Source organism: Humibacter ginsengiterrae (assembly GCF_054780115.1).
The window spans coordinates 56916-113558 of sequence record NZ_BAAGWY010000011.1 but is presented as its reverse complement, the minus strand read 5'-3'; the positions used below and the strand labels follow the sequence as shown (position 1 = coordinate 113558).

General features: G+C 67.2%; 55 protein-coding genes, 2 tRNA genes and 1 other RNA gene (1 of these 58 cut by a window edge). 26 read left to right on the top strand and 32 right to left on the bottom strand.

Features of this window, described 5'->3' with window-relative positions:
• Together ACYVII_RS13625 and ACYVII_RS13620 are read left to right on the top strand one after the other, a co-directional pair.
• On the top strand, positions 1 to 741 hold the end of the coding sequence (locus tag ACYVII_RS13625) for a glycoside hydrolase family 15 protein (RefSeq protein WP_460535940.1). 1092 nt of this gene lie to the left of the window's left edge; only the last 741 of its 1833 coding nucleotides appear in the window; its start codon lies off the left edge, out of view; its stop codon occupies positions 739 to 741.
• Positions 742 to 763: 22 nt separating this feature from the next.
• Positions 764 to 1492: a VIT1/CCC1 transporter family protein gene (locus ACYVII_RS13620; protein WP_460535938.1), complete on the top strand. Its 729-nt coding sequence runs from the start codon at positions 764 to 766 to the stop codon at positions 1490 to 1492.
• A 1-nt stretch (position 1493) separates the two neighbouring features.
• On the opposite strand, the gene ACYVII_RS13615 is transcribed toward ACYVII_RS13620, so the two are convergent.
• The gene (locus ACYVII_RS13615; RefSeq protein ID WP_460535936.1) at positions 1494 to 2585 is read right to left on the bottom strand and encodes a chitinase; all 1092 of its coding nucleotides are present in this window, start codon (positions 2583 to 2585) and stop codon (positions 1494 to 1496) included.
• A gap of 294 nt (positions 2586 to 2879) precedes the next feature.
• On the opposite strand from ACYVII_RS13615, the gene ACYVII_RS13610 reads away from it, so the two are divergent.
• From ACYVII_RS13610 to ACYVII_RS13590, 5 genes are all read left to right on the top strand, one after another.
• Positions 2880 to 4742, top strand: coding sequence for a 2-isopropylmalate synthase (locus ACYVII_RS13610; RefSeq protein WP_460535934.1), 1863 nt, complete (start codon positions 2880 to 2882; stop codon positions 4740 to 4742).
• A gap of 111 nt (positions 4743 to 4853) precedes the next feature.
• A tRNA-Lys gene (locus tag ACYVII_RS13605) sits at positions 4854 to 4926 on the top strand.
• Positions 4927 to 4948: 22 nt separating this feature from the next.
• Complete coding sequence (locus ACYVII_RS13600) at positions 4949 to 5779, top strand: inositol monophosphatase family protein (protein ID WP_460535932.1); 831 nt, start codon at positions 4949 to 4951, stop codon at positions 5777 to 5779.
• A 227-nt stretch (positions 5780 to 6006) separates the two neighbouring features.
• Complete coding sequence (locus ACYVII_RS13595; protein ID WP_460536003.1) at positions 6007 to 7272, top strand: SLC5/6 family protein; 1266 nt, start codon at positions 6007 to 6009, stop codon at positions 7270 to 7272.
• A gap of 15 nt (positions 7273 to 7287) precedes the next feature.
• The gene (locus tag ACYVII_RS13590; protein ID WP_460535930.1) at positions 7288 to 7674 is read left to right on the top strand and encodes a TraR/DksA family transcriptional regulator; all 387 of its coding nucleotides are present in this window, start codon (positions 7288 to 7290) and stop codon (positions 7672 to 7674) included.
• Between the two features lie 7 nt (positions 7675 to 7681).
• On the opposite strand, the gene ACYVII_RS13585 is transcribed toward ACYVII_RS13590, so the two are convergent.
• From ACYVII_RS13585 to ACYVII_RS13550, 8 genes are all read right to left on the bottom strand, one after another.
• Positions 7682 to 9124: a phytoene desaturase family protein gene (locus tag ACYVII_RS13585; RefSeq protein ID WP_460535928.1), complete on the bottom strand. Its 1443-nt coding sequence runs from the start codon at positions 9122 to 9124 to the stop codon at positions 7682 to 7684.
• Positions 9125 to 9211: 87 nt separating this feature from the next.
• Entirely contained in the window at positions 9212 to 9544 is a 333-nt protein-coding gene (locus tag ACYVII_RS13580; protein ID WP_460535926.1) for a hypothetical protein, read from the bottom strand.
• 133 nt (positions 9545 to 9677) lie between these two features.
• Positions 9678 to 10871, bottom strand: coding sequence for a Gfo/Idh/MocA family protein (locus ACYVII_RS13575; protein WP_460535924.1), 1194 nt, complete (start codon positions 10869 to 10871; stop codon positions 9678 to 9680).
• Positions 10868 to 12577, bottom strand: a complete 1710-nt coding sequence (locus ACYVII_RS13570; protein ID WP_460535922.1) for a hypothetical protein — start codon at positions 12575 to 12577, stop codon at positions 10868 to 10870. Before ACYVII_RS13570 ends, ACYVII_RS13575 begins: the two co-directional genes overlap by 4 nt.
• A gap of 44 nt (positions 12578 to 12621) precedes the next feature.
• On the bottom strand, positions 12622 to 13611 hold the full coding sequence (locus ACYVII_RS13565) for an SIS domain-containing protein (RefSeq protein WP_460535920.1): 990 nt from the start codon (positions 13609 to 13611) through the stop codon (positions 12622 to 12624).
• Positions 13611 to 14438, bottom strand: coding sequence for a carbohydrate ABC transporter permease (locus tag ACYVII_RS13560; RefSeq protein ID WP_460535918.1), 828 nt, complete (start codon positions 14436 to 14438; stop codon positions 13611 to 13613). The genes ACYVII_RS13565 and ACYVII_RS13560 overlap by 1 nt, the downstream gene beginning before the upstream one ends.
• A gap of 92 nt (positions 14439 to 14530) precedes the next feature.
• Positions 14531 to 15484, bottom strand: coding sequence for a carbohydrate ABC transporter permease (locus tag ACYVII_RS13555; protein WP_460535916.1), 954 nt, complete (start codon positions 15482 to 15484; stop codon positions 14531 to 14533).
• 22 nt (positions 15485 to 15506) lie between these two features.
• On the bottom strand, positions 15507 to 16820 hold the full coding sequence (locus ACYVII_RS13550) for a type 2 periplasmic-binding domain-containing protein (protein ID WP_460535914.1): 1314 nt from the start codon (positions 16818 to 16820) through the stop codon (positions 15507 to 15509).
• 421 nt (positions 16821 to 17241) lie between these two features.
• On the opposite strand from ACYVII_RS13550, the gene ACYVII_RS13545 reads away from it, so the two are divergent.
• Together ACYVII_RS13545 and ACYVII_RS13540 are read left to right on the top strand one after the other, a co-directional pair.
• Positions 17242 to 18384: an ROK family protein gene (locus ACYVII_RS13545; protein WP_460535912.1), complete on the top strand. Its 1143-nt coding sequence runs from the start codon at positions 17242 to 17244 to the stop codon at positions 18382 to 18384.
• On the top strand, positions 18381 to 19331 hold the full coding sequence (locus ACYVII_RS13540) for an N-acetylglucosamine kinase (RefSeq protein WP_460535910.1): 951 nt from the start codon (positions 18381 to 18383) through the stop codon (positions 19329 to 19331). The genes ACYVII_RS13545 and ACYVII_RS13540 overlap by 4 nt, the downstream gene beginning before the upstream one ends.
• Here the strand turns inward: ACYVII_RS13540 and ACYVII_RS13535 are convergent.
• The 4 genes from ACYVII_RS13535 to ACYVII_RS13520 form a co-directional block, all read right to left on the bottom strand.
• Complete coding sequence (locus ACYVII_RS13535) at positions 19314 to 22553, bottom strand: GH92 family glycosyl hydrolase (RefSeq protein WP_460535908.1); 3240 nt, start codon at positions 22551 to 22553, stop codon at positions 19314 to 19316. The genes ACYVII_RS13540 and ACYVII_RS13535 overlap by 18 nt on opposite strands.
• Positions 22554 to 22634: 81 nt before the next feature.
• Positions 22635 to 23858, bottom strand: coding sequence for a DUF4185 domain-containing protein (locus tag ACYVII_RS13530; protein ID WP_460535905.1), 1224 nt, complete (start codon positions 23856 to 23858; stop codon positions 22635 to 22637).
• A gap of 199 nt (positions 23859 to 24057) precedes the next feature.
• The gene (locus tag ACYVII_RS13525; protein WP_460535903.1) at positions 24058 to 24462 is read right to left on the bottom strand and encodes a hypothetical protein; all 405 of its coding nucleotides are present in this window, start codon (positions 24460 to 24462) and stop codon (positions 24058 to 24060) included.
• A gap of 85 nt (positions 24463 to 24547) precedes the next feature.
• Complete coding sequence (locus tag ACYVII_RS13520; protein WP_460535901.1) at positions 24548 to 25279, bottom strand: CDP-alcohol phosphatidyltransferase family protein; 732 nt, start codon at positions 25277 to 25279, stop codon at positions 24548 to 24550.
• 29 nt (positions 25280 to 25308) lie between these two features.
• Between ACYVII_RS13520 and ACYVII_RS13515 the strand changes: the two genes are divergently transcribed.
• The 10 genes from ACYVII_RS13515 to ACYVII_RS13470 all read left to right on the top strand — a co-directional run bounded on the left by ACYVII_RS13515 (position 25309) and on the right by ACYVII_RS13470 (position 33567).
• Positions 25309 to 26328, top strand: a complete 1020-nt coding sequence (locus ACYVII_RS13515) for a zinc-dependent alcohol dehydrogenase (protein ID WP_460535899.1) — start codon at positions 25309 to 25311, stop codon at positions 26326 to 26328.
• Positions 26325 to 26723 (top strand): 6-pyruvoyl trahydropterin synthase family protein, encoded by a 399-nt coding sequence (locus ACYVII_RS13510; protein ID WP_460535897.1) that lies wholly within the window; start codon positions 26325 to 26327, stop codon positions 26721 to 26723. Before ACYVII_RS13515 ends, ACYVII_RS13510 begins: the two co-directional genes overlap by 4 nt.
• Positions 26720 to 27730 carry a glycosyltransferase family 4 protein gene (locus ACYVII_RS13505; protein WP_460535895.1) on the top strand — a complete coding sequence of 337 codons (1011 nt, stop codon included), beginning with the start codon at positions 26720 to 26722 and terminating at the stop codon, positions 27728 to 27730. Before ACYVII_RS13510 ends, ACYVII_RS13505 begins: the two co-directional genes overlap by 4 nt.
• Positions 27727 to 28539 carry an SAM-dependent methyltransferase gene (locus ACYVII_RS13500; RefSeq protein WP_460535893.1) on the top strand — a complete coding sequence of 271 codons (813 nt, stop codon included), beginning with the start codon at positions 27727 to 27729 and terminating at the stop codon, positions 28537 to 28539. Before ACYVII_RS13505 ends, ACYVII_RS13500 begins: the two co-directional genes overlap by 4 nt.
• Complete coding sequence (locus ACYVII_RS13495; RefSeq protein ID WP_460535891.1) at positions 28527 to 29549, top strand: lysylphosphatidylglycerol synthase transmembrane domain-containing protein; 1023 nt, start codon at positions 28527 to 28529, stop codon at positions 29547 to 29549. Before ACYVII_RS13500 ends, ACYVII_RS13495 begins: the two co-directional genes overlap by 13 nt.
• Positions 29546 to 30244, top strand: coding sequence for a RibD family protein (locus ACYVII_RS13490; RefSeq protein WP_460535889.1), 699 nt, complete (start codon positions 29546 to 29548; stop codon positions 30242 to 30244). The genes ACYVII_RS13495 and ACYVII_RS13490 overlap by 4 nt, the downstream gene beginning before the upstream one ends.
• The gene (locus ACYVII_RS13485; protein ID WP_460535886.1) at positions 30241 to 31881 is read left to right on the top strand and encodes an LTA synthase family protein; all 1641 of its coding nucleotides are present in this window, start codon (positions 30241 to 30243) and stop codon (positions 31879 to 31881) included. Before ACYVII_RS13490 ends, ACYVII_RS13485 begins: the two co-directional genes overlap by 4 nt.
• A gap of 3 nt (positions 31882 to 31884) precedes the next feature.
• Entirely contained in the window at positions 31885 to 32352 is a 468-nt protein-coding gene (locus ACYVII_RS13480; protein ID WP_460535884.1) for an SRPBCC family protein, read from the top strand.
• Complete coding sequence (locus tag ACYVII_RS13475; RefSeq protein ID WP_460535883.1) at positions 32349 to 33017, top strand: class I SAM-dependent methyltransferase; 669 nt, start codon at positions 32349 to 32351, stop codon at positions 33015 to 33017. Before ACYVII_RS13480 ends, ACYVII_RS13475 begins: the two co-directional genes overlap by 4 nt.
• 88 nt (positions 33018 to 33105) lie before the next feature.
• Complete coding sequence (locus tag ACYVII_RS13470) at positions 33106 to 33567, top strand: GNAT family N-acetyltransferase (protein ID WP_460535881.1); 462 nt, start codon at positions 33106 to 33108, stop codon at positions 33565 to 33567.
• 208 nt (positions 33568 to 33775) lie between these two features.
• On the opposite strand, the gene ssrA is transcribed toward ACYVII_RS13470, so the two are convergent.
• Positions 33776 to 34168, bottom strand: a transfer-messenger RNA (tmRNA) gene (gene ssrA, locus ACYVII_RS13465).
• A gap of 105 nt (positions 34169 to 34273) precedes the next feature.
• On the opposite strand from ssrA, the gene clpS reads away from it, so the two are divergent.
• Entirely contained in the window at positions 34274 to 34606 is a 333-nt protein-coding gene (gene clpS, locus ACYVII_RS13460; protein ID WP_460535879.1) for an ATP-dependent Clp protease adapter ClpS, read from the top strand.
• Entirely contained in the window at positions 34603 to 35142 is a 540-nt protein-coding gene (locus tag ACYVII_RS13455; RefSeq protein ID WP_460535876.1) for a DUF2017 family protein, read from the top strand. The genes clpS and ACYVII_RS13455 overlap by 4 nt, the downstream gene beginning before the upstream one ends.
• A gap of 66 nt (positions 35143 to 35208) precedes the next feature.
• On the opposite strand, the gene smpB is transcribed toward ACYVII_RS13455, so the two are convergent.
• The 4 genes from smpB to prfB form a co-directional block, all read right to left on the bottom strand.
• Positions 35209 to 35685 (bottom strand): SsrA-binding protein, encoded by a 477-nt coding sequence (gene smpB / locus ACYVII_RS13450; RefSeq protein WP_460535874.1) that lies wholly within the window; start codon positions 35683 to 35685, stop codon positions 35209 to 35211.
• 113 nt (positions 35686 to 35798) lie between these two features.
• A complete protein-coding gene (ftsX, locus tag ACYVII_RS13445; RefSeq protein WP_460535872.1) occupies positions 35799 to 36713 on the bottom strand; it encodes a permease-like cell division protein FtsX in 915 nt (304 codons plus the stop codon).
• A complete protein-coding gene (gene ftsE, locus ACYVII_RS13440; RefSeq protein WP_460535870.1) occupies positions 36710 to 38122 on the bottom strand; it encodes a cell division ATP-binding protein FtsE in 1413 nt (470 codons plus the stop codon). Before ftsE ends, ftsX begins: the two co-directional genes overlap by 4 nt.
• Before the next feature lie 62 nt (positions 38123 to 38184).
• A complete protein-coding gene (gene prfB / locus ACYVII_RS13435) occupies positions 38185 to 39294 on the bottom strand; it encodes a PCRF domain-containing protein (protein WP_460535868.1) in 1110 nt (369 codons plus the stop codon).
• Positions 39295 to 39578: 284 nt separating this feature from the next.
• Between prfB and ACYVII_RS13430 the strand changes: the two genes are divergently transcribed.
• Positions 39579 to 40871, top strand: coding sequence for an MFS transporter (locus ACYVII_RS13430; RefSeq protein WP_460535866.1), 1293 nt, complete (start codon positions 39579 to 39581; stop codon positions 40869 to 40871).
• Positions 40872 to 40947: 76 nt separating this feature from the next.
• Entirely contained in the window at positions 40948 to 42264 is a 1317-nt protein-coding gene (locus tag ACYVII_RS13425; protein WP_460535864.1) for a right-handed parallel beta-helix repeat-containing protein, read from the top strand.
• Between the two features lie 116 nt (positions 42265 to 42380).
• Here the strand turns inward: ACYVII_RS13425 and ACYVII_RS13420 are convergent, their stop codons facing one another.
• The 7 genes from ACYVII_RS13420 to ACYVII_RS13390 form a co-directional block, all read right to left on the bottom strand.
• Complete coding sequence (locus ACYVII_RS13420) at positions 42381 to 42872, bottom strand: pilus assembly protein TadG-related protein (protein WP_460535862.1); 492 nt, start codon at positions 42870 to 42872, stop codon at positions 42381 to 42383.
• On the bottom strand, positions 42869 to 43303 hold the full coding sequence (locus ACYVII_RS13415) for a hypothetical protein (protein ID WP_460535859.1): 435 nt from the start codon (positions 43301 to 43303) through the stop codon (positions 42869 to 42871). Before ACYVII_RS13415 ends, ACYVII_RS13420 begins: the two co-directional genes overlap by 4 nt.
• A gap of 49 nt (positions 43304 to 43352) precedes the next feature.
• A complete protein-coding gene (locus ACYVII_RS13410; RefSeq protein ID WP_460535856.1) occupies positions 43353 to 43739 on the bottom strand; it encodes a TadE/TadG family type IV pilus assembly protein in 387 nt (128 codons plus the stop codon).
• A gap of 1 nt (position 43740) precedes the next feature.
• Positions 43741 to 43944 carry a hypothetical protein gene (locus ACYVII_RS13405; RefSeq protein WP_460535854.1) on the bottom strand — a complete coding sequence of 68 codons (204 nt, stop codon included), beginning with the start codon at positions 43942 to 43944 and terminating at the stop codon, positions 43741 to 43743.
• Between the two features lie 80 nt (positions 43945 to 44024).
• Positions 44025 to 44963, bottom strand: coding sequence for a type II secretion system F family protein (locus tag ACYVII_RS13400; RefSeq protein ID WP_460535852.1), 939 nt, complete (start codon positions 44961 to 44963; stop codon positions 44025 to 44027).
• A complete protein-coding gene (locus tag ACYVII_RS13395) occupies positions 44960 to 45823 on the bottom strand; it encodes a type II secretion system F family protein (RefSeq protein ID WP_460535850.1) in 864 nt (287 codons plus the stop codon). Before ACYVII_RS13395 ends, ACYVII_RS13400 begins: the two co-directional genes overlap by 4 nt.
• Positions 45820 to 47043 (bottom strand): CpaF family protein, encoded by a 1224-nt coding sequence (locus tag ACYVII_RS13390; RefSeq protein WP_460535848.1) that lies wholly within the window; start codon positions 47041 to 47043, stop codon positions 45820 to 45822. Before ACYVII_RS13390 ends, ACYVII_RS13395 begins: the two co-directional genes overlap by 4 nt.
• Before the next feature lie 123 nt (positions 47044 to 47166).
• Here ACYVII_RS13390 and ACYVII_RS13385 point away from each other — a divergent pair.
• Both ACYVII_RS13385 and ACYVII_RS13380 read left to right on the top strand, forming a co-directional pair.
• Positions 47167 to 47248: transfer RNA gene (locus ACYVII_RS13385), tRNA-Leu, on the top strand.
• A 297-nt stretch (positions 47249 to 47545) separates the two neighbouring features.
• Complete coding sequence (locus ACYVII_RS13380) at positions 47546 to 48310, top strand: DedA family protein (protein WP_460535846.1); 765 nt, start codon at positions 47546 to 47548, stop codon at positions 48308 to 48310.
• Positions 48311 to 48330: 20 nt separating this feature from the next.
• On the opposite strand, the gene ACYVII_RS13375 is transcribed toward ACYVII_RS13380, so the two are convergent.
• The 4 genes from ACYVII_RS13375 to murI all read right to left on the bottom strand — a co-directional run bounded on the left by ACYVII_RS13375 (position 48331) and on the right by murI (position 51658).
• The gene (locus ACYVII_RS13375; RefSeq protein ID WP_460535844.1) at positions 48331 to 49257 is read right to left on the bottom strand and encodes a cation diffusion facilitator family transporter; all 927 of its coding nucleotides are present in this window, start codon (positions 49255 to 49257) and stop codon (positions 48331 to 48333) included.
• 44 nt (positions 49258 to 49301) lie between these two features.
• Positions 49302 to 49952: a non-canonical purine NTP pyrophosphatase gene (gene rdgB / locus ACYVII_RS13370; RefSeq protein ID WP_460535842.1), complete on the bottom strand. Its 651-nt coding sequence runs from the start codon at positions 49950 to 49952 to the stop codon at positions 49302 to 49304.
• A complete protein-coding gene (gene rph / locus ACYVII_RS13365; RefSeq protein WP_460535840.1) occupies positions 49949 to 50761 on the bottom strand; it encodes a ribonuclease PH in 813 nt (270 codons plus the stop codon). The genes rdgB and rph overlap by 4 nt, the downstream gene beginning before the upstream one ends.
• A 63-nt stretch (positions 50762 to 50824) precedes the next feature.
• Positions 50825 to 51658, bottom strand: a complete 834-nt coding sequence (murI, locus tag ACYVII_RS13360) for a glutamate racemase (protein ID WP_460535838.1) — start codon at positions 51656 to 51658, stop codon at positions 50825 to 50827.
• Positions 51659 to 51764: 106 nt separating this feature from the next.
• Between murI and ACYVII_RS13355 the strand changes: the two genes are divergently transcribed.
• Positions 51765 to 53021: a nicotinate phosphoribosyltransferase gene (locus ACYVII_RS13355; protein WP_460536001.1), complete on the top strand. Its 1257-nt coding sequence runs from the start codon at positions 51765 to 51767 to the stop codon at positions 53019 to 53021.
• Between the two features lie 6 nt (positions 53022 to 53027).
• Here ACYVII_RS13355 and ACYVII_RS13350 read toward each other — a convergent pair whose 3' ends face one another.
• The 3 genes from ACYVII_RS13350 to ACYVII_RS13340 are packed head-to-tail and all read right to left on the bottom strand — an operon-like array spanning position 53028 to position 56372.
• Entirely contained in the window at positions 53028 to 53321 is a 294-nt protein-coding gene (locus ACYVII_RS13350; protein WP_460535836.1) for a DUF3039 domain-containing protein, read from the bottom strand.
• 31 nt (positions 53322 to 53352) lie between these two features.
• Positions 53353 to 54933 (bottom strand): hypothetical protein, encoded by a 1581-nt coding sequence (locus tag ACYVII_RS13345; protein ID WP_460535834.1) that lies wholly within the window; start codon positions 54931 to 54933, stop codon positions 53353 to 53355.
• Positions 54909 to 56372 (bottom strand): ATP-binding cassette domain-containing protein, encoded by a 1464-nt coding sequence (locus ACYVII_RS13340; protein WP_460535832.1) that lies wholly within the window; start codon positions 56370 to 56372, stop codon positions 54909 to 54911. The genes ACYVII_RS13345 and ACYVII_RS13340 overlap by 25 nt, the downstream gene beginning before the upstream one ends.
• Positions 56373 to 56643 lie beyond the last annotated feature (271 nt).

Here is a 56643-nt window from a genome sequence, read left to right as displayed (position 1 = left end):
GACTTCTCGTGGTCGTTGCAGTGCGCCCTGATGGGCCGGCTCAACGCGGTGGCGCACAGAGCAGACCAGGGCATCTGGGAGATCCGGGGTCCCGCTCGCAACTTCACGCACTCCAGGGTCATGGTGTGGGCGGCTTATGACCGCGCGATCCGCGGTGCTGAGGAGTACGGCCTCGAGGGGCCCGTGCAGGACTGGCGCAAACGCCGGGCCGTGCTGCGCAAGGAGATCGAGCAGAAGGGTTTCGACCGCCGCCGCAACACCTTCACCCAGCACTTCGACACAGCCGAAGTGGACGCCTCGCTTCTGCAGCTCTCGCAGGTGGGGTTCATCGCGCCGGACGACCCGCGGATGCTTGGCACGGTCGAGGCGATCGAGAGCGATCTCATGCACAACGGATTCCTGCTCCGTTATCGCTCGCGAACCGATCTGGATGGGCTCCCGCAGGGCGAATACCCCTTCCTGGCATGTTCGTTCTGGCTTGTCGAGCAATACGCACGCTCGGGCCGGCTCGACCGCGCGAACGAGCTCATGCAGCGCATGTGCGCGGTGGCCAACGACGTCGGGCTGCTGAGCGAGGAGTACTCGACGGCGTCGGGTCGGCAGGCCGGCAATACTCCGCAGGCGCTCTCACACCTCGCCCTGGTTCGCGCGGCCGACGCCATCGCGCGCGCCGAAGGCCACGGTGAGTCGATGGTGGGCGGCGGCAGTCCGTCGCGCGCTCTCGACGCGCCAGACGGCTGACGGCACCTCCTATGCTGGGGCGGTGCCTGATCCGATCATTCCGCCCTTCCGGAATCCGCACGACTACGACCACCGGCACTCGGATGTCTCAGGCGGCTGGCTGCGCGCCGCTGTCTTCGGCGCCATGGACGGCCTCGTCACCAACATCGCGCTGATCGCTGGAATCGGTGCGGCCGGGGCGCCGCGCGGCACGATCATCCTCACCGGGTTGGCCGGTCTCGTCGCGGGGGCGTTCTCGATGGCGCTCGGCGAGTACACGTCCGTCACCACTCAGAACGAACAGGTCGACAAGGAGGCGGCGGTCGAGCGCAAGGCGCTGGACCGCAATCCGGAGGGCGAGATGTATGAGCTCTCCGGCATGTTCCAGGAGATGGGCATGTCGCTCGAGACCGCGCACCGGGCCGCATCCGAGGTGCACGACAACCCCGACCGCGCGCTGCGAGTGCACGTCACTCAGGAGCTCGGCGTCGATCCCGATTCGAAACCGTCGCCGTGGATCGCCGCCTTCTCCTCGTTCGTGATGTTCTCGGTCGGCGCGGTCATCCCGTTGCTGTCGTTCCTGTTCGGGTTCGGCCAGCTGTGGCTGGGACTCGCCATCGGCGGTGTCGGGCTGATCGTCGCGGGCGCGTTCGCCGCCTACTTCACCGGTAAAGCCTGGTGGCGGGGTGCGTTACGGCAACTGCTGTTCGGCGCGATCGCAGTCGCCGCAACGTACCTCGTCGGCCTCCTGCTCGGCGTGCACGCCGGCTGAATCAGAACCAGGAATTGAACGTCGCGTAGGCCTTGCTGAACGCCCACGTGGGCTGCACGAGACCGTCGCAGGAGTTCGCGCCCTTCACGCCCGGGCATCCGCCGTTGTCCCGTTGCAGCGCCCAGAAGCTCATGGTCTGCACGCCGTGCGACGTCGCCCAGGCGACCAGCGGCGCCGCCTCATCGAGCGTGAACGTCTCCTGCGGCCCATAGTCGTCGATGCCGATCATCTGGATGATGCCCACCGTGCGCCACAGCTGCCACGCCGGGGCGTGGGGCAGAATCGTCTGCTTCAGCTGTCCGGTGAGAGCCGTCGCGGCCTGCTCGGCATCGGCGAGCATGTCGTGCGTGGCGCCGTCCCAGTAGTCGAACGTCATCACGTTGACGTCAGCGATCTTCGCTCCGTACTTCGCAGCGGACTGCAGCACCGCAACCCCGCTCGGCGCGAGACCGGTCGGGAAGGTCGGCAACGTGTAGGAGAACGAGACCGGCCAGTGGTGGGTTCTCCCCCACTGCTCCACCTCGGCGATCGCCTGGTTGCGCCGGTCGACTCCCGCCTGGTTCGTGATCGAGTCGGCCTCGACATCCAGATCGATGCGGTGCACCTTGTAGACCGCGAACACGTCCTCGTAGGCCAGCGCGATGCTGTGCACGTCGGTGCAGCTGTCGGCGATGTCGGTGCTGGTGGTATCTGCCGCGTAACCGCCGAACGAGGGGATGACGTCGCCGCCGTGATCGCGGATGCGGTCGAACTGCGCACCGTAGACATCCGGAGTCACCGGCTTCGACGTGTCGCCCGCCCAGTACGGCGTGCACGAACCCGGCGCCTGGGTCTGCAGGAACGCGAGGCTGAGGAATCGCGAACCGGATGCCTGCGACAGGTCGGCGAGGTCGCTCACCGCCGTGACGTCGATATAGGGCGCCGCGATCCGCGCCGGCAATGGAAGGCCCGGGTACACGATGGTGTGGGAGTGCGGCGTCGGCAGCCATGGATCCGGGCCCTCCGACCCCGTGGCGGATGCCGGTGCTGCCGTGCCGAGCACTGCCAGCGCAGCAGCCAGACCGGCGCCGACGAGAACGGGCAATCGTTTCATCTGATGCTCCTTTGCATGGTCATGTCGCGATGCGCACGACCCGAGATGAGGCGGCAGACAGGATTAGTATGTTTTCCTAACAAACCTGTCGCCCTCCAGCCTACCGATGGCGGCACCCCCCGGACAAGGGTCATGCTCGACTACGGCCCAAGCTGCTGCTACCTTCGGAACATGCTTCGTTCCGGGCTCCTTCTTCTTCGCCGCCACGGCGGGGCCTGATCGACGACCGGCCTCCCGCCGTGGAGGTCGTCGCGTGCCGGTCGATCAGACCACGAGAAGCAAGGATCACCGATCATGTCCGGCACCGCATTTCCCACCATCTCCACGCCAACGGGCCTCGTTCCCGATGACTCCCCCTCGTGGAACCGTCAACGGCGTTCCCAGATGCCCTCGCACCGCTACACGGATGTCTACAACCGCGTGGCCGTGCCGCTCACGGACCGCTCCTGGCCGTCCCGACGGCTCACGAAGGCGCCGCTCTGGGTGCCGGTCGACCTGCGCGACGGCAACCAGGCGCTCGCCGAGCCAATGGACCCCGCCCGTAAAAGACGGTTCTTCGAGCTGCTCGTCGCCATGGGATACAAGGAGATCGAGGTCGGCTATCCCTCCGCTTCGCAGACCGACTTCGATTTCGTGCGCCTCATCGTCGACACGGCCGAAGCCGGAGCGCCGATCGCTCCCGACGACGTCACCATCGTCGTGTTCACTCCTGCCCGGCGAGAGCTGATCGAGCGCACGGTCGAGTCCGTACGGGGCATCCGCAACCACGTCGTCATCCACATGTACGCGGCCACTGCGCCGACCTGGCGCAACGTCGTGCTCGGTCACGACCGGGACGCGCTGAAGCGGGTGATCCTCGGCGGCGCTGCAGACATCCTGCGCCTGACCGGGGATGAGCAGCGTGTGCGGTACGAGTTCTCGCCCGAGGTCTTCAACCTGACCGAACCCGACTACGTGCTGGAGGTCTGCGACGAGGTGACACAGTTCTGGGATGCCTCACCGGAGCGCCCGGTCATCCTGAACCTCCCCGCCACGGTGGAGGTGGCGACGCCGAACGTGTACGCGGACCAGATCGAATACATGCACCGCAACCTGGCGAGGCGAAACGCCGTCATCCTGTCGGTGCACCCGCACAACGACAGGGGCACGGGCATCGCGTGCGCCGAGCTCGCCGTGCTGGCCGGAGCGCAGCGGGTGGAGGGATGCGTGTTCGGCAACGGTGAGCGCACGGGCAACGTCGACCTCGCCACACTGGCGCTGAACCTGCACGCGCAGGGCATCGACCCGATGATCGACTTCAGCGACATCGACGAGGTGCGCCGCACCGTCGAGCACTGCACACGCATGCCGGTGCACGAGCGGCATCCGTATGTCGGCGACCTCGTGCACACGGCCTTCAGCGGCACGCATCAGGATGCCATTCGCAAGGGGTTCGGCGAGCATCGCGCCCGGGCGCAGGAGACCGGCGTGCCTGAACGCGAGCTCGACTGGCGGGTGCCGTACCTGCCGATCGACCCGGCCGACATCGGCCGCAGCTACGACGCGGTCGTGCGGGTCAACTCGCAGTCCGGCAAGGGCGGCATCGCCTACCTGCTCGAGACCGAGTACGGGCTCTCGCTCCCCCGCCGGCTGCAGATCGATTTCGCGCGGCATGTGCAGCGGCACACCGACACGACGGGCGAGGAGGTCACGGCCGAGCAGTTGTGGCGGCTGTTCCAGGATGCCTACCTGGCTGCACCCGGTGATCCCGGAATCGAACTGGCCGGGTTCGACGTCAGCGAAGGCGGACGAGGCGAGAGCGACGCCGCGTGGGACGCGGTGGAGAGCACACGCATCCGGTTGCGTGTCGAGGGTGTGGAGCACACGACCGAGCACGCCGGCGTCGGGCCCGTGGAGGCGCTGACGGAAGCACTGTCGGCACGCGGCATCCGGTTCGAGGTGCTCTCGCTCACCCAGATGTCGACCACCGAGGGGTCGTCGAGCGATGCCGTGACCGTGCTCGAGTACCGCGGGGCCGACGGACCGCACTGGGCCGCGGGTCGTGACCGCTCGGTACTCAAGGCCACCGTCGGGGCGGTGCTTGCGGCGGCGGAGCGGGTGCGTGCATCGGATCACGTCGACCGGCCGGACGGGGACGCATCGGCCTCAGCGGCATAGCCTCGCGCCACCTTCGTGCGGCTTCTCGGTGCCTCGGAGCGATTCGCACCCGACCGTGGGCGGATGCTATCGTTGTGCTTCGGTTCGGCAGTTCTCGTGAAGTCGCACCATGCGCCTCTAGCTCAATCGGCAGAGCAACTGACTCTTAATCAGTGGGTTCAGGGTTCAAGTCCCTGGGGGCGCACTTTCTTTCTCTCCTCCCGTCGATGGCTCGAGAAAGGCTTTCGCCCGTGCCCGACCTCGAAGACGATCTTCGGTTCGCTCTCCGGCTCGCCGATGCGGCAGACTCCATCTCCGGTGCGCGATTCCGTGCGAACGATTTGCACGTGACGACGAAACCGGACCGCACGCACGTGACGGATGCCGATCAGGCCGTCGAGCGTGCGATCCGCGAACTGATCGAGACCGAGCGCGAAGGCGACGAGATCCTCGGCGAGGAGTACGGAAGCGTCGGCGGCGACCCTCGAGCTGCCCACCGCTTGTGGATCATCGATCCGATCGACGGAACGCACAGCTACGAGCGCGGCCTGCCCATGTGGGGCACCCTCATCGGGCTCGTCGTCGACGGCGTACCGGTGCTCGGCGTCGCCAGTTCCCCCGCGCTGGCCGGCACGGCGGGCAAGCGGTGGTGGGCGTCCGTGGGCAACGGTGCATGGGCGAGCGAAGGCGGAGGCGAGCCGACGCGGCTGCGGGTGTCGGGCATCCGCAAGCTCGCGGATGCCGCAATCAGCTTTCAGAGCATTCAGCAGTGGGACCGCTCGGGGCACCTCGATCAGCTCATCGCCCTCACCAGAACCGTCTGGCGCGATCGCGCTTATGGGGATGTGTGGGCCTACGCGCTGCTCGCCGAAGGCCTCATCGAGGCGGTCGCGGAGTTCGGTCTGCATCCCTACGACATCGCCGCACTGATTCCCATCGTCGAAGAGGCCGGCGGTCGCGTCACGGCGTCCGACGGCTCAGCGGCGCTCTGGGACGGCAGTGCGGTGGCCACCAACGGCGCCATCCACGAGGAGTTCCTGCACCTGTTGCGCGGCTGAACGTCGTTTCGCACGGCCGGCACCCGGGCGCGGGCGATCACCCGGAACCGGCGACGGTGACGGAGCGTGGGTCGTTGCGTTCGGCGCGGAGAGCCGCCCGAGAAGCGGACACCGGCTGACTCCGTCGCCCCGTCGTCTTCGCCTCCGATCGTCGGGACCACGGTGGTTCAGCCTGTCTTAGCTCAGGAGTTAGACTCGTCTAACTTTGCATGACAGGTCGTGAGGCGATGACGCGGGAGTCGGTCGAGCAGTCCACCGCGAGCATCCGCGCCGGCCGGCCTGCAGAACGCCGGCTTCTCTGGCTGATCGGGCCTGCGTTCGTCGCCGCGATCGCCTATGTAGACCCGGGCAATGTGGCGGCGAACCTGACGGCCGGTGCCGAATACCGGTATCTGCTGGTCTGGGTGCTGGTTGCGGCGAACGTCATGGCGGTCGTCGTCCAATACCTGTCGGCGAAGCTCGGCATCGTCACCGGCCGGAGCCTGCCGGAGCTCCTCGGGGAGCGGATGCCGCGCACCGCGCGCCTGCTCTACTGGGCGCAGGCGGAGATCATCGCAGCGGCAACCGACCTGGCCGAGGTGATCGGCGGAGCGATAGCGCTGCAGATCCTGTTCGGACTCCCGCTGCTGCTCGGCGGGGTCGTCGTCGGGGTCGTCTCCATGGGCATCCTCGCCGTGCAATCACGGCGGGGGCAGCGCACGTTCGAGTTCGTGATGATGGGCCTGCTGGCCGTGATCACGATCGGATTCGTCGCGTCGTTTGTCGTCAGCCCCGTCGATTGGGGAGCCGCGGCCACGGGTGTCATGCCACGGTTCGAAGGGGCACGGTCCGTTCTGCTGGCGGCCAGCATGCTCGGCGCGACCGTCATGCCGCACGCCGTGTACCTGCACTCGGCACTCGCCCTCGACCGGCACGGGGCATCCGACGATCCGAAGCGTGTGCGGCATCTGCTTCGCGCGAACAGATGGGACGTGATCTTCGCCCTCCTCCTGGCCGGCTCGGTGAACATCGCGATGCTGCTGCTCGCCGCAGCCAGCTTGCCCGGCGTGGGCGGGACGGACAGCATCGAGGGAGCCCACACCGCGATCACACATGCACTGGGCCCGGCGGTCGGCGTGATCTTCGGCATCGGGCTGCTGGCATCCGGGCTCGCGTCAACCTCCGTCGGCTGCTATGCGGGCGCCTCCGTCATGTCGGGGCTTCTGCGGGTGCGGGTGCCCGTCCTCGTCCGACGCACTATCACCCTCGTCCCCGCTCTCGTGGTTCTCGGCCTGGGCATCGACCCGACCTGGGCCCTCGTCATCAGCCAGGTCGTGCTGAGCGTGGGCATTCCGTTCGCGGTGATCCCCCTGGTGTGGTTCACCTCGCGACGCGACACGATGGGAGCGTTCGCGAACCGCACGGCCTTGCGGCTGGCGGGGATCGCCACCGCCGCGGCGATCGTCACTCTGAACGGCGCGCTGATCATACTGACTGCCATCGGGGCGGTGTAGGGCTACTATCAGCGCGTGTCTTCCGTGCAAAGAAGCCTGACAGACGCCCAACGGCGTGAATTCCACGACGCACTCGATGTGCGACGCCGAGAGGTGCTGGCGAGGCAGGGCAGGCTGGATGCCTCGCTCAGCGATGCCCGCGAGGCACGGTCAGGCGGACAGGCCGACGACGAGCACGACCCCGAGGGCCCGACGATGGCCGCGACGTGGTCGCAATTGACCGGGCTGCACGACGATCTCGAACTGGAACTGACCGAGATCGATCACGCGCTCGCTCACCTCGCGGCCGGAACGTACGGTGTCTGCATGAACTGCGGAAAGCCGATCGGCGTGGCCCGGCTGCGAGCCCGCCCGTTCGCGGAACTGTGCATCGACTGCGCGAAGGCGCTCGAGTCGCATTGACGACTGATCACGCGCCGATCGACAGATCGGGCTTCGTCGAGATGCCGAATTCACGCTGCAGCGCCCGTAGCGCTGCGTTCCATCCGCCGAGACCGTGTACACCGGGTCCCGGCCACGTCGAAGCAGAGCACAGGTAGACGCCTCGCACCGGGGTCTGCCACGGGTACGGCCCGAAGGTCGGCCGCGCGATCAACTGCCCGAAGCTCACCGCACCAGATGCGATATCGCCGGCCACGTCGTTCGGGTTCCGCTCGTCGAGCTGTTCGGCGCTCTGACCGTTGCTCGCGACGATCGTGTCCCTGAACCCTGGAGCGAACTGCTCGATGCGCTGCACGATGGCCTCAGTCGGATCGTCGACCGACCCGGCGGGTACGTGTGTGTATGCCCAGAGCACGTGGCGTCCGGGCGCGCGGCCCGGATCGAGCAGGGTCGGCTGCGCAGTGAGCACATACGGATGCCTCGCATGACGTCCTGCAGCGACGGCATCCTCCGCTTTCGCCAGCTCGGCGCGCGACCCGCCGACGTGCACTGTCACGGCGCTGCGCAACTCCGCGTTGCGCCACGGCACCGGATCGGAGAGCACGAAGTCCGCTTTCGCGGCGGCGTTTCCGTAACGGAACGTGCGGTAGGGCCGCGGCGTGCGCAGCCGGTCGGCCGCCAGCCGCAGGAAGGCGCGGGGGGTGACATCCAGAATCGTCGCCCGTGCCGGCGGGAGCTCGTCGAGGCTCCGCACCCACGCACCGGTCTCGATGCGCCCGCCGTGGGCCACCAGGTCGTCTGCCAGAGCGGTCGCGATCGCTCCGCTCCCACCACGAGGAATCGGCCAGCCACCGCAGTGCGCGAACGCGGCAAGTGTAAGACCGGGTGCGGCGGAGCCGAGGGAAGGCATCCGTTGAATCGTGTGCGCGAAGACACCGGTCAGCAGCGCAGCGGCCTCCTGGGTCTCGAAAGCGCCTTTCCACAGGCGAGTTCCGTGCCTGAGCGAGTGCAGTCCGAAGCGAACGAGCGCGAGCGGATGCCTCGGCACACGCAGTAGCGGACGCCCCATCACCTCGGAGAGCGCTCGTCCGTCGTCCCGGGCGAACGGAGCGAACAGTCGTCGCCACGTCTCACCGTCTGCCGCCAATCCCGCTGCCGTGCGTTCGAGGTCACGGTAGGCGATCGCCGCCCGGCCGTCCTCGAGCGGATGCCCGTAGGAGATCTCCGGCACCAGGAGCTCGATGCGGCGCTCCAGCTCGAACCTCCGGAAGAACTCGCTGGCGAGCGCCATCGGATGCACCGCGGAGCAGACGTCGTGCACAACTCCCGGAATCGTGAGTTCGGCCGACGCGCTGCCGCCTCCGATGTGCTCACTGCCCTCGAGCACCGTCACGGAGAGTCCGGCACGAGCGAGCGTGACGGCCGCCGCTAGCCCATTGGGCCCCGACCCCACGACCACGACGTCTTGCACAGCTCGTCCTCCCAGCGGTGACCGATCAACTCCGTTCTAGCCGATCGGGACGACGCATGTCGCCGCTTCCCCGTTGGACTACCGGAATCAATCGTCGGGTGACGCTTCCGCGTACCAATCGTCCTCGAATGGACTGGAGAGCTCGTCGCGGACCATGCGCGCGCGCTCGCGCAACTCGCTCACGGCAACCGACGATCCTGCGATGCGCCGACCCGCTGTGTTCGGCAGGGTAAGAGAGCCCGAGATGGCGCCGCGTCCAAGGATGAACTCGCACACCGTGTCACCCTCGTTGACGAAGACCGGAACGATGACGCGCTCCGTGCGGTGATGCTCCGCGAGCGCGAATTCGTAGTCGAGCAGGGCATCCGCCACGGCGTCCTCGGTGCAGATGCGTGTGGCCGCGACGAGCAGTTGTTTCATGGGGGCCTCCGTTCGCCGGTGTTCGGCGGTTCGCGCTTTGACATTCAATAGCGGCACCGGCATCCGCATAAGGCCCTGGCGAAGAGCGGCGGCGCGTGGCATGCTTGCGCCCTGTCTCCTTATGGGCGCACCGTCACCTGGCCCAGGGCGCCTCGGGCAGTTCACGGAAGAGTTGTTCGCGCGACAACGCCAGTTCGATTTTCTCGACGATTCCCGGGATCACCGGATGCGCGTGCTCTCCGGCGCCACGCCACCGCACGTTCTCCGGTTCGATCGCGTGGACAGGGGCCGCGCCCACGGCTTCGATGACGGAGACGAAAGCGCCCGTGGCGCTCAACGGCGACAGCAACTCGGCGCTTCTCGCGCGGGCATCCATCAGGTTCTGCATGAGGTCGACGCGACCGAATCGCTGCGCGCCGTTCTGTGGCAGGGTGAGCCGATCCTCCGTGTAATGCAGCACCGCGGTGCCCTTCGAGCCTCGAACCATGACGAACGGGCTGTCCTCGCGTGGTCCAGCGAGTGTGAAAGCGCACGTGAGGGCCCCGTCGAACGTGGCCCTCCCCGCTGTGCTCGGAAGGACGCGCACGACAGACGTGTCGTCCACGTCGATCGCGTTCGCGCGGTGCAGGTCGGTCTCGACCGATCCGATGGCATCCGGTGCATTCCAGCCCGCCACGGTCAATGCCGTCATGACGGCATGGGCGAAGGGGTTGGAGACCGCTCCGTCCGAGACACGATGACCGTTCAGCATCCTTCGACCCGCCCACGGCGCCCTCCCCCAGTAGGCGCGGTCTCTCGTCCAGGAGCCTCCCGCTCCGATCGCTTCGATCGTCCCCAGTTGTCCCCTCGCGATGACCAGACGCAGTTCGGCGAGCGCCAGCGATCCCAGGCTCTGGAATCCCACTTGCACGAGCCCACCTGTGCGTCGCTCCACCTGACTCAGAGCCTCGAACGCGGCCAGATCGGTGACCGGCGGCTTCTCGAGCAGAACGTCGGCACCCGCGCGGAGCACCCGCGATGCGAGCTCCGCATGCGTGTGCAGCGGCGTGGCTATTGCCACGATGTCCACCGCGGTGGAGTCGAGCAAGTCCTCCAGGCTGGGCAGGATGCGCGGAAGGTCGCCTTCCACTCGCCTTCCCTCGCGGTAGATCGGACCGTCGAACGTGTCGACGAGCCCCACGAGGCGAGCCTTTCCCGACCGCTCAAGCTCCTGCACCCTGAGCACGTGCGCGGCGCCGTAGCCGTGAACACCCACCACCGCGATGCGGGCCGGGCGCGCTACGGCGTCCGGCCCACCCCGCGTAGAGGTCTCTGTCGTCGACGTCACTGTGCTGTTCCGGATTCCGCAAGCAGACGCACCGTGAACGCCGCAGGCGCGATTCCTCCTACTCGGGCGCGAATCCCGCCGACCGCATCCGTCCCACCGAGAAACGCGTAGTCCTGGCCCGGTTGGTACGGCAGCGGGTCACTGCTGAGCTGCGGCCCATCGACCTCGATGCTGATCGCATCCGCACCGACTCGATATCTGCCTCGTCCTTCGGGTAACACCCACGTGTCATCCGCTCTCCGCTCTCCCCCCTCGAGCACGCCGCCTTCCCGGAAGCCGAATTCGATCGACCACGGCAGCTCAGGCGAGTCGATGGACACCTCGAGAATGAGGCCTTCGTCGAGAAGCCGAGCCCCGATCCGAGTCGTCATCGACACCTGATCCCTGCCTCGCACGGAGAACGCCATCGACGCGCTGAAGCGCCCCTCGTCTTCCAGTCGGTATCCGCCCGCCGCTGCCCGGTCCTCGGCAGCCAGAGGCTGGTAGTACGCGGCCGTGAGCGTCTCCTCGAGCAGGTAGGAGTCGTCCTTCAGGCGGCACATGCCTTGCGCCCGGAAGGGTCCCAGGTCGAAGAACGAGCGGGACAGCCGCACGGAGTCGAGGATCGCCGCTCCCGCGAACAACCTGCAGAAGGTGGGGTTGTTGGCGAGCCCCGAACGGATGCGTCCATGCGTTCCGTAGTCCGATCCGCCGTATAGAACGGTTTCGGTTCTCTCGCTTCGCCGTCCGGCCAGCGCGACGGCCTCGAGGAAGTAGGAACCCGTCGCGTTCTTCCGCGCCGCTGGTAGCGGCTCGAGCAGTCTCGGGTTCAGTAGCGTCTCGGCCAGAAGCTCAGGATCGGTCACGCCGTCGCCTTCGGCGCGGCGAGCCGCGGTGGCGAAATCGCCGCGTCCGGAGCGGATGGCGGCGTCGCGGAACGCGGCGAGGTAGTCCCGCAGAGGAAAGTGCGCGCCCTGATCCTGCCGTCGCGACTGGACCGTTTCCACCGTGTCATCAGGCCGGATCAGCGTGAGCGTCGCCTCGAGATTCCGCAGCACGACGTCAGCAAGATCGGGCCTCTCCAGTACCTCCGCCAAGAGGCTCAGCGACGGATTGCTCACGTGCGCCGCGTAGTTCGGGCTGCGCTCCGAATAGAGGCCATCCGGGTCGACGTCCACGCCCTCAGCGAGCCACTCCTCGGCCCGTTCGATGAGCCGACGGTCGGAGAAGGAGCGGTGAATGCGAGCGAGCGCGGCGCTGATCTCCCAGCGATGGTTCGGCGTGTGCACCCCGCCTGCGAGCAGCGGCGGGGTGACGTCGCGGATGATCGCGGCAAGCACATCGAGAATCTCATCGAGCTCGTTCCGCGGACCATTCGGTCGAGTTGTCCGCACCCGCGAGTGGAGGAACTCGTAGGTGTCGCATACGTCGTTCACCGTGAACGCGCTGTCGGGCGGTGACTCCAGGTTGTCACCGCCGACGAACAGCCCGGAGCGCGATTGCCGAGCGCGCAGCAGTTCGACGCGTTCGATCGCAGCAGCCAGATACCGGCCGCGCTCCTGCTCGCTCACGTCACCGGACGCCACCAGCGAGAGCAGCACCTTGGCGTCTCGCATCAGCTCACGGTGCGACTGCGCCGAGATGGTCGGGCCGCCCTGCGCAAGCAGCACGGCGGCCCGTCGCGTGGCCGCCGCTACGACGGCGTCGTGAAAGTGCGTATCGAACACGGGAACCTTTCCTCGATGTGGTGCTGAGCTGCGGGTCCGGTGGTTCACACCTTCGTATCCGTCTGACTGTGCACGAACTCCTCGATCTCGAACGGCAGCCGTCCTATCGCCGCGGCCATGAGCCGCTGCCCTGCGACCACCTCGACCGCGACGCGTGCCAGCCCGTCGGCTCTGCCGGTATCGAAGTCCGCGAGCTCGCCGTCGTGAGCGCGACCGACGGTGATGCATGTCGCACCGGATCGTTCCAGCGAATCGGGGATCGCACGTTCACGCGAGTCTCCGACGAGGATGACCGCGGTAGTGCCATCCACCGACTCCATCGGACCGTGCAGATACTGGTGCGTCGAGTACGCGGATGCCGGAATGCGCAGGCATTCCCGGGAGAGCAAGGCGATCTCCGCCGCGGCGGCGAAGGAGTCGCCGGCTCCGATGACGTCGATCGAGGATGCGCCGGCCAGCACGTGCGCGAAGTCGTCGGCGGGACGGACGAAGCGCTGGAGAGCCTCACCCACTTCCGCCGCGATGGATCCGCTGCCTGAGGCGATTCCGAGGGCTCGCGCGAGCCCCCGGTACGCGACCAGCATCGCGGTGAACCCCACCGTGTACGCGCGGGAGTCGGGGAAGTCGCCCAGCTCGATCACGGCATCAGCGATCTCGGCCACGGGTGCGGCGGGATCGTTCGTGATCGCCATTCGCCTACCGGCCGCGAACGCACGCGCGAACTCGATCGGCTCGGGGCTACGACCGGATTCCGAGACGACCACCACGTGATCGCCGAGGCTCGCGGCTTTGAGACCCCTGCCCTCTGAGGCGATCAACGGCAGCGCCCGGATTCCCGCCGCGCGGAGCAGCCGAGCGAACGCGTGGGTGGAATGGTGCGCAGCTCCCATGGCGGCGAGCACGACCGTCTCCCCCGCGCGCCACGGAAGGATCTCTGCGGGAAACTCGGTAAGGCGGGCATCCAGCTCCGATTCGAGCCTGGCGAGTCGGGCGGGCTGCGAATCCATCGCCTCCGCGAATGAGACGAACTCCATCAATCCTTCAGCCCAGCGTTGATGTTGGCGTTCATCACATACTTCTGGAAGACGAGATAGATGAGGATCAGCGGGATGATCGATATCACCGATGCCCCGAGCAGCACCGACCAGTTGATGTTCTGCGCGCCCACGATGCTTTCGATGCCGATCTGCAGCGTGAACTTGTTCGGGTCGTTGAGCACGAGCAGCGGCCAGATGTAGTCGTTCCATCGCCACTGGAACGAGAAGATCGCCAGCGTGAGCATGATGGGGCGTGACACCGGAACCATGATGCGGAAGAAGATCGACAGCTCCTTGGCTCCGTCGATGCGCGCCGCCTCGACGATCTCGTCAGGCACCGTCAGGAAGAACCCGCGGAACATGAGCACGCCGGTCGCCGTGAGGATCGACGGCACGATGATGCCGGCGAGCGAGTTGTAGAGGCCGAGGTCGCGAACGACAAGGAACGAGGGCGCGAGCATGACCTCGGTGGGCAGCATCGTCGTGGCGAGGATGCACACGAAGAACACCTTGAGCCATCGGTTCGAGTACTTGGCAAGCGCGTAGCCCGACGCGCAGCTCGCGGCGACGGTCAGCACAGTCGTGACGACGGCGACGATGATCGTGTTTGCGAAATACTGGGCGAAGTTGAAGCTCTGCCACGCCGTCTGGTAACCGGTGATGGTCCACTGTTTCGGGAACAGGGTCAACGGGTAGGAGAACAGGTCGCCCGACGGCTTGAACGAGCTCAGGATGAACCAGAGGAGCGGGAAGGCGAATCCGATCGCGAAGACCCACAGCAGAGTCGTCGCCGAGAGATGTCTCCCGAGTTCGCCAGGCGCCATGCCCTTCTTTCTGCTCTTTCTGCGAGACGGGCGACTCTTCATCGAACCAGCGCGTGCACCCTGACGGTCGTTGAGCACTTCTGCCTGCGTCGTCATCGGGGACCTGCCTTCCGGTTCACAGCCAGCTGGATGAGTGCAACGGCCATGAGGATGATCATCAGGATGAAGCTGGCCGCGCTCGCGTAGCCGATCTGGCCGCGCTGGAAGCCCGTCTGGTAGATGTACTGCACCAGGAGGTTGTTGTCGGTCCCGGGCCCGCCGTTGTTCAGCGAGAGGAAGAGGGCGTACTCCTTCATCGTGCCGATCGTGGTGAGCAGGATGACGATGAACGAGGTCGGCGCGATGTTCGGCAGCGTGATCGAGAAGAACAGCCGAACCGGACCTGCTCCGTCGAGCGATGCCGCCTCGTAGTACGAGGTCGGAACGTTCTTGATCGCTGCGATGAACAAGAGCATCGAGAACGCCATCCCGGCCCATGTGGCCGCAAAGACCACCACGAGGAGCGAGAGGGTCGCGTTCGACTGCCACGGAACGGCCTTGCCCCCGAGCGACTCGACGACGAAGTTGATGAGCCCGAAGTTCTCACCGAACAGCCAGCGCCAGACGACACCGGTGATGATCGGCGAGACGAGCCAGGGGATGAAGAAGATCAGTCGTGCGGCGACCTTGCCCTTGGCGTACTTGCTCACCATGAGGTTCGCGATGAACAAGGAGAGCGCGTAGCTGATGGGCACGACGAGCACCGTGTACTCGAACGTTCGCAGCAGAGCGGCATAGAAGCCGGGGTCGGCGAGGAGCTGCGTGTAGTTGCTCACGCCGACGAATTGCGGGTCGCCTACTCCCGTGTAGTTCGTGAACGAATAGCCGAGGCCGATGGCCGCCGGCCAGACGAAGAAGAGCCCGAAGAGAACGACGTTGGCGGCGATGAGCGCGAGCGGCGCCGCCGTGTAGTGGTTGAGGCGCACACGGCGACGCCCCTTCGGAGCAGGGACTCGGCGTCCCTGCTCCGAAGCGGATCGAGCTGCCGCCGTTCCGGTGATCGTCATCGTGGATCGCTGATCGGTCGGCCTACTTGCCGACCTGCTGGTTGTAGCTGTCCACGATGTTCTTGAGTGCGACATCCACCGTCTCCTGGCCGTTGATGGCCTTGCCGATCTCCGTAACGCTCGGGTCCGTGGTCAACGACTTGCCCGCAAGAACCCACTTGGTCTGCGCCTGGTTGAAGTAACCCGAGATGGAGGCGTACAGCGGGAGCTCCTCGTTGTACAGCTTGAAGGCATCCTGCGCGGCCGTCGACGTGAAGGGGTACTGCGGGTTGAGTCCGCTCTCCACCGGGAGGTACCCGTTCACCTCTGTGAGCTTCTTGTACTGCGCGGGCTGGTACATCCAGGTCAGGAAGTCCTTCGCCGCTGTGGCCTCGCTCGAGTTGTTGTTGAAGCCGACGACCAGTCCGCCCGAGTTCACATCGCTGGCCTGCACCGGCTGCGCCGGTGTCGGCACGCTGGCCCAATCGAACTTGGTGATGGTCTCTGCGAACGAGGAAACCTGCCACACACCCGACCAGTAGGCGACCACCTGGCCGCTCTGGAAGAGCGCCGACGGGTCGGCGCCGCTGGTCCAGACCGACTTGGGCATGGTGACGTCGTTGTTCAGACTCACGAAGTACTTGACCGCCTTCGCCGTCGCGGCGTCGGTCGAGAAAGTGCCGCTCGAGTCGGCGTGCACGTACTTGCCACCCATCTCGTAGACCATCGCGCGAAGACGCGAAGGCGACGCATCGTAGGTGAGGTCGTACTTGGCTCCTGTGGCTTGGCGCACCTGGTCGGCGGCCTTGATGAACTCAGGCCAGGTCCACGTCTTGCCTGGCGAGGTCGGGTAGGACACCCCTGCCTTGTCGAAGAGGCTCTTGTTGATGAAGAGACCGGATGCCGTGACATCCGATGGGATCGCCAGAACCTGTCCCTTGGACGTCTTGGCGATGAAGTTCTCGTTGATGTGATTCGCCTTCGTCTTCACGATCGAGGACAAGTCGATGAGCTTGTTCGTCCAGATCGGATCGAGGGACGGAACGCTCGCGATGTCGGGCAGCGCGTTCGCCTGTGCCGCATCGCGAAGCTTCGTCGTGTACCCGCTGTACGGGATGTTCACGATCTTGATCGATACGCCCGTCTTCTTCTTATACTGCGCGGCGAGCTGGTCGTAGCCCGCCTGCTGAGCAGCACTCGACGACAACCACAGCGTGAGCTTCTTCGTATCGCTCGCCGAGCTCGAACCGGAGGATGAGCACCCGGCGAGCACGAGTGCTGCGGCGGAGACCGCCGCCACCGCACCAAGGAGGCGGCGCGTACGCGACATCCCGGCCAGCGATTTCTTGAGAGTCATCATTGATTCCTTCGATGGGGCAGAGCCTTTCCGCTTGGTCCGGAACGGCCTGCGAGGGTTGTTGCAGACATTCATATCACTATGATGGATAAGTGGCAATGCGCAGCCTCGTATATTGTCGCCTCACGTTAGAACGCGTGGATATTCGGAGTCTTCACTCTGAGACGAAACCATCCACGCAGAGGCGGGGTATCGAGATGATTCCCGCCAAGCGGCCGCGCGAGTCGACTATCGGCTGCACGGCGGTGCATGCTGCAACCATTGGTGACCGGAAGGGAACGCGATCGTGACGTCCACGAACGAGGGGGGCAACAGGACGCCCGCACGGGCGGGATCCGGCCGGCGCAGGGATCCGTCCGCCCCGGTCCCGCACAGATCGGGCCACTCCCGGCTCTCGCCGCGAACCGCTACTACCAGGGATGTGACCGCCATCAACCGCACGGCGATCCTCGATCTCCTGCGTTCGAACGGACCGCTCTCACGACGAGCCATCGGCCAGAACACGGGGCTCAGTTCCGCCACGGTCGAACGACTCTGTCAGGCCCTTCTCGAGGAGGGCGCGATCGTGCATGGCGGGGTGGACCGTTCCTCCACCGGCCGGCCATCGCACCTCCTGAAGTACGTGGCGGGCATCCGCACCGTCGCCGCCGTCGACATGACCGAGAACAACGCGCGCGGCCGCATCATCGACCTCAGCGGCAATGTGCTCTACGAGACCTACGAGCCGTTCAACTTCCGAGACGTCGACGCTTCGACGGCACGACTCGAGGGACTTCTGACCCTGATCGATCGCATCACGTCAGGCGATTCCGGAACGGATGCGCCGCTCACCGGTATCGGCATCGCCCTTCCCGGCATCACCCACGAGGGCGTCGTGGTCAACGCCATCGAGCTGGACTGGCGCGATGTTCCCGTTGCGAGCATCGTGACGGAGCGCACCGGACTTCCCGTGCTGGCCGAGAACGACGCCAACGCCACTGCGTACAGCGAGCTGCTGCACGGCGCAGCACGGGATGCCGAAAGCGCCGTCGCTCTGGTGCTGGGCACCGGAATCGGTGCGGGCATCGTCAGCGAAGGGCGCATCCACCGAGGCTCGGGTTCCGTCGCAGGCGAGTTGGGTTATCTGCTCACTTCGACGAAGTCGTTCTCGCGCTACTTCACCGACATGGGCGATGTCGAGGGCCGCATCTCCGGCGAGATCCGGCCCTATATGCAGCACGGCGACGGCCACCTCGATCGCCGGATCGGTCCGGCCTTCCGCGCGATGATGAAGCTCGTCGAGGAGGGAGACGCCGACGCGGTGCGGGCCAGAGATCAGTTCTTCGACAACATCGCTCTGATCTGCGCGGCCACCGCCGTCGTCGTCGCACCGAGTGTCATCGTGCTCGCGGGCGCCTTCGCTCAGTACAGCGCACTTTCTGCGGAACAGATCACGAGGCGACTCGTCGGTCGCATCCCGTCGGTGCCCCGCATCGTGCCCAGTCGGTTCGGCTTCGACGCCGCGATCACGGGCATCGGAGATCTCGCAATCGAGCGCGCGCGCACGACCACTTACCTGGCATGAAGGGGCATCCGGATCGCCTGGTAGGTGTCGACGTCGGCGGAACGAAGACCCACCTGGCCCTCGTCGATGCTCGCGGTGCACGACGAGACGTCGCGCGAGCGTCGTCCGAGTGGCGCAACGGGCACCTCTTCGCCGACGACCACAACCTCGTCGCTCTCGCATCGTGGATCGCTGCCCACGCCGACATCGGGGTGGGGACAAGCGTGGTGATCGGGCTGCGTGACTGCGACACCGAAGACGCACTCGAACTCGCTCGCGATGTCGTCTCCCGTGCCCTGGGCATTCCCGTGCGCATCGAGAACGACGCCGACCTCCTGGCTCCCGCCATGGGGATGGAACGCGCTATCGCGATGGTGGTGGGCACCGGATCGATCGTGAGCGCCCGGGATGCGACCGGAACACGGGTCACGGCCGACGGTCACGGCTGGCTTCTGGGCGATTGGGGCAGTGGACCCGGCCTTGTACGAGACGCCTTGATCAGGACGCTCGCCGTAATGGACGCGGGTGCCGACGCAAGCGACGACCCGCTCATCGCATCCCTCCTGACTCATCACGGGGCGCACAGCGCGGCGGAACTCGCGGTGTCGGCGACCGTTTCCGCCTCCCCCGATAGCTGGGGTTCGGCCGCCGCGCTCGTCTTCGAGGCGGATCGCCTCGGATCGGCACTGGCGCGGGACTCGATCGGATTCGCCGCGGAGCGCTTGGTCGGCGGAGTAGCCTCCGTGGTGCGTCGCGGAGGACTCGGTGATCACGTCGTGGCCGCGGGCGGGGTGATCGTCAATCAGCCAGTTCTGCGCCGGGAAGTGAGACGGCGTCTCAACGAATTCCGTCGCCCGCTCGAGCTGAGGGTCCTCGACGTGTCACCGGTTGAGGGCGCCCTGCGTCTCGCCGCCGAAGCAACGCCACAGGCTCGCAGCCGGCCCTCGACCTCAGCGTTGAGATCCTGAGGCCTCGAACAGTTCCAGCTGAGTGAGCGGAAGCGGTCGCCCGCTGGAATTCTCGATCGTGAACCGACGGACGGCGCCGGCCGCGGGTACCGCGAACGCTCGCGTCCGATTAGCCAGATCCCATTCAGCAGCGACCTCGCGCGTGCGGTGGCCGCCATCGACTGACTCCGCGCTGACGCGCCAGCGATAGTCCCCGGCAGACGCAATGGTCACGGTGTATACCGACGCCGGAAGTGCCTGGGCGGGTTCGATGGTGCAACTGCCGCCGGGAGCGAGCGATACGACGGATGCCCCGCGGTCGTCGATCAGAACCTGGCAGCCGGGAACGCCGAAAATGCGCGATCCACGGGTCAGGTCCCGCCGCGCGGAAGGCGGCTTCGGCTCGTCGCCGCTCGGCGCTCCCCAGCGGCTTGGCGCCTCGCCGAGCGAAAAGACGATGCGGGCCGCGGTCGCCAGCACCGCCGCCGGGATCACGGGCCGATCCCATGGTTGTCCGTCGACGGTGACGCCCTGCACGAACCGGTCGCGCCTCGAATCCCCCCGGGCTTCGACCACGAGGTCGCCGATCGGACGGTGTAAGCGCATCAGCGGGAGCAACGGCGTCGTGAGCACGAACTCCGCGCCGGGCATCAACGGGTACAGCCCGAGGGATGAGAGCACCAACCACGCCGACATCTCGCCGTTGTCCTCGTCTCCCGGGTACCCTGCGCCGATATCCGAGCCCGTGAATCGCGTGCGCACAGCGGCACCGACGATCTCCTGGGTGCGCCAGGGGCGGTCCGTGGCCGCGTACAGATAGGGGATGTGGTGCGCGGGCTGATTGGAGAGACCGAACATCCCCATCCGCATGTTCCGTGCTTCGACCATCTCGTGGATCACCGTCGGATAGCTGCCGCGCCACCGCGGGTGCGCCGTCTCGGGGGTGGAGAAGAACGTGTCGAGGGCGCGGCGCAGTCCCGCACGACCGCCATGCAGAGCCGCCAGACCGTCCGGGTCCTGCGGAACCGCGAAGGCCATCCCCCACGCATTGGTCTCGGTATAGTCGCCTCCCCAGCGTCGCGCGTCGAAGCCGTCGCGCATCCTTCCGTGCTCGTCCCGCCCCCGGAAGAATCCCGTCTCGGAATCGAACAGGTTCACGTAGTCCCGCGATCGCAGGGCGAAGTAGGCGGCGTCGGCTGCGAACTCGTCCGCTCGCGGCCCGTGCGGGTCGCGCTCGTGCAACGTGCGAGCCATCCGCGCGATCGCTGCGTCGCAGGTCGCACCTTCGAGCGTCCACGAAACGGATTCGGGGACGGAGTCGTCCACCCATCCGCGGAACCGCGAGCGGTCGAGACCGCGGCGCCCGACTGCAGACCTGGCTGGCGGCACGGTGGCGTTGCGAACCGCGAGATCGTACGCCGCCTCCGCGCTGCTCCAGTTCGGATCGGCCTGCAGAATGGTGGCGGCCACGATATCGGAACTGGTTCCGACCATCGCGTCGGCATAGCCGGGTGCGCTCCATCGAGGCATCCATCCGCCGTCCCTGCCGTGCGCCAGCATGCCCCCGAACAAGCGTGCCGCCTGCTCCGGGTCCCTCAGAGCGAACCACGGCCAGATTGTGCGGTACGTGTCCCAGAAGCCGTTGTTGACCACCGCCGCTCCGTCGAGCACGCGGCGTGAGGTGCTGCGAGCGCCGTCCGGAGACGGACTCGGGCTCACGTTGTCGACATGCACGATGCGGCCGTCGGCCAGCGGTTCGCCGACGTCGTTCGGGTAGACATGCATCCGAGCGAGTGAAGAGACAAGGCTTACTCGCTCCTCGTCCGTAGCGCCGCCGAGGTCGAGAGCCGTGACGTACGGCTCCCAAGCCCTGCGGCCGCGCTCGGCGATGTCCGCGGAACTCACCGACCACGGCATCTCGCGCTCCGCATGCATCTGTGCTGTCTCGACGCCGACGTAGGAGACTCCTATCCGTACGCGGACCGCCGTCGCCGGCGCGGCTAGTTCGAGTACCCGGCAGGTACGAGGGCGCGGTGAATCGGGATCGACCCGCATCGCTCGAACCTGCGCGTCGCAGGTGATCCAGACGAAGCGCGCCGGTGCGCCCTGCGAGGTTCGAGACGTCCCATCGACCCGGGCGGCCACGGCGAGCCGGCCGTGGCCGTCGAGTTCCTCCGCGATATCGCCGTCGTCGGTGAGCTGGTCGATCACGAGCGCCGAGATCCCCGTCGGGTCGGTGAACTCGAATTCGACGGCGTGCCTTCCGGCACGAGCGGCCGCGCTGGAGCCGTCGTCGAACACAACGGAGTACTCGTGAGGTCGCGCCGACTCCGCGTCGTGCCGGAATGTGCGTCGCCGGGCACGGCGATCCGAGGCGCCGTCCCTGGCGACGGGGAACACCTGCAGCGAGCCGCGCTCCCCGACCCATGGGCTCGGGATGCTCGAGATCGCGAGCGCCTCGAGTCCCGTCCGCCCGTGCTCGTCAGCGTGCGCTGACCAGGTGTAGACCCAGTCATCGCGGGATGCGTCGGTCACCGGAACGGCGAAGACGGAACCGTGCGGATGCGACGCGATGGGAACGGTGTTCCCGCGAGACAACTCGCTCGTCGAACGCGTGCCGCGACGCGTGTCTGCCCAGTCGATCGGATCGGGGCCCCGGCGTGGAGATGCGGCGATCCCGACGTATTCGACCCAGCCGCTCGCCAGAGGCCCGCCCGACAAAGCAGTCGTGGGCGCGGGTGCGGCCCAGACCAGCTCGATCGTCGTCGCACGCGCACCGGCCCACGACGACAACGCGAAGCGCTTGAGCGTCCACTGGAAGGGCGGAAGCGTTCCGGAGTCGCCCTGCGCCTGCGGCGAGGCGGCGATACCGTACTGATCCAGCAGATCGTCGCCGGTCGTCGTGCCGTCCGCGAAACGCACGCGGATGCCGACATACGACCCGGCGACGTCGAGCTCGTCTCCGACGGGCTCGCCCCACTCGGGGAAGAAGGCCACCCGCACCTCGTCTTCGGCGAGAACCAGGTGATCGACCGAGGCGATGATGACAGCGTCGTGATCCGCCGACGCAGGCGAAACGGAATATGCCAGGCAGGGCCCCCGATCGAAGCCGACACCCGCCCTGTCCGCTGGTGCCACCCCGGGCCCGTCGCCCTCCCTGATGCGCAGCCCATCGCCCGTCTCGGTCTTTCGATCGAAGTCGCCATCACGGTGACGGTCTCGAACGAGGGCTTCATCGCTCACTGTGCGTTCTCCCGATCTGCGGACCTGCCGCCCTGTGTCAGCGTTGGCACTCGAACCAACGCTGACACAAGGGATCCGCTTTCAGTCCTTCGTGAAGTCGACCTTCACGAGCAACTGCTGACCGGTCGAGGAAGTGTAGTACGTGTAGTAGCGGGTCAACCCGTCGTTGGTCGTGTACTCCGGATGCGCGAAGGCCGCGTACTCGACGCCACTGGTCGTCGGAGCCGTGTACAGGACCTCCGGTGAGCTCCACGGCCCCCACGGGGTCGGGGAGGTCTGGTAGTAGACCTGGTGGCTGAGGAAGGGCATGTAGCTGTTCATGTAGAGCTTGGTCGCCGGATCGTACTGAACCGTCTCCCCCGCGGCGCCGCCGGTCATGACCGCAACCGTGGCCGCCGCGTCACCCGACCACACCGGCCGGCCATTGGATGTTCCCGCGTAGAAGCTCCAGGCGGCCCTGTCTTGCACACGGTCGATCCGCACGCGCGCGACGCCGCACGCGTTCGTGCTCGAGCAATTGCCGTAGGCGTAGAGCTCGTTTCCTACGAGCACCGTCCCGCCGTTGCCGAAGTTCTGCGAGGGCGAGAAGAGGAGGGTGCGATCGGTGCCTTCGGGGCTGGTCAGGGAGGTGTCCTGGTTCTCGATGTTCAAGCGAGTGATCTGGTGCGTGCGCATGTCGACCGAGACGATTCCGCTGCCGAGAGCCTGACCGACGAATCCAGACGCGCACGGGCCGGTGTCGAGCCCACCGCGGCAGAGTTTGCCGTAGAAGACGAGGATACGGTGGTGCGCCGGGTCGGCGACGGCAGAACCCGGCCAGAACGCGAACTGCGTGCCGCAGAAGACGTCCGTCGAGCCGGTGCAGTCGCTGGAGGCGTGGTCCTTCTGGAACTGCACCTCGGCGGCGGAGTACGGGACGAACTCGGTCGGAGAACCGGTGTCGGTCAGGTCGAACGGGTTCGCCGACTGCAGGCTGATCCCGTCGCCGGCGTTCAGATCGGTGGTGACGGCGGCTGTGCTGGAGAGGAAGCCCGTCGGATTCTGGAGCATCGTGTCGTCGAAGAACCAGTAGGACTTCCCCTGATACTCGACGCTTTGCCCGTTGTCGCGCGCGACGACGTGTGCGTTCTGATCGACCGGGCCGAGGAACTGAACGTCCTTGACCACCAGTCCGCCGTTCGGATCGGCCGGCTGCCCGCCGGAGTGGGATGAAGGCGGTGCCGTCGCCATGGCGGGGGAAGCCACCAGCAGTGTCAGGACGGTGCCCAACACTCCTGCCGCGCCGATCAATTTCCGTAATGTCATCGCGATCGTCACTCCTCACTGAGCGCTTACGGCCAGGTTCGTACGTGGCCGCCGCCCAGTATGTCAACGATGACATTCGATTGTCAACGATGACATCATTGATCGCGCCTCAGAACCTGGTGCAGCCGCGACAGCTCAGGATTCTCCCGGCGTCAACAGCGGGAGGAGCGCAGCGCGGGCATCCGCCTCTAACCGGCTATCAGGCGGCTTGCGCTTGCCGTGAATCACGCAACGCCACACCGGTCGCGATCGCCAGTATGACGATGCCCACCGACTCGACGACCACGGTCTCGGGAACGAGGGTGAACGTCCACACCTCCCGGATGCCGAACAGGCCGACGGTCAGCGCCAGCCAGAGGGCGAGCAGGCTTGCGATGAGGAACAGCAGACCGAGCGCGAGCGCCGCCTGCAGCAGGCGATCGCGAAAGACGAGTATGGCGATCGCCAGCACGAACGCCGCCACGGAGTTGAGCACGAAGAGCGTGCCAAGTAGTCCGCCGACGCCGTCGAAGACGAGGAAGAGATGGATGCCTCCCACGAAGACCAGGACGATGACGCTCAGAATGCGCCACAACCATTGGATGCTCTGCCTGCTCGCGGCCATGACCCTACCTGCTTTCGATCGTTGCCCCCGTCGAGGGCTCTCTGCTTCAGACACGACGGAGGAGCTTCGCCGGTTCACGTCACGGTCAACTGTGCGGTCGCACCCGGGCAGGTTCCTCGACGGCAACGCGTTGCCTGGTGCGAACTAGCCACACGACGTCCCTCCCGAACGATTCGATGAGCAACACGAGTGCGATCCCGGCCAGGGCCGAGTCGAGCCATCCAGGAAGCGAGCCCGTCGCCACCATCGTGAGGGCGATGCCGCAAATCGCAGTGACGACCTTGCGCCAGTACCGAGGTGGCAAGGATGCGCCCATCCAGGGAAGCAGCCACGCCGCGCCGACGAACGCGTATCGCATCAGCCCGATCGCGAGAACCCAGGCACCCACGTATCGCAGGTCGTACGCGCACAGCACGAGTAGCAGGAACGCGTCGACCTCCATGTCGAATCGTGCCCCGAGCTCGGTCACGGTCCCCGTTCGGCGCGCGACATAACCATCGACCGCGTCGAGCGCGAGCGCGACTGCGACGGTCGAGACCAGGATCGGTGCCTGGACCGGCGTGCTGAACGACGAGACGACCATCGCTGTCACGATCGCGACGAGCACGGAGCGGGTCGCCGTCACCGCGTTCGCCGGACCGAAGCGTGCCGCTTCACCCCGTCGGAGGCCGAGCGAGAGCAGGACGGATGACGCAAGCAGGTACGCGAGCCCTGCCGCGAAAGCAGCAGGAGAGAGCGGCGTGACGGAGTGCACGACGCCGATGGCGGTCAGCCCGGCCGCAGCCCACCACCAGGGAGCCGACTGAACCGTTCCCATATGCCCTCCGTGTACTCATCATGGTTGTCATGGACACCACGTGGCCACGGCCCTCTGCGGTTCAGCCCGACCCGGATTCCGCCGTCGCGTTGTGGACGACCGGTGTGGGAACGGCAGAACTCAGGAGCGAACCCCTGACGACCGCGATCGAGGGCGAGGCGACGGTGCGCACCCTGTGGACCGGTGTCAGCCGCGGAACGGAAACGCTCGTCGCGCGTGGAAGGGTTCCGGTGCGCGAGTGGCAGCGGATGCGCGCTCCCTTTCAGGCCGGCGACTTCCCGTTCCCGGTGAAGTACGGCTATCTGGCGGTGGGCGTGGTCGACGCCGGTCCGGACGGGCTGAAGGGCCGGACCGTGTTCGCGCTCCACCCGCACCAGTCCCGCTTCACGGTTCCCGTAGCAGCGCTCACACCCGTTCCCGACACTGTTCCCACCCGGCGCGCGGTGCTCGTCGGCGCGGTCGAGACCGCGATCAACATCGTGTGGGATGCCCGCCCGCAGGTCGGGGATCGGATCGTGATCGTGGGCGCCGGTCTGATCGGATGTGCCGTCGCCGCAGTGCTCAACGGCATTCGCGGCATCCAGGTCACCCTCGTCGAGGTCGACGCCGCGAGAGCGCCGGTCGCTGCGGCGCTCGGCGCAGATCTCAGGAGCCCGTCTGAGACGATCCCGGATGCCGACGTGGTGATCGAGGCGAGCGGAGCGGCGTCGGGATTGCAGTGGGCATTGCGCGCCGCACCGACCGACGGCGAGGTGATCGTCGCCAGCTGGTATGGCGACGAACCGCTTCCACTCGATCTCGGAGCCGATTTCCACTCCCGCCGGTTGACCATCCGCTCCAGCCAAGTGGGCGCCGTCGCTCTGAGCCGGCGGTCGCATCGTACGACGAACGAGAGGCTGGCACTCGCAATGCGCCTCCTGCAGGACCCGATCTTCGACGCGCTGCTCGGTGAGACCTCGAGTTGGAGGGCGCTTCCAGCGGTCGTCGCGTCGCTTGCCGAAGGCACGGGATCCCCGCTGTGCCACACCATCGATTGGAGTGCCGAATGACCTTCAGCGTGACGGTGCAGGACTACCTCATGATCGCGCACAGCCTGCGCGGCGAAGTGTTCGGACCCGCGCAGAACCTGCACGGCGCCACCTATGTCGTCGAGGCGAGTTTTCGTGCAGCGGAACTGGATGCCGACGGCGTCGTCGTCGACATCGCCCAGGCGACGAGCGAACTGGCAGCGATCGTCGAGTCATACTCGTACCGCAACCTCGACGACCTCCCCGAGTTCGCAGGGGTGAACACCACGACCGAGCGCCTCTGCCAGGTGATCGGAGATCGGCTGGCAGCGGCAGTCCGCGAAGGAGCACTCGGATCGAACCCGTTGACCGGGATCTCCGTCACCCTGCGCGAGTCGCCTGTGGCCTGGGCCGCGTACGACGTGGAGTTCGAATGATCGCCCGTACGGTGCACGTGCTCGTCCCCGCGTGGATCGACGATGTCGACCGCGTCAGCGGTGGAAACGTCTACGACCGCGAGCTGATTGCCGGATTGCGCTTGCGCGGCTGGACCGTGATCAGCCACGAGGTCGTCGACGCTGCCACAGGCGCCGCCGCGCTCCTCTCCGTACCGGATGGGGCGCTGGCACTCGTCGACGGCCTCGTGGCGGGCTGGATGCCCGGCGCGATCGAGGCGATGAGCGATCGCATACGCATCGTGCTGCTTGCTCACATGGTGGCCTCGGCATTCCCGGGCGCGTCATCCGAGACGACCCACGCCGAACTGCGTGCGGTGCAGAGCGCCCGCCGGGTGGTCGTGACGAGCCGCTGGACGGCTGACGAGCTGACGAGACGCACGCCGTTGACCCGCGATCTCACCACGATCGCCCGTCCCGGAGCGCACGCTGCGCCGACGGCAGTGCCATCGCGCGACGGCGACCTCATCTGCGTCGGCGTCATCGCGCCGCATAAGGGTCAGGATCTTCTTCTTCAGGCGCTCGCGCGACTGCACCGGACCGATTGGACATGCTTGATGGCCGGCTCGATGGTGCCATTCGACGTGTTCGCTCGCCGGGTAGCCGAGAACGCGGCCGCATTCGATGGCAACGTGACGTTGCCCGGCGTGCTCAACGCCGAAGAGCTCGAGGCCGCGTATCGACGCAGCTCCCTCCTCATCGCCCCATCGCGACTGGAGAGCTCCGGCATGGCGATCGCAGAGGCGCGAGCACGTGGCATCCCCGTGCTTGCCGCGGCAGTCGGAGGGATCCCGGACACGTTGTCCGGCGGTGGCGCGATTCTCGTGGATCCCGACGACGAGGTGGCACTCGCCGGCGCCATCCGATCCTGGCTGACAGACCCGGCGCTCAGGGATCGACTCCGCCGCGAAGCCCGGAACGCGCGCCACCAGCTTCCCCGCTGGGAAGAAGCCGCCGCAGAGGTCGAGAAGGCGCTGATCGCAGCATGACCACGACGACTGTCACAGCCGAGTGGCTGGCCCGGCGAGCCGCGGCCGACGATGCGGCTCGCTCGAGGAGACTCGCCGCAGCGCTCTCCAGACTCATCGGGCCGGGCCCGGTGACGGTGCACGACCTCGGATCAGGAACAGGCTCGATGGCGAGATGGACTGCTCCCCGGCTCCCCGGTCCGCAGCGGTGGGTGCTGCACGACCGCGATGCGGGCATTCTGGCCCAGTCGGATCTCCGGTCGGTCGTCGATGGTGCCGGCCGGCCGGTCGTCTCGGACGTGAGGATCGCCGACCTCGCCGACCTCGGAACCGACGCGTTCAACGGCGCGTCTGCAGTCACGGCATCCGCTCTCCTCGACGTGATCACAGAAGCAGAGGCCGAGCGTATCGCGATGGCGTGCGTGGCCGCAGGCGTGCCCGCCTTCATGAGCCTGACCGTCACGGGATGTGCGAGTCTGAGCCCAGTCGATGAGCTCGATGCCGAGTTCAATGCTGCTTTCAACGAGCACCAGCGCCGCAACGAGGGCGGGCGCCGGCTTCTCGGACCACAAGCCGTACCGGTCGTGACCGGGCTCTTCCGTGCCGCCGGATGGCACGTCGGCATCGCCCATACGCCATGGCGGCTCGGCCCGGGGCAGACGGAACTGGTGCTCGAATGGCTCGACGGCTGGCTCGGCGCCGCCGTCGAGCAGCGCCCGGAACTGGCGGGCGCCGCCGAACAGTTCTCTCGGCTCCGTCGGTACCAGGCCGCGGCCGGCGCGTTGCGCGTGACGCTCTCTCATGAGGACGTGCTGGCATGGCCCCATTGAGCAAGACCTCCGTACGGCTCCGTGTCGCCGTTCGCATTGCCGTCCCACTGGCGATAGTCGCGGCCACCCTACTCGCGGTGGGCGCCGGCCCGTTCGTGCGCGGTTTCGCCTCGGTCTCGGCTCCCACGATCCTCATCGCGTTCGCGCTCGTCGGCGTCGCGACAGCCGCCGCGGCCTGGAGATGGCGAGAAATCGCCCACGGGCTCGGGATTCGACTCACCTGGCGTGCGGCGTTCTTCGCCTACTACCGTTCGCAGTTCCTCAACACGGTTCTCCCGGGCGGGATCCTCGGTGATGTGCACCGTGCGTACGACCACGGACGCCAGGCGGGCAACGTGCGAACCGCAGCGCGAGCCGTGGCGACCGAGCGCGTCCTCGGGCAGTTCGTGCAGATCGCTCTGGCCTTGGCCGTGCTGGTCCCGCTGGGGATGACCTCCGCACTCGGAGGGCTCGCGCTGGCAAGTGCGGTGCTGTCCGCGGTCGCTGTGACAGTCGTGTGCCTGGCAACGCTGACGACGCCGGGGCGTCGCGTGCTCCGGCGCGAGCTTCAGCTGCTCTCGCCGCTCCTTTCTCGACCCCGCACCATTGCGACCGTGGTGATTTCCTCGATCGTCGTGACGGGCTCGTTCTGTGCGCTGTTCATCGTCGCGGGGCTCGCCGCGGGAGCGACAGCCGTTCCAGGCAACTTAGGAGCGGTTGCGCTCGTCGTGCTCGGCGCATCCGCGATCCCGGTCAACGTCGGCGGTTGGGGCCCGCGCGAAGCGGCGAGCGCATCGGCCTTCGCCTTGATCGGATTGGGCGCCTCGACGGGACTGACGGTGTCGGCGGCATTCGGGATGCTCGCCATGATCGCCGTCGCACCTGGTGCACTGGTGCTGGTCGGCGATCGCATCCGTGCCCGCGGGGGCCGGACGCGTTCCGGGGAGAATGCAGGTGGACGCGCCGTAGTAGGTCATTCCCGGCCACCGCTGGATGCCTCGCTGAGCGTTCGGCAGGGGGAAGCCCTATGAGTGATCGCCCGTACGTGACCGTGAGCTGCGCGATGTCGATCGACGGCTACCTCGACACGGCCAAACCGCACCGGCTGGTGATGTCCAACGCGGCCGACCTGGACCGGGTCGACGCTGTTCGCGCATCCAGCGACGCGATCATGGTCGGCGCGTCGACCGTGCGCCGCGATGATCCGCGCCTGCTCGTGCGCGACGGCGCTCGTCGTGAGCGGCGTATGGCCGAGGGCCTCGGCTCCTCGCCGACGAAGATCACCGTCACAGCGAGCGGCCTCCTCCCCGCGAGCTCATCGTTCTTCACCACAGGCGACTGCACTCGCCTGGTCTACTGCCCCGCATCGAGCGAGAGCCTCGTGCGGGCGAGCCTCGGTGAGCTGGCCACCGTCATCGGACTGGGAACGCAGGTTACGATGACCGCTCTCCTCGACGATCTGGGCGCGCTACGCGGCGTTCGCCGGCTCATGGTAGAGGGCGGCGGCATCCTTCTCACGCAGTTCCTCACGGCGGGCCTCGTCGACGAGCTGCAACTCGTGGTCGCGCCGTTCTTCGTTGCTGAAGAGGGAGCGCCACGTGTGTTCGGGCCCGGCCTCTACCCGTGGACAGCGACGAACAGGGCGGACCTCGTCTCCACCAGGCAGATCGGGGACGTCGTGTTGCTGCGATACGCCCTCTCCGAGAGGTTCGAGGACCGGCGATGACAGGCCCCATGCCGCGGACCCTAGCCGCGCATCCTCGGCGGGCGGCGATGCTCGCGCTGGCGATCGTGCTTCTCATTGCCGCACCCTTGGTCCCCGGTATCGTCTCGACCGGCTCGGCTCTAGGGTTCGCCAGGATTCCGTTCGAATCGCTCGCCGTGCTGTTCGTGCTCTACATCGTGCCCTGGAAGCCGGTTCGGGTAGCCTGCGCGTCGCTGTTCGGCGCTTTCGTCGTGGTGGCCATTCTGCTCGCCGGAATCGATCTCGGGTACGAGCAAGTACTCGACACCCACTTCGATCCGGCCGACTGGCAGCAGTTGAACGATGCCTTCGGCGTCATCTCGGACGCGATGGGAGCGGTGCCCGCTGCCCTATTGGTCGCTGTGGCCCTGCTCGTCGCAGCCGGACTGGCCGTCGCCCTCGCGTTCTCCGCACTGCGGGTCGGCGCCGCCGTCCGCCGGCATCTGCGCATCGGTCCCGCGATCGTCACCACCGCGTCAGCGATCTGGGTCATCGCTGCGTTGACCGGAGCCCAACTCGTGGCGGGCCAGCCCACTGCGGCAGCGGCATCCGTGGATGCCCTGGGAGCCGCGACCTCGGAGGCGTCGAAGAGCCTTGGTGCTCAGTCCGCCCTCTCCAGGGATGCCGCGGACGACCCCTTCGCGAGCCAGCCGGCATCCGATCTCCTCACCTCACTGCGCGGGAAGGACGTCGTCTTCGCGTTCATCGAGAGCTACGGGCAGGTAGCCGTTCAGGGAACGGCCTTCTCCGGCGAGGTGGACAAGGTTCTTCGGGAAGGCGAGGCAGAACTGGCCGGCGACGGATACACCAGTGAGAGCGCCTGGCTCACCTCACCGACCTTCGGCGGGCTCAGCTGGCTCGCGCACTCCACGCTCCAGACCGGCCTGCGGATCGACGAACAATCGCTCTATAACACCGTGATCCGCAGCAGCCGCTTCACATTGAGCGATGCGTTCCGCAAGGGCGGCTGGCGAACGGTCAGCGACGTGCCGTCCGACGCTCGGCCTTGGCCGTACGGCACGTCGTTCTATCACTACGGCACCCTGCTGAACTCCGGGAACGTCGGGTACACCGGCCCGAGGTTCGGATATGCGCGCATCCCCGACCAGTACACGTGGAAGTACTTCGCCGATCGCGAGCTCGCGGGTGGGCACACCCCGGTCATGGCAGAGATCGACCTGGTCTCCTCCCACACCCCCTGGGCCCCACTGCCTCAGATCGTGCCGTGGTCGCAGATCGGTGACGGTTCGATCTACGACTCCCAACCAGCCCAGAGCGAGTCGTCCGAACAGGTTTGGCAGAACGACGCGACCGTCCAGCAGTTCTACGGCGAGTCCGTGCAGTACACGCTGCGCTCACTGTTCTCGTTCCTGCAGCACGTGAACGATCCCAACCTCGTCGTCATCGCGCTCGGCGATCACCAACCGGCCACGATCGTCAGCGGCAAGGGTGCGAATCACCAAGTACCGATCAGCATCATCTCGAAGTCCGCATCGGTGTTTCAGCCGATTGCCGGGTGGCACTGGCAGCCGGGCCTCCTGCCGACGCACGAAGCCCCGCTCTGGCCGATGGATGCATTCCGCGACCGCTTCCTCACCGCCTACGGTTCGAAGGGCTGAGGCATGACGGTCAGAACTGAGAGCCGCATCATCATCGCGAGGCGAATCGACGAGGTGTGGAGCTACCTGTGCGACGTCGAGCGTTGGCGGGAATGGGCGCCGACCGTGCTCGAATGCCGGATGCGCGACCACGGCCCGCTGCGGCCAGGCACCTGGATAGAGCAGAAGGCGAAGGACTACGGCTGGGTCCACCATCGCAGTGAGCAGGTGACCGTGCTCGATCCTCCCCACTTCATGGCGTTCGCCGGAACGATGGGGAGCTCCGCGGCACGCTGGGGAATGGAACTCTCGGCGGAGGGCGACGAGCGGACGAACTCGATGATGTGGGTCGAGATCGACATCGCCAACGTCATGCGCGCCATTCCCCGTCGCGCCTTGCAGAGTCAGGTTCAACGCGTGAGCAACGTGGAGATGGCTGCGATCAAGGCCGCAGTCGAGCACGACGCGCACGCAGACGGTGGCCGGCCGTGAGACACCCGATCAACCGGCGGGAGCGTCTGATCGAGACCTACCGCAAGAAGGCCGAGCATTACGACCTCACCTCCCGGTTCTACCCGGTACCCGGCTACCCGCAGAGCGCTCAGCGGGCACGCGCCGTACGAGCGCTCGACCTGAACGCGGGCGACACCGTCGTCGAGGTCGCGTGTGGCACGGGTCTCAACTTCCCGTTGATCGAAAGGGCTGTGGGCGTGAAGGGCCGCATCGTCGGCATCGACCTGACCGATGCCATGCTCGCGCGGGCCGCGAAACGGGTCGAAGCGAACGGATGGAGCAACGTCAGCCTCGTGCAGGTCGATGCGGTCGAATTCGGCTTCCCGGCGGGGATCGGAGCAATCCTCTCCACTTACGCTCTCACGCAGGTGGAGGGGTGCGCACAAGTCATCGCAAACGGCGCCGCTGCGCTCTCCACGGGCGGTCGTTGGGTGGTGCTGGATCTCAAGATCCCCGACAGGACCCCGCTTTGGCTGACCCGACTCGGCACCGCCATGGTTCCGACCTCTGGTTCCCTCGACGAATGGATCATGCGCCGTCCGTGGGAGACCATCCACACGGCCATGCAGGAATGTCTCGACGACGCATCCTGGACCGAACTGTGCTTCGGCACTGCCTTCCTCGCCGTCGGAACAGGTTCGTAGCACGACGGAAGAAGAGATCTCAACAGCTCGCGACAGCGACCCTTGGAGAGATGCGGCTCGCGCAACTGTCAGCACTAATGTCAAAGGCGTGATCATCGCGGTAGACGACCCGAAGGCGACCGACGTGCTCGCACTGCTTCAGGAGCATCTGCGTGACATGTTCGCGACGTCGCCGGCAGAGAGCGTGCATGCGCTGGATCCTGAAGCGCTCGCGCACTCGAGTATTACGTTCTGGTCCGCCCGTGAGGCCGAGACACGACAATTGCTTGGCGTCGGCGCCCTGAAGCAGCACAGTGCAACGATCGGCGAGGTGAAGTCGATGCGCACGAGTGCTGCGGCTCGTGGCCGCGGCGTTGCCAGCGCGATACTGGCCGCGATCCTCGCGGAGTGCCGTACCCGGGGCATCCGCGAACTCAACCTCGAGACGGGGACCCAAGAGTACTTCGCGCCCGCTCGCGCGCTCTATTCGAAGCACGGATTTCGCCGCCGGGGCCCCTTCGCTGACTACACGGACGACCCGAGCAGCGCGTACTTTCAACTCGCGCTTTAAGCGCGAATAGCTCCTTCCGAGGCGAAGTCTGGGCACGAGACGAAGTCGGGGCCTCGTCCGTTTCCAGACGAGGCCCCGACTTCCGCGTGATTTTCGCGGATATCAACAGTTCGCGACAACGACCCAAATGGTGTTCGGCGCTACGCGCCTCAACACTCAATCGCTCAGTACGAGAGCAAGCAAGCTTGCTCTCGTACTTCGCTCAATCGTGTGGAGATGGGGGGAATTGAACCCCCGTCCATCGCTGTGGTCATACGCCTTCTACGGGCGTATCCAATGACGGCGCTTTACTCGGTCCCGGAACTTGCCATTGGCAGCTGATCCGACGAACCCAGTCACGGTTGGAGTCCCTCTACGCCCCATGACGATACGTAGAAGCAATCTCTCTAGCTGACGCCAGGATCCGGGTAGAGAGCATTCCCGGATTGACGGTCTCTTAGATCGCTAAGTACGATCAGGCCGCGAGAGCGACCTGGGCCTTAGCGGAGACAGTGCTGTTGGAATTGGCACTTATTTTTTGCAGGGAGCGTTAGCGAGATAACCCTGCATCCTCGACCCGCTTCTCGTAATCTCGCAGACGATGTCGAAACCGATCATCCCCATGAGGCGGGCCGCTGTCGCGCACTGTTGAGTTTCTGGTGAGGTGCATCCGCAACTGGTGCGGCCTCTCAGGCTACAACACCGACCGCGCGCATGTCATGCCCGGATGTGCGAATCTGGAGGGGTGGCATCCTCGATCCCCGCGCCGAGCACGATCGAACGCACCGATGAGGCGCTCGACCTCACGCCGCGCCACACGCTCGACACACCATGGCGGGCCGTCGTGTGGAACGACCCCGTCAATCTCATGTCGTACGTGGTCTACGTGTTCCGCAGCTACTTCGGCTTCAGCCGCGAGAAGGCGACGCAGCTCATGCTGCAGGTGCATCATGAGGGCCGTGCGATCGTCGCCAGCGGCACCAGGGAGGCGATGGAGGTTCACGTGCACGCGATGCACGGCTACGGGCTCTCCGCAACCGTCGACAGGGCGGAGAAGTGACCCGGATTCGACGTCTCGGCGGCGAATCGCTCGCGGTCACGGTCTCCGACAACGAGTTCATCGCGCTCTCACGGCTCGAGGCCGATCTGCTCGGCGTTCTTGCCGACCGTCTCACGGCCCTGGCCGACGGCGGAGCAACGCGTGATCGCATGTTCCCGGACGCGTACCACGACGACCCCGAAGCTGCGGCCGAATTCCATGCACTCACGGATGTCGACCTCGTCACCGCGAAAAGCGAGGCCGCGCGGAGCGTGATGGATGCCTTCATGTCCGCCGTGGAGGACTCATCCGGTTCGCTCTGGAGACGCGGGACATCGCGCACGGTCACTACGGATGCCGCACTCACCCTCGCGATGCTCCGCAATCTCACCGATCTGCGACTCATGGTCGCCGATCGTCTCGGCATTCAGAACGACGATGACGACGGGAGCGGTGGCGCAGCGGCCGACCGCGTCGTGTACTGGTGGCTGGGCGAGACACAGGAACTGCTCGTGGAGGCACTCTCCGCCGGTGGGTTCGGGATGCCCGATCGGTGACGGCATCCGATCGCCGGAGTGATCCGAACAGTCGTCGGCTCGCGGGCGACCGTAACGCGCGATCGGCTACTCGCCGAGGTGGTTCCGGTTGGCCATGGCGCGGTCCGCCTCGCGCCTGTCCTGCCGCTCGCGTAATGCCTGGCGCTTGTCGTACTCGCGCTTGCCCTTCGCGACCCCGATCTCGACCTTGGCGCGGCCGTCGGAGAAGTACAGCTGCAACGGAATCAGCGTGTAGCCGCCGTCTTTGATCTTGTTCGCGATCTTCACGATCTGCTGCTTGTGCAACAGCAGCTTGCGCTTGCGGCGTGGAGCATGGTTGTTCCACGTTCCGTCGAGGTACTCGGGAATATAGACGGCGTCCAGCCACGCCTCTCCCCCGTCGATGAACGCGTAGCCGTCGACCAGCGAGGCGCGGCCTTCGCGCAACGACTTCACCTCGGTGCCGGTGAGCACCAGCCCCGCCTCATACGTGTCTTCGATCAGGTAGTCGTGGCGGGCGCGGCGGTTGGTCGCCACCACCTTCTGACCACGTTCCCTGGGCATGGCACACCTCTCAGCTCGACACGAGGCACGGACCTACTCCGCACACCGATGCCGCACCCGGCTTCGGCGCAGCAGCCCACCAGCCTACCGCGCCGCGGTGGGCCGTGTCGCTTTCAGACCCGAAGGTAGCGGCGGATCGCGACGCTGGACGCCAGTGCCGCCAACCCGATGCCGACGATCACGAGGATCGGCGCCACGATCCAGGCGCTGTCGAGCCCGACGAACGAGGTGAGTTGCATCTTCTGCGACAGGTAGCCACGCACGAAGAACTGCACGATCGCGAATACGGCACCGACCGACAGCAGCGATCCGATCAAGGCGGCGAACACACCCTCCAGCACGAACGGTGTCTGAATGAACCCGTTCGATGCGCCCACCAGTCGCATGATGCCGAGCTCCCGTCTTCGCGAGAACGCGGAGAGCCGGATGGTCGTGGCGATCAGCAATGCCGCGGCGACGAGCATCACGACCGCTATCGCTATCGCGGTGAGGCTTGCGGCGTTCAGGATGCGGAAGATCTGATCCAGATAACTTCGCTGGTCTGTGACGGACTGCACCCCGGCCACCCCGCTGAGACTCTGCGCTATCACATCCGACTGCGCCTGATTCTTCAGTTTGATCCAGAACGTCTGATTCAGCAGCTCGGGGGTGACGTAGTCGGCGACGGGATTGCCCTTGAACTGCTTCTTGAAGTCTGCATACGCCTGCTTGTGGTTCTCGAAGTAGAACTTGTCGATGAACGGCGCCAGCGCCGACGACGACAGCTTCGCCTTCACGGCCGCGATCTGCGCGGGCGTCGCATCCTGCCCCTGACAGGTCGTGCTCACGTCGGTCTCAGTGCACATGTACACGGCCACCTGAGCGCGGTCGTACCAATACGTCTTCATCTGGCCGATCTGCATCTGCATCAGGATGGCCGTGCCCACGAACGTGAGCGAGATGAACGTCACCAGGACGACCGAGATCACCATGGACAGGTTGCGCTTCAGGCCGCTCCCCGCCTCGGACATGACGAGTGCGAATCTCATGACACCGGCCCCACATCCTGGTTGGAGTCGTCTTCGTGATCGTGCTTGCCCGGCGCACGAAGGCCGAGTCGCTCGGCAAGCGTGAGCTCGGCGACATCGGAGTCCGGACGACGGACCGGTGCCGTAGGCGGATTGGCGAAGTGGCCGTCGAGCACGGATTCCCGGCTCGCGGATGCCTCGCGCGGCACCCCAACCGGCACGCGTTCAGATTCGACACGAGCTGGCGCGTGCTGCGGCGCCGACGAGTGAGCGGGCTCCGAGCGCTCCGGGGCCTGCGTCGCCGGCTGAGCGGCCGTCACCGGCTGCGAGTTCTCGGAGGTGGATCCTGCGACGAGCGGCGCTGCAGCGGCTTCCGCCGGCGCAGCGGTCTCGGGGGCGGCCAGTTCGGCAACGGCCGCCTCGGCCGGCGCCGCGGGAGCCGTCTCGGGCTGCGGCTGCACCTCCTGACCGGCAACGGATGCCGCCACGGGCGCCGTCGTGACAGTGGGTGCGGCCGCGGGGGGCATCTCTGCGGCCCGCTCCGAGCGGCGCGTGCGCGAGGCATCCTTCGCCGCTTTCTTCTCCGCCTTGCGCTCGGCACGGGAAGACTTCGCTGTGCGAGCACTGACGAGGGTTGCGGATGCCGCAGCGCCGGCTGCGACGGGTTGCTGCGCAGGATCATCCTCCCCGCCGAATGCGCGGGGCACCTCGGCGCGCCCGTGCTCGTCCAGCACCGGAATCGCTGCGGTGAAGCCGTATCCGCCGTGCCGCTCATCGCGCACGAGCTTGCCGCCCACGAGCTCGATGACGCGTTTCTGCATGCGGTCGACCAGCCCGGCCTCGTGCGTGGCCATCAGCACCGTCGTGCCCGACGCGTTGATGCGCTCCAGGACCGCCGTGATCCCCGCGCTGGTGGCGGGGTCGAGGTTTCCGGTGGGCTCGTCGGCGAGCAGGATCTGCGGCTTGTTCACCACGGCGCGGGCGATGGCCACGCGCTGCTGCTCTCCACCGGAGAGCTCGTGCGGGAAGCGCTGCCCCTTGCCCTCGAGCCCGACCATCGCGAGCACGTCGGGAACGGCCTCGTGGATGAAGCCCTTCGACTTGCCGATCACCTGAAGGGTGAAGGCAACGTTGTCGAAGACGGTCTTATTGGTGAGCAGGCGGAAGTCCTGGAAGACCACGCCGACGTTCCGCCGGAAGTAGGGCACCTTGCGGTTGGAGATGCTGCTGAGGTTCTGGCCCAGCACGTGCAACTTGCCGCGGGTGGCGCGTTCCTCACGGAGGATGAGGCGCAGGAAGGTGGACTTCCCCGATCCGGACGCGCCGACCACGAACACGAACTCCCCGCGGAGAATCTCGGTCGTGATGTCGTCGAGGGCCGGGCGGGGGGTTCCCTTGTAGCTCTTGCTGACGTGGTCGAATCGGATCATGACCCGCTCAGCCTAAGCACTCGCCCCGCCGATGCGACCGAGCGACTCACCTACGGTCGTCGTCAGTCCGTCGGCTTTTGCTTGCGCCAGCGGATGCCCGCTGCAATGAACCCGTCGAGGTCGCCGTCGAACACCGCCTGCGGGTTGTTCACCTCGTGCTCTGTGCGGAGGTCTTTCACCATCTGGTAAGGGGCCAGCACGTAGGAGCGCATCTGGTCGCCCCAGCTCGCCGTGATGTTGCCTGCGAGCTCCTTCTTGGCCGCAGCCTCGGCTTCGCGCTGCAGCAGCAGCAGTCGCGACTGCAGCACGCGCATGGCGGCGGCACGGTTCTGGATCTGCGACTTCTCGTTCTGCATCGACACCACGATGCCCGTGGGCAGGTGCGTGATGCGCACGGCGGAGTCCGTCGTGTTCACCGACTGGCCGCCGGGCCCCGACGAGCGGAAGACATCCACCCGGATGTCCGCCTCCGGAACGTCGACCTCCTGCGCTTCCTCCATCAGTGGAATGACCTCGACGGCAGCGAAGGATGTCTGCCGCTTGCCCGCCGAGTTGAACGGGCTCATGCGCACGAGACGATGCGTGCCCGCTTCGACCGAGAGCGTGCCGAACGCGTACGGAGCGTCCACCTCGAACGTGGCCGACTTGATGCCGGCCTCCTCGGCGTAGCTGGTGTCCATGACCCGGGCCGAATAGCCGTGCTGCTCGGCCCACCTCAGGTACATGCGCAGGAGCATCTCGGCGAAGTCGGCGGCATCCACCCCGCCCGCGCCGGCGCGGATGGTGACCACCGCCGGCCGCTCGTCGTACTCGCCGTCGAGGAGGGTCTGCACCTCGAGGTCGCCGACGGTCTTCTGCAGCTCCTGCAGTTCGTTGCGGGCCTCCTCGGCCGACTCGTCGTCACCCTCGGAGTTGGCGAGCTCGACAAGCACCTCGAGGTCGTCCAGACGCTGCTCGATGCCGTTCAGTCGGGTGAGTTCGGCCTGACGGTGGCTCAGCGCGCTCGTCACCCGCTGCGCCTTCTCCGGGTCGTCCCACAGATCGGGGGCGCCGGCTTCCTCGCTCAGCCGCTCGATGTCGGCACGCAGCTGGTCCACGTCGGAGACGGCGCGGATCTCTGCGAAGGTCGCACGCACTTCGGCGATCTGCGCGCTCAGGTCCAGTTCGATCATGACCGCACAAGCCTAGCGGCGACCGAGGCGAGAGCCGTGAGAGCTCGCTCTCACGGCCGAGCCGACCGAGCCGCGCAGCCGCGATACTGGCGATTGAGATGAGAGCTGGGCGAGCTTGCTCGCACAGCCGAGTCGATTGAGTCAGTCGAGCGGCGCAGCCGCGAACAGCGGCGACCGAGGCGAGAGCCGTGAGAGCTCGCTCTCACGGCCGAGCCGACCGAGCCGCGCAGCCGCGATCACTGAGCGCGGCTTGGTATACCAACTGCCCTAGGCTGGAAGCCGACATGACCTCGAGCGACGCGAACTTCAGCATCCGCGATATCGCGCTCGCCGCGTTCCTGCCGACGGCGCTGTTCTCGATCGGCGAGGGCGCTGTCATACCGATCATTCCCGTGCTCGCCCACAACCTGGGCGCGGGACTCGCTCTCGCCGGGTTCATCGGCGGCATGATCATGGTCGGCGAGATGGTGGGCGACATTCCGAGCGGCTGGGTCGTCTCCCGATTCGGCGAGCGGCGTTCGATGATCGGTTCCGCCCTGCTTTGCGTCGTCGGCCTCGTGATCTGTCTTCTCGCGCCGGGCGATCTCATGCTGACGATCGGCGTGTTCCTCATCGGTCTCGCGACGAGCGTGTTCGCTCTCGCGCGGCATGCCTTCATGACCGGTTATGTGCCCCTGCAGTATCGAGCACGCGCCCTGTCGACCCTCGGTGGTGTCTTTCGCGGCGGTTGGTTCGTCGGGCCGTTCATCAGCGCAGGCGTGATAGCGCTGTTCGGCAATGCGCACGCCGTGTTCTGGGTGCACATCGTCATGTGCCTCGCGTCGACGGCTGTGCTGATCATCGTTCCCGACCCCACCGAGAAGATCGTCGCCTCGCGTCCCGTCTCGAGCGCGACGACCGGTGGCGTCGCGGTGCCCGCTTCCCAGGCGCCCGATATCCGGGATGCCGGCCGCGTGGAGGCGGAGCAGCGCACGGAAGGCCTCTTCCGCACCATCTGGACCCACCGCGCCGTGCTGCTGCGCATGGGAACGTGCGCCGCCCTGATCTCGGCACTGCGATCATCCCGCACCGTGATACTGCCCCTGGCCGCCGTCGCGATCGGGATGTCCGCCACCAATACCGCACTGATCATCGGCATCGCCGGCGCCGTCGACTTCGCATTGTTCTACACCTCCGGGCAGATCATGGACCGCTTCGGACGCCTGTGGTCCGCGCTGCCCTCGATGCTGGGACTGAGCGTGACACACCTCGCGCTCGCCTTCGTCTCCGACCAGACGTGGTTCACGGTGGTCGCGATCGCGATGGCCGTCGTGAACGGCGTAGGCAGCGGCATCCTCATGACGCTCGGAGCCGACCTCGCGCCGCGGTCCGACCCGGCCCCGTTCCTCGGCGCGTGGCGTTTCACGAACGACGTCGGCCAGGCGGGAGCACCCATGTTGGTCTCCGGCGTGACGGCGCTGTTCTCCCTCGCGGCGGCCTCCGTGTCGATGGGTGTTCTGGGGCTGGTCGGCGCCTGGATGCTCGTGCGCTATGCCCCCAGATACATCCCGCGAAGGCGCGTTGCCGCAAACGGGTGAGCTTCGACCGGAGCGACGCTTGTCGCGGTCGGAGCACAAGAGGATCCTGGAAGCGAAAGCGTGGATCTGACGGGAGGTGGCCCTCCTGCTGCGCACATCGCGACTGAAGGCCGGTGCCCTCGCCGTCGTGTTGTTCGGCACGACGGCCGATTTCGTGCTGGCATTCGCCCCGATCGCATCCGCCGCATCAGCCCGCACGATCAGCGTGAACAGCGGAGGCGACGTGAATGCCGCTATAGCGCAAGCCCGTCCCGGCGACACCGTCGCATTGCGACCCGGGATCTACCGAGGAACCGTGCTGATCGACAAGGCGATCACACTTTCCGCCGATCAGGCGACCGTGAACGCGCCGGACGGCGGCGCGGCGATCGCCGTCACCGCCGGCAACGTCACGATCGACTCCGTCGCGACCAGTTGTTCCGACGCGAGCGGGTCGCCGACCGGCGTGGAGGTGACAGCGCAGCATGTGCGCGTCGTTGGCTCTCCCGTGCTGCAGTGCGCCACCGGCATCCGGCTCGACGGCGCCGGCGACTCCTATCTGCAGGGCGACTCGTTGCTCGGCCGTCGATCACCCGACCGCCGAGGGGTCGGCGTGAGCGCGACGGATGCCGACGGTGTGACGATGCTGGGCAACACGTTCGAGGACGACGACACCGGCGTGGTCATCCAGGGAACGGCGACGCCGCTCCTCGACTCGAACACGTTCTCCCGGGTCGGCACCGCGGTGGCGCTGGATGCGGTCAGCGAGGCGGTCGTCAACGGCACTCTCGTAGTAGGGGCGACCGGGCCGGCGGTGCTCGTGACAGGCAGCCATGGCGCCGAGATCGCGCGACTGAATCCGTCTGGCAACGGAAGCGGATCGGGTCCGGCTATCCAGCTCTCGGCGACATCCGGCCCGTCGTCCGTCGTTGATGTCGAGGACTCAAGTCTCGCCCACTTCGGCACGGGACTGAAGATCGACGCCGGATCGGTGACCGGCAGCGTGATCGTGATCGGAACGACCTTCGACGGAGTCACGCAGGCGGCCATTGTCATGGCAGCCGGCGCGGGCGGCACCGTGAACGCCACGATCGGGGACTACTTCGGCGGCTGCGGGCCGCGTGCTCCAGACCACGGCTACGACGGAGGGGGTGCCGCCGTCGTCGATCCCGAACTCATGGTCTCCTATACCGAGAACAACTGCCATGCCCCGGCCTCCCCCGCGCCACCCGCAATGCCGGGCGGCGGCGCTACGGCCCCGCCGGTGGCGAACGACGGCAGTGGCGGCTCCGATGGCATAGATCTGCCGTCGGCCGTCGGCTCCGCTCTTGTCACGGCAGGCGTCTCCCTGCTTCTGGTCGTGTGCGCCGGCGGTGTGCTGTACGCGATCCGGAGGAACCGCCACGTTCACTGAGCCGAGAGCAAAGCGAGCTTGCTCGCGCGGCCGAGACCATGGAGCCGGTTGAACGCGAAGCGCGAACCCTGACGACTTCGGGGTGAGAGCAGAGCGCGAAGCGCGAACCCTGACGCTCACCAGAAGACGCTGCGCGCCGTGGAGGTGACACCGATGCGGATGCCCGCGGGCACGAGCACCGAGACCACCGGCGGATGCCACACCGCCGACAACTCCACAACGGCGCTGCGTCCGTCGGCGCATCCCGCCCGTTCGACCTCGAGCGCATCGAAACCGTCGGTGACCGCCGTCGAGAGGAATTCAGCGACCGCGGCCTGCACCGCCGGTGCCTCCAACGTCGGGCGGGGCTGCCCGTCGACCACGGCGACGCTCTCGAGGTCGTAGGACTCGGCGCCGGCGAGCGCCGCGCCGTCCGCCACCGCATACAGGCGCTCGCGTTCCAGATACAGCGACGTGATCGAGGAGACCAGCAAGACGAGGACGAGGCAGAGGAACGCATAGAAGATCACGAGCGGCAGGATCGACCCCGTATCGTCCGTGAGCCTGCGGGCCAACGCCGGCGAACGCGGGCTCCGATGGAACAGGATCGCGAGTCGTGTTTCACTCATCTCGCACCCCACAGTCGCGACACCCGGTTGGTGCTGGTCGCCTGCACCGTCACTGACGCGTCGTGTCGCAGATCGAGCACATCCGGAACCAGCGGAAGTGACGCACGCACCTGCACGGTGACCGTGACGGTGCCGAGTCGCGTGAGGCAGGCATCCGGTCGCGGCGCGCACCGCACACGAACCGTAGCGGCGTCGGTAGACAGCCCGAAGTCGGCGAGCGCGAACGCGATAGCAGCGGACGCCTCGGCCGAAGCCTCCGTCTCGCTCGGAGCCTGCACGAACACCCGTGCCGCCTGGCGCGCTGCGCCCGCAGCCGCGAGTTCCGCGCCCTGGATGCTCGCCAGCGCGACGACGAGGTACACGGTGGGTACGAGGAGGATGAGTCCAGCGGTCACGAACTCGAGGGCTGCGGTACCGCGGTCGGATGCCACAAGGCGCGCGAGGTGAGCCCGGGCCGCCCGACCCTCGGCTGACGGATTCTCAGCCGAGCGATTCCGCGGGCGCATGACCGCTCACCTCCAGCGCTCGACTCGGCCCGAACAGACCTGCCAGCGGCAGCGGGGCGCGAACCGTCACGATCACCGATCGCGTGCCCCGATACGTTCCGTACGTCGCGGATACGCCCTTCGCGTAACCGTCTCCGAGTGCCGAACCGATGAGCTCACGAGTGCGCTGCTTGCCGTCGCCGAGGGTGTTATCGGCCAGCGCGGCGATGTGTGCGCCCTCGGCAGCCGCGTCGATGAGCGTGTTGCGCACGAGCAGAGCGAGGCCGAGCTGCAGCACCGCGACCGTCAGAACGGTCAGCAATGCGCCGACCATTACGAACTCGGCTGGGGCGGAACCTCGTTCCTGACGCCACTTCCGCATATCAGAACGACGTGACGCGTTCGATCGCCTGCTGGAACACCCCGCTCAGCGCCGGTCCGGCCAGACCCCAGATGATGATGACCAGACCTGCGGTCATCAGGGTGATGAGCACCCAGCCCGGCACATCGCCGCGTTCGTCCTCCACCAGGGACACCGTGCGTTCTCCGCTCCGCCACAGAGCATCCCTCCAGCGCCTTCTGCTCATCGACCCCGTCCCTCCTTCTTCACGTCTCTGGTTCTCTTCCCGCTCTTCTCGCCGCTTCAGCGCGCGTCTTCGTCCGCTCATCAGAAGCCCGTTTCCAGCACGACGATCCCGGGGAACACGGCGAACAGCACGGTCACGGGAAGAATCAAGAACACGAGTGGAACGAGCATCCCGATCTCCTTCTTGCCCGCCTGCTCGAGGAGTCCGCGCTTCGCCGACTCCCTGGCATCGGTCGCCTGTGCACGCAGCACCTCCACCACCGGAGTGCCGCGCTCGAGAGCGGTGATAACCGCGTCGACGCAACGCGTGAACTGCGGCAGGCGGATGTCCCGGCTCGCCTCGTTCAGCGCCGTCGCCAGCGGCACGCCCATGCCCGTCTCCGCGACCACGCGACCGAGTTCCGCTGCCAGCTCACCGGAGCCGGTGCGTGCTACACGTCGCATTGCGTCGAGGATGCCTTCGCCCGCGCTCAACGACAGCGTCAACAGTTCGAGAACGGTCGGGAATTCCTCCGTCATGCGGGTCAGCCGTCGCGTCACCCGCCTGGACAGCAGGCGATCCGGCAGAAGGAACCCGATCGCCGCCAGCACGATCGGCAACGCAACAAGTACGGCGGGAGGAAGCGGCCGCAGTGAACCGACGACGGCAGCGAGCGCTCCACCCGTGACAAGGGCACCCAGCGACCATGCCACCTGATGCAGGCGGAACTCCTCCACAGTGAGAGGGCTCGCGCACTGGCGAAGGCGGGCCGCGATCGCTTCGCTGCCGCCGAGCAGCCTGGACGCCGCGTTACGCAGCGCGCCCAGCGCCGGAGCGAGCACGGAGCCGATCACCGGGAGCGGCTGCACCGTGCTTCGTGCGGCATGTGCCCGCGCAGCCTCGGAGACGTCCACGAGGTACGGCGCCACCCGATCGGCCAGGCGCGGCCGCCGCATGCGCGGGAGCAACGCCACCAGCGACCACATTCCGAGTCCCAGGCCGATGCCGCACAGCACGCCCCATCCGAGCTCGCTGGTCATCGGAACCACCTGTGCTCCTCGGGAAGCCGGCCGATCGCCAACATGACGCGGTACGCCACCAGCGAGACCACGAGGCCAACCACGATGACCACGGCACCAAGCGGCGTGTTGTACGCGACGGATGCCTCGGGGCGGGTGGCCAGCAACGCGAGAACAAGCCACGGCGCGGCGACTCCGAGGCGCGCGGCACCGACCGTCCAGGATTGCCGCGCCTCGATCTCGGCCCGCACCGCCGCATCGTCGCGCAACGACGCGGCCAGCGCCTTCAGCACGCCGACGAGCTCACCGCCTCCGACCTCGCGCGCCATCTTCAGGGTCTCGATGATGCGATCGGCGACGGGATCGGCCAGGACGGTCTTGAGGCGGTCCGCTGCGGGCGCGAAGACTCCGCTGGACCGGTAGTCGCGTTCGAAGGCGGCGAACGCGTCCCGCGTGGATTCGGGCGCCGTGCGGGCGAGGGCCGCGACACCGTCGGGGAGGGCGAGTCCGGAGCGCACGGCTGAGACGAGTTGGTCCACCACGTCCGGCCACATCGTGCGATTGGCGCGCGACCGGGTCGCAGCGCGCCAGGAGACAAGACTCCACGGTAACCAGGCGCCCACCGCGGCCAGCCCGACGGACAGCGCGACGAGGCCGAACACCGCTTGCGCAATGGCGAAGAAGACGAGTGCGAGCAAGGTGCTGACGGCGACGAACGCCGAAGGAGGGAGCGCTGGCATGCCCGCGAGCACCAGCTTCCGGCGCAGCCCGCCCGCCCGCGGCGCCTTCCGCATCGTCACGCGCGAGGGCCACAGGAACGGCGAGGCTGCCAGCAACAGGCCTACGCCGAGGGCACCGCCAAGGCCGATCCCCGCGATCATCGTGCGAGCACCACCGCGGGATCGAGGCCCGCCGCTTCGAACTTGGCCCGCTTCGCCGGGTATCCGCCGGTGGCGACGAGCTCTCCGTTCCGGGTCGCGAACACCTGGCTCGCCTCGATCACACCGCCGGTCACACTCCCGGTCGGTGCCAAGATCTCGGTCACGCGTCGTCGCCCGTCGCGCTCCAGCGAGCAGAACACCACGATGTCGACACAAGAAGCCACCGTGGGGACGACGAAGCTCGAGTCGATGTTGCGACCGGCCAGCAGTGGCAGGGTGCACAACTTAGCCAACGCCTCGCGTGCGCTGTTCGCATGAATGGAGCACGCGCCGGGCAGTCCGGAGTTGAGAGCAAGGAGCAGGTCGAGACTCTCCGCCTCACGCACCTCGCCCACGACGAGCCGGTCGGGGCGCATCCGCAACGCCTCCTTGATGAGGCGCCGCAGGGTGATCTCACCGGTTCCCTCGAGGCTGGGCTGCCTGCATTGCATGCTCACAACATCGGTCGCCGTGAGGTCGAGTTCGAACGTCTCCTCCACGGTGACGATGCGCTCACCGGGGCGCGCCGCCGCCAAGAGCGCACCGAGCAGTGTGGTCTTGCCGCTCTGGGTCGCACCGGAGATGAGCACGTTCTGGTTCGCGAGTACGCACATCCGCAGGAATTCCGCGGCCTGCCTGGTGATGGAACCGAGTGCCACCAACCGACCGAGGTCCCTGATCCGTTGCGAGAACTTGCGCACGTTGACCGCCCAGTGCGCCCTCGTGACATCCGGGATCACCACGTGCAGTCGCGACCCGTCCGGCAACGAGGCGTCGACGAACGGGGACGAGACGTCGACCCTGCGGCCGGATGCCTGCAGCATCCGCTCCACCAGGTCGCGCACCTGCGCGTCGGTGAGCGCGAGATCGATGCGCTCCGAGCGCCCGTCACGCGCGATGAAGACGCGGTCGGGGGCGTTGAGCCAGATCTCCTCGACCGTCGGGTCGTCGAGATAGGGCTGCAGCGGTCCGAAGCCGGTGAGCGAGGCGAGCACCTCCCGTTCCGTACGCACCTCGTCTGCCACCAGCGGCAACGACCCGCCCAGCGCGTGCTCCGAGTACCGGCGCACCTCGTCGCGCGCATAGGCCATCGCTCGCGGAGCATCCGTCGTGAGGTCGACTCCGTCGCGTCGCACCCGGTCTCGCACGCGGTCGGCGATGAGGCGCACGGGATCGTTCATGCGGTCATGATGCCGCCAGTGCCGGATGCCTCGCCGAAGTTATCCCCAGGCATCGGGCCGCCGGCGGGAATCCACCAAGGATGAGCGCCGGAACGCGCTGCAGCTATGCTGATGGGCGCCCTCGCGGGAGTGGTGAAATTGGCAGACACGCAGGATTTAGGTTCCTGTGCTTTCGAGCGTGGGGGTTCAAGTCCCCTCTCCCGCACAAACGATTGAGGCTCGGGAAAGGGAGCTCGCTCACTTTCCCGAGCCGATTGAGCTTGTTGAGCGATGCGAAGCATCGCGATCACTCCTCTTAGGCGTTCCTTACCCTGCGTCTGCGACGCTGGACGAGCGGAGCAGCCCCACCCTCGATTCGTGGGGTTAACACCCGGTTTCGCTCGACCCGCCGTCGGTAGACTCACTGCAAACGCGTATTCGACGCACTGCTCAGCGTCACATCCCTCAGCTCATCGCCGATGGCCGGTTGCCGCGTTCAGCGGGCGCCGACGACAGGAGACTCGTGTTCCACACCGCACTCATACCGTGGCTCGACCCCAACGTCATCATCCACTCGGTCGGTCCGTGGGCACTTCTCGTGGTGTGCGGGATCATCTTCGCGGAGACTGGGCTGCTGGTGGGGTTCATCCTGCCCGGCGACACGCTTCTGGTGATCAGCGGCATCCTGACGTTCACGAAGATGGTCTACGGCCTGCCGATCTGGTGGGTCTGCGTCTTCATCGCCATCGCAGCGTTCATCGGCGGAGAAGTGGGCTACCTCATCGGCCACAAAGCCGGCCCCAGCATCTTCGAACGCAAAGAGAGCGGACTGTTCAGCATTGAGAACGTGAAGCGGACGAACCGGTTCTTCGAACGCTTCGGGCCGTTCGCGATCATCCTCGCGCGCTTCGTGCCCGTGGTGCGAACGTTCGCGCCCGTAGCTGCAGGCGTCGGGCACATGAGCTACCGCCGCTACACGCTCTACAACGCGATCGGTGCCTTCCTCTGGGGAGCAGGGCTGACGCTGTTCGGCTGGCTGCTCGGCTTCATCCCGCCCGTCGCGCACTTCGTCGAGCACTACATCGACATGATCCTGATCCTCGCCGTGGTGGTGACGGTGGTCCCGGCCCTCGTGCACTACCTGCTGGGCCTTCGCAAGTCGCGCAAGGCCAAGGCGGAGGCTGCGGCGACGGATGCTCACTCCGCCACGCCCGATCAGGCGGTGGCGTCCGAGCCGGCTTCGTCCTCGAAGCGTCACGCCGACGAGCCCGAGGTCTTCGGCGGCTGATCTCAGCGCAACTCGAGACGTCAGCGATGCGTGTCGCCCTCGTGCTCCGCGTGTTCGGCCGGCTCGAGCTGGAACGTCGAGTGTGCGACGTCGAAGTGCTCGGCCAGGCATCCGCCCAGCTGGTCGAGCAGTGCTCCGGCGTGACCGCGCGCGAAGATGTCCGGCGACACGACGACGTGCGCGGAGAACACCGGAGCACCCGAAGTGATCGCCCACACGTGCACGTCGTGAACCGCGACCACTCCGTCTGTGCCGAGGATGTGTTTGCGGATCTCGGCCACGTCAGTCGACGCGGGCGCCGACTCGCTGAGCACGCGCACCACCTCGCGCAGCAGGCTGAGCGCGCGAGGAACGATGAGCGCCGCGATGACGAGCGACGCGATGGCGTCGGCCCAGCCGATCCCGGTGGCCAGAATGACCACTGCAGCGGCGATCGTGGCGAGCGAGCCCAGAGTGTCACCGAGCACTTCGAGGTACGCGCCACGCATGTTGATGGATGCCTGCGCTCCACCTCGCAGCACCAACAGCCCGGCCACATTGCCGGCGAGCCCGATCACGGCGACCACGAGCATCCAGTCGCCCTGCACGTCCGGATGCCCGCCCAGACGGAACGCCGCACCAATCGCGACAGACACGGCCACACCGATCAGGATGAGGGAATTCACGAGCGCACCGAACACCTCGACCCGCCGGAATCCGAACGTCTGGCGATCGGTGGCAGGACGAGCGGCGACCGTCGCGGCGACGAGTGCCACGATCAGGCCGACCAGGTCGCTGACGAGATGTCCGGCGTCTGCGAGCAGCGCGAGGGATCCGCTGAGGAGCGCGCCGATGATCTCGAGCACGAAGACACCGAGCACGATCGCGATGACGACCACCAGGCGGCGCCTGCTGGATGCGTGAGCGCCGTGGTCGTGACCGACGCCGTGATCGTGGGAATGCGACATGTCTCTTCAAGGGTAGGCGCGCGTCCAGGGCCCCGATCTGGTGGCTACTCCCCCGCGAGCAACTCGTGCAGCACCGGAACCATCGCGCGGAATGCCCGCGCGCGGTGGCTGTCCGCGTTCTTGACGTCGGAGTCGAGCTCGGCAGCCGTGTGCGTCGAACCGTCGGGCACGAATGCGGGGTCGTAGCCGAACCCGTTGGTCCCGCGCGGTTCGCGCGCTAGCGTGCCGTCCCATTCCCCCTCCACGGTGCGCTCGTCGGCGACGCGGCCGTCTTCGGCAGGTCTCACGAGTGCGATGGCGCAGGTGTAGTGCGCACCGCGGTGACGGTCGGGCACGTCGGCCACCTGAGCGAGGAGCAGAGCCAGGTTTCCGGCGTCGTCGCCGTGCCTGCCGCTCCAGCGTGCGGAGAACACGCCTGGCGAGCCGCCGAGCACGTCTACGCAGATGCCCGAGTCGTCCGCGAGCGCGATGAGGCCGGTGTGCTCCGCCGCGACGCGCGCCTTGATCAACGCGTTCTCGGCGAACGTCACCCCGTCTTCGACCGGCTCCGGCCCGTCGTACTCGACGAGTTCGACCTGGGGCATGCGCTGCGCGATGATCGCGCCGAACTCCTCGAGCTTGTGCTTGTTGTGCGTCGCGAGCACGACACGGACCCGATCATCCGTTCGGATGCCCGTCTGCCGCACCTCGCTCACGACCCGGCAGCGTCGGACCCGCTGCTCGCCGTGGCCTGCTGGGCACCACTACGGCCGGCCTCGCCTTCGGACGAGCCGTCACCGAGAGCCCGGGATTGGAACGAGGCCAGCTCGCGGCACCCGTTCTCCGCGAGGTCGAGCAGGGAGCCGAGCTCGCGACGGTCGAACGGTGCACCCTCGGCGGTTCCCTGCACCTCGACGAAGAGGCCACGACCTGTGACGACGACGTTCATGTCCGTTTCGGCGCGTACGTCTTCGACATATGCCAGATCGAGCATGGGCTCGCCGTCGATGATGCCGACCGACACTGCGGAGACGCTGTCGATGAGCGGTGTCGCGCGCTGCGCGATGAACTTGCGCTCCTTGCCCCACGCCAGCGCATCCGCGAGCGCGACGTAGGCACCGGTGATGGCCGCCGTGCGGGTGCCGCCGTCTGCCTGCAGCACGTCGCAGTCGAGCACGATCGTGTTCTCTCCGAGCGCCTTCATGTCCACGACCGCACGGAGGCTGCGACCGATCAGGCGGCTGATCTCGTGCGTCCGGCCACCGATGCGTCCCTTCACCGATTCCCGATCGGTGCGCTCGTTGGTCGATCGCGGGAGCATCGAGTACTCGGCGGTCACCCAGCCCTTGCCCTTACCGGTCAGCCAACGCGGAACGCCGTTCGTGAAGGATGCCGTGCACAGCACGCGCGTGCGCCCGAACGAGATGAGCGCACTCCCCTCCGCCTGTTCGTTCCAGCCCCGCTCGATGGTGATCGGGCGCAACTGGTCGGTCGTTCTGCCGTCGGCTCGGATGGTCTCGCTCACCGCTCCACCTTATCGGCGAGCGCGGGCCTATCGGCGGGCGTGGGCCTATCGGCGGGTGTTGGCCTATCGGCGAGCGTCGAACCCGGGCAGATCGATCGCGCCGGTGCGCACGACGTCGACGACCGGCACCTCGGTGCCGAGCATCCGGTGCGCGAGCCGCACGAAGGCTTCTGTGTCGTCGCCGGTCGCCTCGTACCGGATGCTCGGCTCGCTCGCCGCCGTGCGCTCCAGTCCTTGCGACACCAGCACCCGGTACACGTCGTTCGCCGTCTCCACATCGCTGGAGACCAGCGACACTCCCTCGCCCATCACGTACGAGATCGCGCCTTTGAGGAACGGGTAGTGCGTGCACCCGAGCACCAGGGTGTCCACACGGGCGTCTTGAAGCGGACGCAGGTATCCCGCCGCGACATCCAGCAGCTCTGGTCCGCTCGTCACGCCCGCCTCCACGAATTCCACGAAACGCGGACACGCCTGCGTGAAGAGCTGCAGCGACGGAGCGGCGGCGAAGGCGTCCTCGTAGGCGCGGGAATTCACCGTTCCGACGGTGCCGATCACCCCGACGCGGCCGCTGCGCGTCGTGGCGACGGCCCGGCGCACAGCGGGCTGGATCACCTCGACGACGGGAACGTCGTAACGTTCGCGCGCGTCCCGCAGCATGGCTGACGATGCGGTGTTGCACGCGATAACCAGCATCTTGACGCCCTGATCTACCAGGAAGTCCAGCGCCTCGAGCGCGAGTGCGCGCACCTGCGCGATCGGCTTCGGGCCGTACGGCGAGTTCGCCGTGTCGCCGACGTACAGCACCGACTCGTTCGGCAGCTGGTCACGCACGGCGCGGGCGACGGTGAGCCCGCCCACGCCCGAATCAAGGATGCCGATCGGAGCGTCTGTCACAGTCCTCCAGGATACGGCCGCCACCTGCTCCAATAGGCTGAGGCACGTGACGCCACCGCACGAGCGCCGCTCCTCCGCGCTACTCACGGACCGCTATGAACTCACCATGCTCGACGCCGCCATGCTCTCCGGCACCCACGAACGCGAGTGCGTGTTCGAGGTCTTCGCACGTTCGCTGCCGGGCGGACGTCGCTACGGCGTCGTCGCTGGTACGGGACGGCTGCTCGAGCTGATCGAGCGATTCCGGTTCGAGGATGCAGAACTCGAGTGGCTGCGCGACAACCGCGTGGTGCGCGACGAGACGCTCGACTGGCTGGCCGACTACCGGTTCAACGGCACGATCCGCGGCTATCGGGAAGGCGAACTGTACTTTCCGGGGTCGCCGATCCTCGTCGTGGATGCCCCGTTCGGTGAGGGCGTGCTGCTGGAGACCCTGGCGCTGAGCGTGCTGAACCATGACTCCGCGATCGCCAGCGCGGCCGCGCGCATGGTCTCTGCCGCAGCTGGACGGCCCTTGGCCGAGATGGGCTCTCGGCGCGCACATGAAGAGGCGGCGATCGCCGCTGCCCGTGCCGCCTACATCGCGGGGTTCAGCGCGACGTCCAACCTCGAGGCCGGCCGCACCTGGGGCATCCCCACCATGGGCACCGCCGCGCACGCGTTCACCCTTCTGCACGACACCGAAGAGGATGCCTTCCGCGCGCAGGTGCGCTCCCTCGGTCCCGGAACCACGCTTCTCGTGGACACCTACGATGTGCACAAGGCGATAGAGACCGCCGTCCGCGTCGCGGGGACCGAGCTGGGGGCCGTGCGGCTCGACTCGGGCGATCTGCCGGTGCTCGTCGGGTCGGTGCGGGCACAGCTGGACGCACTCGGTGCTCGCAACACCCGCATCACCGTGACGAACGACCTGGACGAGTTCGCCATCGCCGCGCTGCGCGCCTCGCCCGTCGATTCCTATGGAGTGGGTACGTCGCTGGTGACCGGATCCGGTGCGCCGACGGCCGGCATGGTGTACAAGCTCGTTGCGCGGAAGGATGCGGCCGGCGCGTGGGTGCCGGTCGCCAAGGCATCCACCGGCAAGGCGTCCATCGGCGGAGCCAAGGTGCCCGTGCGGGCGATCGACAAGCTCGGTATGGCATCCGCAGAGGAGATCCACGTGCTGCAGAGCGCGACCCCGATGCCGGCGGGCCGCCACCTGCACGTGCCGCTCATGCGCGACGGCGTCGCCGGGCGCGAGTATCTCGGCGCGGCGGGCGTCGAGGCGGCGCGACGCCATCACGCGATAGTGCGGGAGGAACTGCCCGAATCGGCGTTCCGGCTCGGGCGTGGCGAGCCGGCCCTGCAGACGGAGTACGTCTGAGATGCGCTACTCGTCGCTGAGACCCTCGTAGATCTTCTTGCACTCCGGGCATACCGGGAACTTCTGGGGGTCGCGATTCGGCGTCCACTTTTTGCCGCACAGCGCGATGACCGGCTTGCCGGTGACCGCGGACTCCAGGATCTGCTCCTTGCGCACGTAGTGCGAGAAGCGCTCGTGGTCGCCCGGCTCCATCTGCTCGTTCTGGGTCAGCTCCTCGAGCTCGCGGTCGAGGGTGGCCAGGCCGCCGCCGTCGGGTGCCGCGCCGGGACCGCCGGGTTCTGCGATGCTGTTGTCGACCATCCCGACAGCTTAACCGAGCGGCCGCCGGACGTCAGGCGTTGCGCAGTGCGAACGCCATGATCTCGGGTCCCCTGCGGTTGTAGGCGACTGCGCCGAGCAGCACGCCCGCGACGAAGAGGACGACTCCGATGCCGAGCCCGGTCCACAGGCACATCGTGAACCACTCCGGGCTCTGTACGACGCCGAGCACCATCATGGCGATGGGCGCTCCCGCGAACAGCGCGGTGAGCAACAGGCTCGCGAACTGCGCGAACGTCGCCGCTCCGCCTGTGTGCTGCGGATGCGCGAACGCGCTGTCACCGGGGCGCGGAGCCGCATACGGCGTGAGCGCCGACGACACGCTGGAGAGTCCGAGTCCGGTCAGCACGAGGCACACGCTCACGCCCGTCACCGCGGGCAGAACGTCCCAGTTCCCATACGCGAGCACCGTGAGGATGCTCCCCACCGCGACCACGGGAACCGCGATCAGCACCACGGGCGCGAGGCGGCCGAGGCGATCGGGAACACCGCGGGTTCCGGAGGCGATGTGCAGCCAGATGGCCGTTCCGTCGTACGCGATGTCGTTGTGCGCCACCCACCCGACGAACAGGCAGATCACGGGCAGCGGGATGAGTGCGAGGTCGTGCGGCCGCACAGCGCCGGAGATGAGCAGCGCCGCCACCATGATGAGCGGGAACAGCGGGACGAGCACGAGCTGCACCCAGTAACGCGAGTCGCGACCCCAGTAGGTGAGGCTGCGGGCGGCGATCGCACCTGCCGGGCGCGCGGGCATCCTACCGAACCAGCCCAGACCGACGTAGGTCTTCACCGACACCTGCCGATCGGGCGTGACGACCATGTGGCGCACCAGGGCCCACCACGCGCCGGCGACGATGGCGAGCGTCACGATGGCGATCAGTAGCTTCAGCACGGCCAGGCCCCATCGACCGGCTGCAGCGTCGCCGCCCACCGACCAGGCGGCCCCGAAAGGCGTCCAGCTCACCCAGTTCGCTGCGGAGTGCACGACCCGGAGACCGTCTCGGCTCCAGTTCAGGGTCGCCAGGAAGAACGCGACAGGCAGAAGCATGACCACGATCAGCACCGCGACCGTCGCGCTGAACTCCCGGGCGCGACGCGTCGACAGCGCGAACGCGGCAACGGATGACGTCAGTCGCGCCGCGAGCATCCACGTCGGCACGCAGATCACCGCCGCGATGAACGCGAGCACGGCCGCGCCCGGGGATCTCGACCACGTCACCACGGTGAACAACGAGCACACGAGAAGCACGAGCGCCGGCACCGATGCCAGCGCCGCGGCGCCCAGCCCGACAGCGATCTGCCGTGACTCGAGGCCCAGCATGGCGTACGACCGCGGGTCGAACGTCCCGTCGTGCCTGCTGAACAGCGGCACGAGCAGGAAGCACAAGGCGGCGGCGCCGCCGGCGATCACGAGGATGTCGCGCACCAGCTGCCCGTCGCTGGCAGTGCGCGCCGACGCCAGAACCCCGCAGACGACGACGGTCAGCGCCGCCGTGTAAAGCAGGCCGACGACCAGTCCGAACGCGTGCCAGCCGCCCCGACGGAATCCGCTGCCGAGCGACGCCAGCTTCAATCGGAGAAACTGTGCAACCATTCGAGCCCCTCCACGGCCTTGCGGCCGCCTGCGAGTTCGATGAAGTGGTCCTCGAGCGTCTTCTCTCCGCGCACCTCGTCCACGGGTCCGGAGTCGAGCACGATACCGCCGACGATGATGGCGACGCTGTCGCAGATGCGCTGCACGAGGTCCATGCCGTGGCTGGACAGCAGCACGGTGCCCCCGGCATCCACGTACCGCTGAAGGATGCCCGTGACGGTCGCCGCCGACACCGGATCGACCCCCTCGAACGGTTCGTCGAGCACCAGAAGTCTGGGCGAGTGGATCATGGCCGCGGCCAGCGACACCTTCTTCGTCATGCCGGCCGAGTAGTCCGCGACCAGACGCCCCATGGCGTCTTCGATGCCGAATGCGGCGGCGAGGTCGGCTGAGCGCTGCCGGGTGGTGGAGGCGTCGAGCCCGCGCAGCGTTCCTGCGTAGTACAGAAGCTGCGCGCCGGTGAGCTTGTCGAAGGTGCGCAGGTGGTCGGGCAGCACCCCGATGGCGCGTTTCGCGGCTCGCGGATGCTTGCGGGCATCCACACCGTTGACAAAGACGGCACCGGAGTCGGCCCGGAGCAGGCCGGTCACGATGGACAGTGTGGTGGTCTTGCCGGCGCCGTTCGGTCCGACGATGCCGTACATCGATCCGGCACGGATGCTGAGGTTGACGCCGTCGACCGCGACCACGTCGCCGTACCGCTTGTGCAGACCTGTGACCGCCAGCACCACCGGCGCCGTCGTCGGCGGAGCCGGCCGCGCGGGCGGGTAGGCCCGGGTCTCGGCCGCGCGGCGCGCACGCGGGGGCGGCGAGGTTTCGAGTCCGGTCGCGGATGAGTCGTCCTGGCGCGTCAGCGTCGAGCGATCGATCGTCTCCTGCAGGAACTCGTCCTCGGGCGCACGCGCATTGAGCGTCTCTTCTCGCCGATCAGGTTCGAGCTGCTCCACGGACGGTGCGCGGCTAGGCGTGTCGTCCGCCTCGGTCTCCCGCACCAACTCCGCCAGCAGGTCGGGGCCGCCCTCTTCCACCTCTCGCTCGGCCTCAGCGTGCGCCGCCGCAGCTGCAGCGGCCCGTCGCCGTCGTCCGAAGAGTGTGATGCGCTGGCGGGATCCGGTGTTCTCGTCGACTGTCGAGGACAGCACAGGCATCGGTCCCGTGTCGACGTTGTCGTGATCCGGCTCGGGGGCCTTCGGCTCGACCGTTCTCGGCTCCGCGGTCTGAGGCTCGACTGTTGTCGGCTCCGCTGCCTTCGGCTCGGGCTTGCGCGGTTCCACAGTCTTCGGCTCAGTAGTTCTCGGCTCGGCGACCGCAGGAGTCCTCGGCTCGACGACGACGGCGGGCCGAGCCGAGGTCGAGATGCCGGCTCCCTTCGTCGCCCGGGTCACCGTGCCGCGCGCGCGGGAGGAGCCCCTCGGACCGCGCGGTCCCGTGGCCGTCACGACGGCGGCAGGTTCGCCCCCAGCAGCATCGGCCACGACGGAGGTGTCCGCGGCAGCCCCGGTCGCGCGAGGCCTCCCACCACGGCGAGCATCGCTCGACTTCGCGCCACGCGTGCCGACAACGGGGGCGTCGCCTGATGAGCCGGAACTGGGAGTATCCGTTCCACTCACCGTCTGGGCGCCACCCGCGATTGTCGTCTGCGGGTCTTCTTGCACGCGCCTTACCCCCGTTACCGTGGTCCCCTCGAACGCTCTACGCTAACGTACCAAT

Bases quoted from the DNA above. Each gene is read 5' to 3' on its own strand.
- ACYVII_RS13615 (WP_460535936.1), bottom strand. From the start codon at position 2,585: ATGAAACGATTGCCCGTTCTCGTCGGCGCCGGTCTGGCTGCTGCGCTG.
- ACYVII_RS13610 (WP_460535934.1), top strand. From the start codon at position 2,880: ATGTCCGGCACCGCATTTCCCACCATCTCCACGCCAACGGGCCTCGTT.
- ACYVII_RS13600 (WP_460535932.1), top strand. From the start codon at position 4,949: ATGGCTCGAGAAAGGCTTTCGCCCGTGCCCGACCTCGAAGACGATCTT.
- ACYVII_RS13595 (WP_460536003.1), top strand. From the start codon at position 6,007: ATGACGCGGGAGTCGGTCGAGCAGTCCACCGCGAGCATCCGCGCCGGC.
- ACYVII_RS13580 (WP_460535926.1), bottom strand. From the start codon at position 9,544: ATGAAACAACTGCTCGTCGCGGCCACACGCATCTGCACCGAGGACGCC.
- ACYVII_RS13565 (WP_460535920.1), bottom strand. From the start codon at position 13,611: ATGGAGTTCGTCTCATTCGCGGAGGCGATGGATTCGCAGCCCGCCCGA.
- ACYVII_RS13560 (WP_460535918.1), bottom strand. From the start codon at position 14,438: ATGGCGCCTGGCGAACTCGGGAGACATCTCTCGGCGACGACTCTGCTG.
- ACYVII_RS13555 (WP_460535916.1), bottom strand. From the start codon at position 15,484: ATGACGATCACCGGAACGGCGGCAGCTCGATCCGCTTCGGAGCAGGGA.
- ACYVII_RS13550 (WP_460535914.1), bottom strand. From the start codon at position 16,820: ATGACTCTCAAGAAATCGCTGGCCGGGATGTCGCGTACGCGCCGCCTC.
- ACYVII_RS13540 (WP_460535910.1), top strand. From the start codon at position 18,381: ATGAAGGGGCATCCGGATCGCCTGGTAGGTGTCGACGTCGGCGGAACG.
- ACYVII_RS13530 (WP_460535905.1), bottom strand. From the start codon at position 23,858: ATGACATTACGGAAATTGATCGGCGCGGCAGGAGTGTTGGGCACCGTC.
- ACYVII_RS13525 (WP_460535903.1), bottom strand. From the start codon at position 24,462: ATGGCCGCGAGCAGGCAGAGCATCCAATGGTTGTGGCGCATTCTGAGC.
- ACYVII_RS13520 (WP_460535901.1), bottom strand. From the start codon at position 25,279: ATGGGAACGGTTCAGTCGGCTCCCTGGTGGTGGGCTGCGGCCGGGCTG.
- ACYVII_RS13515 (WP_460535899.1), top strand. From the start codon at position 25,309: ATGGACACCACGTGGCCACGGCCCTCTGCGGTTCAGCCCGACCCGGAT.
- ACYVII_RS13510 (WP_460535897.1), top strand. From the start codon at position 26,325: ATGACCTTCAGCGTGACGGTGCAGGACTACCTCATGATCGCGCACAGC.
- ACYVII_RS13505 (WP_460535895.1), top strand. From the start codon at position 26,720: ATGATCGCCCGTACGGTGCACGTGCTCGTCCCCGCGTGGATCGACGAT.
- ACYVII_RS13500 (WP_460535893.1), top strand. From the start codon at position 27,727: ATGACCACGACGACTGTCACAGCCGAGTGGCTGGCCCGGCGAGCCGCG.
- ACYVII_RS13495 (WP_460535891.1), top strand. From the start codon at position 28,527: ATGGCCCCATTGAGCAAGACCTCCGTACGGCTCCGTGTCGCCGTTCGC.
- ACYVII_RS13490 (WP_460535889.1), top strand. From the start codon at position 29,546: ATGAGTGATCGCCCGTACGTGACCGTGAGCTGCGCGATGTCGATCGAC.
- ACYVII_RS13485 (WP_460535886.1), top strand. From the start codon at position 30,241: ATGACAGGCCCCATGCCGCGGACCCTAGCCGCGCATCCTCGGCGGGCG.
- ACYVII_RS13480 (WP_460535884.1), top strand. From the start codon at position 31,885: ATGACGGTCAGAACTGAGAGCCGCATCATCATCGCGAGGCGAATCGAC.
- clpS (WP_460535879.1), top strand. From the start codon at position 34,274: ATGTGCGAATCTGGAGGGGTGGCATCCTCGATCCCCGCGCCGAGCACG.
- smpB (WP_460535874.1), bottom strand. From the start codon at position 35,685: ATGCCCAGGGAACGTGGTCAGAAGGTGGTGGCGACCAACCGCCGCGCC.
- ftsX (WP_460535872.1), bottom strand. From the start codon at position 36,713: ATGAGATTCGCACTCGTCATGTCCGAGGCGGGGAGCGGCCTGAAGCGC.
- ftsE (WP_460535870.1), bottom strand. From the start codon at position 38,122: ATGATCCGATTCGACCACGTCAGCAAGAGCTACAAGGGAACCCCCCGC.
- prfB (WP_460535868.1), bottom strand. From the start codon at position 39,294: ATGATCGAACTGGACCTGAGCGCGCAGATCGCCGAAGTGCGTGCGACC.
- ACYVII_RS13430 (WP_460535866.1), top strand. From the start codon at position 39,579: ATGACCTCGAGCGACGCGAACTTCAGCATCCGCGATATCGCGCTCGCC.
- ACYVII_RS13420 (WP_460535862.1), bottom strand. From the start codon at position 42,872: ATGAGTGAAACACGACTCGCGATCCTGTTCCATCGGAGCCCGCGTTCG.
- ACYVII_RS13410 (WP_460535856.1), bottom strand. From the start codon at position 43,739: ATGCGGAAGTGGCGTCAGGAACGAGGTTCCGCCCCAGCCGAGTTCGTA.
- ACYVII_RS13405 (WP_460535854.1), bottom strand. From the start codon at position 43,944: ATGAGCAGAAGGCGCTGGAGGGATGCTCTGTGGCGGAGCGGAGAACGC.
- ACYVII_RS13400 (WP_460535852.1), bottom strand. From the start codon at position 44,963: ATGACCAGCGAGCTCGGATGGGGCGTGCTGTGCGGCATCGGCCTGGGA.
- ACYVII_RS13395 (WP_460535850.1), bottom strand. From the start codon at position 45,823: ATGATCGCGGGGATCGGCCTTGGCGGTGCCCTCGGCGTAGGCCTGTTG.
- ACYVII_RS13390 (WP_460535848.1), bottom strand. From the start codon at position 47,043: ATGAACGATCCCGTGCGCCTCATCGCCGACCGCGTGCGAGACCGGGTG.
- ACYVII_RS13375 (WP_460535844.1), bottom strand. From the start codon at position 49,257: ATGTCGCATTCCCACGATCACGGCGTCGGTCACGACCACGGCGCTCAC.
- ACYVII_RS13355 (WP_460536001.1), top strand. From the start codon at position 51,765: ATGCTCGACGCCGCCATGCTCTCCGGCACCCACGAACGCGAGTGCGTG.
- ACYVII_RS13350 (WP_460535836.1), bottom strand. From the start codon at position 53,321: ATGGTCGACAACAGCATCGCAGAACCCGGCGGTCCCGGCGCGGCACCC.
- ACYVII_RS13345 (WP_460535834.1), bottom strand. From the start codon at position 54,933: ATGGTTGCACAGTTTCTCCGATTGAAGCTGGCGTCGCTCGGCAGCGGA.